We start from the raw sequence: 57,671 nt of genomic DNA, 5'->3' as shown, positions 1-57,671 counted from the left end.
ATTCCGGTGACGTCCGAAGGCCCTTTTAGGACATTAGCCATACTGATAGACAGTCGGTCGGAATAATCCGACTTGAATAGGCGTTCGGCTGTGTAGAACGAGCAAAGCAACTTCCGGTTTTCAGCTCCGGGAGCCGATGAGTATGCCCAAGTTTCTGTAGTCGCAGCCGTCCAGCTATGCGTTAATAAATTGCTTTCCGACACGTCTTCCTTCACCTTTCCGTAGTTTTTTGAAGAGTCGGCGTTATCACGCGTGCCGTTGCCCACATTTCCCATCACGAAATAGCTATCGTGGGAAAAATTATGCAAGGTGACACTGGTGCTTCCGGCAGTATATCCGGTCACTGCCCCGCCGTCTATAGCTTCGATAAAGACATCTACCCGGGCTACGGCACGTTCGATTACCATTTGCACTGTTTTGGTTTCATCGGGTGCTATGGATATATCCCGGATCACTCCTGTCATAGGCATTCCGGTCGCCGAAATAATCTGCCCGTCACTATTCAGTATGCTGGAGATGTCGTAAATCATCTCTTGCAACGTCAAAAGATTAGCTATACCGTCAAGTTGGCTTGTGAGACTCTGCGGTTCGTTGGCAATAACTACGACCAGGATATCATTGCTGGAAGTCACTTCGAGAAGTTGCGCATCTATATCAGTAGCTGTCTCCGGAGTGCTCAACAGGATGTGTTCATTCACATCCAGCCTCACGCCACCGGGCGTGCTGCCGAATACGATAAACCGCATGGAGTTTATCTTCTCCTGTTGTTCCACATCCCCATTGTTCACCAAGTCGATGCTAAGTTGCGCCCGGGTAGTATGGGCAGGCAACTCATAAGCCACATCAGCTTCTCTACTACATGAGAACAAAAGGATGGTGGATGCCAGATAAATGATATGTAATAGCTTTTTTCTCATTCTTAAACTTCCATCCCGTGGAGCCAATGAATCCAGGTCCCCACGACAATACCAATTTGAAGGAATCCTCCTCCGTTTTTTTCAACAACTGTAAATACCAGGTTCCATTCACTCTGCCTGTCAAGATACTCCTGAAAGGGAAGTTCCGTTCCGTCGTAACGGGAAACCGGCCGGGCAATGCTCAATAGTGTCATCAGATTGTAGCTCCAGACTTCGGCTTCGGTATTCGCATCCCTTATAATAAACTTATAATCCCATCCGCTCCTGTTGAGCAAACGCATCGTATTCAGGCGTGCGGACATAACCACATCGGATATTTCACCCGGACCTGTATAGTAAGGCACATAAGTAATTGGCCCTTGTCCTGTGGGTTCGTTTTCCCAAGAATAAACCGCATTTTCCGGTGCCTGAATTTCAAATGTATATTGTGTGCCATCCACTTTATTTTCCTCATATCCCATTAACGCGAGATTAAACCGATTGGTGTCACGTATCAGGTTCACCGGATAAACTTTATGGTTGGTATTGGATGGCAGGTGATCCACTTCCACAACTTCTCCGAAGTAAAGATGCTGAAATTCGAAATTAACAACATCCGTCTCCCGCTTCAGGGATACAATGACTTGTTGGAGGGTGGTTGTTCCCGGCACCAGTTTATTACCTGCATTGTCCGAAAGCCGGAATCTGTCAGACAGACTTCCGACGGTCAGTACTTTATAACTTCCGAAATCGAGCTCGTCGGTCAACGATATCCGGCTTCCACCAACCAGCGCAGCAACCTCGGCACTTTTGGTGAAAAGCAATTTATCATCGCTGTCGAACACAAGTACATCCACCGATTTAACCTGCGGATTAAATGCATCCGCATATTCCATATTGTAGTCGAATACAAATTCCAACCAAAGCTCGCACCGTGGCAGGTCTTCGCGTATACTGTCGCACGAAGCCATACATAGCATCGAAGCAACGATAAGGAACAGCGATTTAGTTTTTCCGAACATATCTTTTCTTTTAGGGGCAACCCTATCGGTTTGCCATTTTATATTGTCAGAGATCTCTATTTTGTGACCTCCGGTTATTTCCTCTTTTTGGGGCGCGCTTTGCATTTCATTGCATCTCGGATGCGCCGGTATATTTCAGTGCTGTTTTTGGGAAGCCTGTCACCGGCTTGTTTTTACTTTTTTCGGCGGTCTGTTCCGTACGGAATATCTATTTTAAAAGTACAGGGCAGGCAGTCCGCACTGCCCTGTTTTCTTTGAAAGTAAAGAATTTATTTAGATTTCGAAATTTGTAGTCCAGTATATCCACGGAGCAACTTTAATCTCAAAATGGAGATAGGCACCTTTCTTATCGATATCTTCTTCTTCATCCGGATCTTCGGGACCACCACCAGGATACCACGGTGTACCGTTACCATTCACCTTTGTCAGCGTAAGCGTATAATAGTTATTACGTACTACACCGTATTTCCCATACTCCATGTAAGAATTGGCTGCATTGTCATGACGAATCTCATAGTAGTAATAGTTGAGACTCTTTGGATACCAATAGATGCAACCTTCTTTTTTACACAGTTCACCACCATTCTGAATGTTGTTGTCGTCAAGAATAGCCTGCGTAAGGGATGCAAAATCACCCGGATCATTGGCGGTAAGTTCAGATTTTATCTGAGTATAGAACAGTTCGCATGCCGAAACTAAAAGTTTCTCCTGGGCGGTCATAGGGTCTGAGGCTGTTTCTTTAGCTTTGGCAGGCGTATAAGCAGCCAGCAAGTCGGCAAAACTCTTGAAGTTTACAGAGTTAGTTCCGTTAGGAAGACGATACCAGTCATTTCCTAAAGTAAATTCACCAGACTTCCAAGGTGCATACTGTCCCTTAAGTACCAGACGCGTAGCCGCACCGAACTTCTGATATCCTGCGGCCATCGTATTCTCGATACAGTATTTGTAATTATCACCTGCAGTCGCACTTTCAGCAACCCATTCCACCTTAGGTTCGCGAGTTGCAGCATCGAGTGTATTCTTAATAATGCCTGTAAGATATTCGGTTCCACCCGCAGTCGTAAAGTTCGGGTCGACTGTATAGAAGTTACTTTTGTAAAATCCGGTAGTATGAGACGATGCTGTGGTAGTCTTCTTTGCAAAAGGAAAGAACAGGGAGTTGTAGTAATCTATAGTCCAATTTCCAAAATCAAGCTGTCCTAGACTTGCATTTGTTCCATCTTCAAAAGGTCCAACTGCTAATGGACTGCCAATCATAACCTCCAATTTTGCAGCAAGGCGTTCTATCTCAAGGGTAGCCGGATTACTTTTCGCTGCATTCTGAGCTTGCGCTTCCGATTTATAGTCGCTGACCAAAACAATCTTATCCGATACATCAAGCAGACATTCATCCTCCCATGCATGATTGGATGGATCTGAATCGGAATCATCGTAGAATCCGACATTAATCATTGCACAACCATTGGAGTGTACAACCTCCTCTACCAGATAAGCATTGTTGGGCTTAGTATTGTTTTCAGGAACTGTAATCATTCCATTGATGGTAGCATAGGTTGCACCCGCTGAAAGATTATCCAAGCGATCCTTTAATTGGTAACCTGGATTGGCAATAACAAGCAAATACTTAGTATTCGGATCCACTTTAACCGGAGTATTCGGAGTCGTAACTCCACTATTTGTTCCGAAAGAACTTGATCCCAATACCGTGGCATACTTAGTTGCCTTTTCATCCTTAGTCACCACCTTACTCGCATTGAACGTAATCAAATAGAGCTCATTAATCGCACTTTCCTCCTCTAAAGCCGTCTGTTCACCAGAAGCACGTGAACCAGGCACTTTGGGATTAGTCAGACTAATTGATACGTAAGCTACATCATAACCTGCTCCCCCTTCAACCTCCGGATTTTCCTCCAGATTCTCATTTGAACAACTTGCCAGTGCCGCAACAACCAGCAACGAAACTAAAATTGATTTAATCTTTAGCATAATACAAAAAAATATTAGAATTAATACTTATATAATTTCCCACTTAATCAGTAAGTTCTACTTACCATTCTTTTTCATTTTAGCAGCATTAGCCTTCTTCCTGACTAATTCTTCCAGATTGCCCCTAGCTGCATCCAGACCTGACTGCTCTGCAAACTTCAAATACTTCTTCGATGATTCATAATCTCCCTTCATTAACATTAATATTCCCATAGCATTATTATATTCCGGCAAATTCTTATTCGAATTCACCATGCCCAGATAACGTTCAGCCGAAACCAATTCATTGCGTGATAAAGCGGCAGTAGCAGCATTTATATTTGCAATCTCACTCTGCGGATACATCCGGACAGCCGTTTCGAACACATCAATAAATTCTTGCGAGCCTGTCGGATAGGTATTAGCTACCAGAAACATTTCATTCAAGCTCAAATTCTGCGGACGCGTCTTGATAATCTCTTTTGCTTCCTCCACACTAAAATCCCTCACTTCGTAATTCACTTTGCAGATAGCCACACGCAAACTTGGGAAAATATACTTCAACAAGTATCGGTAAGGCGTCCCTCCGTGAAGTTGCATCAGTTTTGTTTCTCTTCCTTTTTCAATAGGTATGTTCCTGATAATATCCAGCACTTCGTCTTTATATTCCAATTCGATTGTTTCAAGCGCCTTCTCCAGTCCGTCCCAGTTTTCACCTCCAAAGACAATGTAGTATTGGTTTCTCGGAAAATCGTATCTGTATGCCAGATAATCCCGGAGCGCCATGGCACGTCCTTCAGACAGACGTTTGTTCGCTGCCAATGTTCCTTCCGGAGACGCATAACCGATAATATCCAGACGGTTCACTTTCACATTCGGATCGGACTTCAGCTCATCGATCATCTTCCGGATTTTAGCCAGCTCCTGAGGGTTATTCATGTATTCGGGACGAATATTGACTTTATTCACCTCGAAATCCAGAAAACATTCCGCTTGAACATCCCGTTGTTTGATTTCTTCCGCTTTCGGTTGCAGATAGGCAAACTGAGGAGCCACTACGTAAGGCGTCCATACACGTTCCAACGTCACTTTGCCAAATTCCTCGATGTTCATTAATGCCGTTTCACCGCAACCACATTCGTCACGCTGCACGTCCAGACGCGCATCCTTCATCCATGATTCGAACGGAACCAGATATTGATACCGAATCGTATCATTTCTTAGTTTTCCGGCTTTTTCCACTATATACGGCTTCTCGTAGCTTCTCTTCTCCTTGGCGCTCATCAACGCAAGCCCACGCTCATACGCCAAATACTCGTCACGACCTTTAATAGAAACTTTCGGAAGATTCAGAGTGCGTCCGGAAGTCACCAGCCGCGGAATTAAATCCATTCCCCGGGCAGATTTCACTTTCACATTATTCAAAACAAAATCTATATCGACATGAATAAAATCACCTTTCTGTTCCAACCGCACCGGATTCACGGTAATGCCACCTTCGTAAGAGCGGGATTGAGCCATAGCTGTGTTTATATTCAGGCTGCAAACCACCAACATACACACAAGGAAACCTATATTTCTTATTATCATACTCCTTATTATTTAATTACATAAATAAGTGACACACTTGCTTTGGTAGGTCCGAAATAATTTTTGCTGCTTTCCTTCAATCTCGTACCACAGGTAGCGCAAGGATACTTGTCATATACAATGTGCGCATATCCCACTCCGACAGACGTTTCTATACTCCAGCGTTTTTTCAGAATCCACGAATATCCTACGGAAAAGCCACCGCCATAAAGATATCCCTGATAACGCGTATGCTGCATATTGTCACTGATAAAAGACCAGTCGGGCCACCCTCCTACATTGAAATCGGCATAATGTCCGTGCATTCCGATAAACATACGGCGAAAACTCTCACAAAACCAGTAACGAACTTCGGGTTGTATCCCCCAATGACGGAGGCGTTTGCCGTCGGAAAGTTTCCACGGATTATAATTGACCGGAATGTCCAGCGTCCATTTACGCACCAGTCCGATCTCCAACCCCAAATTCATGGTAGTGGTAGCGTCATACAGCAGATTGCTTTTCAACGCAACCTTCTGGGCATAACCCTCGGAAATAGCACATCCGAGCATGAATAATATGAGTATAGCAACTTTCTTCATTTATATCACATTTACTGTTATTTATTGCCCCAATTGAGTAACATCTATTTTTATGCGTTGCACATTACTGATGCCCGTTTTAACGGAAGACGCCATTGTTGTGAGATGTACGATTCCGTTTCTGGAATCCGCCTCTATATTGGGCAATACCTTAATATATATCTTACCGTCTTCAACGATAATGCGTTCTTCTCCTGTATGTTCCTCCGGCATTACGGAAGAATACAGACGGATCCAATTTTTAGCACTTTCATCCACTTCGCCCGTAAGGCAGAAATAATTGATTTCATATACCTCCGAATTTGAATTTTCAGTAGGCATGAGCTGAAGCGTACTTCCCGCAGCAGGAACAGCTTTCCTTTGTCTAATATGAACTTCTTTTTCCAAATTTCCTGTTTTTAATGTTAGATATACATCATCCTGTCACCTGTTTCTCTTTGTCCTTCTTCATACCACATCAACCAGTCAGAGTCCCCCACTGTTACCTATGGTTACCTATGTTATCACTAGACCAACGGAAGTGACTATCGGTATCTTGTAATAAGAGTCTTGACTTTTGTAAGTCCCTTGAATGTTCAGACAGGTGTTGTTCTGAAGCCGGACTCATACATAATATAATTCATGGGAATAGTTTCTTGAATGTCACTATAAGGCAGAGAGCCAAGCAATGGATTGCTCAATGGTTTAATCAACAACCCGGCATATATATCCGCACAAGTTGTCACCTCTGGCGTTAATTGGATGAGAGTGCCGGTCACATTCAACTCCTGCACACACCCCACCACAGATAATAAAGAAATCAAATATAAAAAACAGGTTGTAAGTCTTGTTATTTCTCTCATTAATTCTCTAATGTACTTTCTTCTACTTCTCATATATCTCTCTTACTTCTCTTTTTGCTTTTCTCTCAGGACAATATTTTTTGTCCAAATCTCATATTGCAAATTTCGGAATATTAAAGGAGATACAAAATTGTATTCATTTCTGTTACAGAGAATCAACTTAGAATAAAGGGACTAATTATGTAGGTAGCGAACAACAAGGTTACGAAATTCACAACAAAAATACTCAATATCCTCATTTCTTTCGATATGCGAACATTTTAAAATTCCCAAGTTTCTTTCATAAAAACTTGGACAATAGAGGGAAGTTATAGTTTTTCGTGTCATTTAGACACAACTTAGGCACAAATTAGACAGAATAACTAGCTGTTTTATACAACAAAATAAGCTAATAACTTGTATAATTTGTGCCCAAATGACAAAATGCTCAATTTCTGTATATATATAACTATCAGATTATAAGGTTTTACGCTCAGTTTCCGTAGGTGCCACCTCATCAGGAATACTGAATTCGCGATTAGCAAACAGATCAGCAAGTCCTGAAATTTGTTTCAGGCGCAACAATTCATCACGATCCATACCAATATTTTTCATTATCCATTGATCGGACATACCTGCCTTATCAAGCTCCGCAACAATGTTGCACATCAATTCAATGTTATGCATTCCACGCGCACGGTTGTGCCGGATTGTTGAACTCATACGGTTAGACAAGTCTTTGTCTATCACCACAATCGGCAACAAACCGTTTTCACGCTTATAGATTCGTTGGGAAGTTTTCAATACCGTATAGCGATGGTAACCATCCACCAGGATATAACGGTCTTCATCTTTATTGTAGTAACATACACATGGCATCGTAAAGCCATCTTCCCAAATAGAAAGTTCCAGCAACTTCATTTCAGGCGGTGCAACGACATTCGGATTATAATCGTTCGCATATACTTTTTCTACGGGTACCGCTTTTACCTCGTAAACAGGGCTTTTATCTACACTCATGATACTATGATTCTATATTGTTCCATAATTTGACTTCTCTTACTCATCTCCTCCTTTGTAGGTGAGAATCCCATATATTTGCAGGCATGGTCATTCTTAAGAATACAAACGCACATTCGCTTATACGTGGGTATTTCTTTGAATTCCGGAATGTCAATATCATCCTGATATTCCATACGTACCGGTTTTTTCAACGTTTTGTAGTTACTGTTGTCCATAACGATAATCGGTACTTTCGCATCAATCAGCTTCTGGATGGTGGCATCACTCAGGCATCCGCCTTTTGTCTGCCAGAAATTCACGCTCACTGAAAGTTTCCGTAGATAATTCTTCCTCGCCCGCTCCGGCAGAGTAGACAACAAAAAATACATAAACTCGCGCCATGTATATCCTTCGGGAAGTTTCACCGATTGCCATCCCATTGCATGAGTACCACCATACATACCGGTAAAGTTCACACCGTTCACCCTTCCCACCATTTTACCCCAGGTATTAGGATCAAGCACCCGGTAAAGCTGCAAGCTCTCTTGTGCCTCATTAATAAAGGGACTTGCTACACGCTGACGCTCCAGATTGACTCCGGCACGATAATAAAGATCGTATAAAACATTATAATCCCACTGGAATTTTCCATTGGCAGTCCATACATCCGTTGTTTTCCAGTCATAAATAGGGTAGGCATTATAAATATCATTCCCTACTTTTGAAGTCCATTTATATTTATGATACATCTGGAATTTACGGCTCATATAGATACATCTCCACCGATTGAAACTTTCCTGTGTACGAATCCCGATCAGACAACAAGTGCGCACTGCATCTTTTTTATTATGTATCCATTGCGCAAAACGCATCTGAAATTCATAATCCCACATGGTTGTATTATAAAAAGGAAAATCTTCTTTGGTCATTGCCTTTTTCGGCATGGAACGAACCCATATATTCTTTTTGCTGTCTTCCCACGGACGCCAAAAAGATTGATACATCGAGGTGCAGGTAGCCACACGGAAAGGGATGCATACCCGGTATACATCCAAAATATCCTTATTGGCCTCCAGCATCCGGTCTACATAGTCGATGGTCATTTTATACTGGATCTCATAATCCATGTGAAAAACTCCCAAACGTACCTTCAGGTTATTCTTCCGGATATAATCGATACACATATTCAGCAGTACCCCGCTGTCTTTACCTCCGGAGAATGACACATATATATTATCAAATTCATTAAATATAACTTTCAGTCGTTCTTGTGCTAATTCATATACATTCTTTGTGCCTGCTATTTTCTTTTTCGTCATAAGTTATCTATACATTTTTACATACCGTGTCCATTTCTTGTCCATCGATACAAATTCAAACTTTTCAAATGTTCCTTTATCTTGTACCAGTGTGACCGAATTGAGCAACCAACTCTCGGGCCTAAATTCCGCAACGATAGCGGGCAACAGATGTGACAGGATTTCCTCCCGTACGGTGCCTTCTGCCTTCACATAATAATTATTGATTACAGCTTTCTTCCGGCTTTTCTGTTCCACGGGGACGAAGCCCACCACTTCTTTATCTTCAATCGCAATGAACCACACATACTCTTCGCCCGTCTTGAAAGGGTAATTATTGTTTGCGCGTATCACTTCGGGATCCATCACCATCGGCGCTAAAAGCCGATATAAGTGTTTGTCTTTTCCTTTTAATCGTATTATCTGTATCATATCATTCAAAAATGGACACACAAAAATAAGGAAAAAATATCAAATTCGTCATTTCTGTTCCTAAAACATTTGTTTTTCACACTATTATCTCTATATTTCGATATTTTTGAAATCACCCATACGCCATTCCTCTTTCACGTTTAAAGTAAGTCAGTATAGTTGCAAAGCTTAAATATTCCCGTCCAGGAGTATGCAACCGACTTTTAAACTGATAGTAGGCAAAGATGACTTCGCATGCCAATTTATATTTGAAATGCAGCTTTAAACGGTGCTGCAAAAACTCAAACACCCGGCAGAGATATGCAAACACCTCCTCCACCCTAGCATTTGGAATCACTCGTGGCGCACGATTTACATCCGCTATATGCTCCATCTCATTAAGCACATATTCCAGTTGCTCAATTTCCTCACCGGTGTTTTGCATTGTACACTTCATTTGTTCTATTTTCTCTCCCTGATGGATGTACTGTTTTCGCTTTCGTTGTAAACGATCTTTTATTATTTCTATTCCTTTCAACATTATAAAATTTAGTTATATATAAATGGTTTGATATTACTGATTATTAATCGACAAAACCGTCATATAAAATTTAATATCAAATGCAAATATAGAAAAGATTGTTTAAATAATTAGATTTTTATTTAAAAATATTCATACTTATTTTACATTTAAATTACCAGCATCAGAAAAACGTTTTTTTCATCCAATGAAACGAGTCATAATTTTGCGGCGTACTAAAATATTTTAAACAATGGATAATCAATCTTTTGACTGGCTGCTTCACGGTTGCCACGTACTATCCGAGATGGCAGTGGCTTATTTTCCCAACTATCAGGATAACTGATATAGACGATACGCTGGCAAATGCCCATACCCTCCTCGACCGATTGGAAAATGAATGTGGTACTGCCGAACATCTCCGTTCCACGTCACAACTCATAGAGGACACTATAAGTTGATAGAGGCCCGCATGGCCAGCAACAAGAACAGTGCTACAGGACTGACTACTGGATTTGCCGACCTTGACCGGGTGACATGCGGCTGGCAACCCGGTGAGGAGATCGTTATTGCTGCCCGTCCTGCGGTAGGTAAAACAGCATTTGCACTGCATCTGGCACGTACTGCAGCTTCTGCCGGTTATCATATCGCTGTGTATATTTTCACATATACAATATTTTTCTTGATGAATAACTGACTATTACCATACATTACCGATGGCAGTATGGATTTAGAAGAACACACATTTGCAAGTCATCAAGAAAATCTTGAACCTGCAAGACAAGAAAGGAAGCGAAAATATGATTTGCATAAAATTTAAATAGTCTCTAACCAATAAGTCATCTTTATACAATGACGAGTTGTTTGACAAACTTCGTAGTTAGCAATACCGGAGCAACATTCACAATTACTTATGAATCAATTATTTACAGCAACTCTTTCATTTAAACAAAAATTGCCTGCTAAAAATTTAGACAAAATTTGGTCAAATATTCCTTTTTATTAATTAAAAAGGCTACAGTTTCACAAACTACTATTGGAATTCGGTCTCTTTTCCATATATTTGCGCCCGCATTTTTGATTTTCGAATGAACCTCCTTATTCAATTTACCAAAACTAGATAAAACGAATGGAAAAAATAAACGCAGTAATTACAGGAGTCGGAGGATATGTACCCGATTACATCTTGACCAATGATGAGATTTCCAAAATGGTAGATACTACCGACGAATGGATTATGGGGCGTATTGGTATTAAGGAAAGACGTATTTTGAAAGAGGAAGGACTGGGAACTTCTTACATAGCTCGTAAAGCTGTCAAACAGTTAATAAAACGCACCCGAACAAATCCGGATGATATTGATCTGATAATTGTAGCTACAACAACCCCTGACTACCGCTTTCCTTCCACGGCTTCTATTTTATGTGAAAGACTGGGACTGAAAAGAGCTTTTGCTTTTGACATGCAAGCTGTTTGCAGCGGTTTTTTATATGCACTGGAGACTGGAGCCAATTTTATCCGTTCTGGAAATTACAAGAAAGTGGTAGTTGTAGGCGCTGAAAAGATGTCGTCAATAATAAATTATGCCGACCGGGCAACTTGTCCGATTTTCGGTGATGGCGGAGCAGCTGTCATGCTTGAACCTACTACTGAAGATTTTGGCATTATGGATGCTGTGTTAAGAACAGATGGTAAAGGATTGCCTTTTTTGCACATTAAAGCGGGTGGCTCTATATGTACTCCTTCTTATTATACATTGGATAATCAAATGCATTATATCTATCAGGAAGGACGTACTGTATTCAAATATGCAGTATCCAACATGGCTGATGCCTGTGAATCTATCATTGCAAGAAACCATCTAAGCAAAGAAAACATCGACTGGGTAATTCCTCATCAGGCTAATCAACGTATTATCACCGCCGTAACACAACGTTTGGAAGTTCCTGTCGAAAAGGTCATGGTCAACATCGAACGATACGGTAACACTAGTGCCGGCACTCTCCCACTCTGCCTCTGGGATTTTGAAGATAAATTCAAAAAAGGAGATAACCTAATTCTTACTGCATTTGGAGCAGGATTTGCATGGGGAGCCATCTATGTGAAATGGGGATATGATGGAAAAAAGAGATAGCGATTATTCGCTATCTTCAAAATAAAAAATCCTCTGATTTACTGAAAATCAGAGGATTTTTTATTTCCTAATGCGGTGCGTACGGGACTCGAACCCGTGACCCCATGCGTGACAGGCATGTATTCTAACCAACTGAACTAACGCACCAAAATATTCACTTTAGCATCTCTCTCGATTGCGGATGCAAAGGTAGATATTTTTTTGAAACCTGCAATAGCTTCAGTATCTTTTTTCTGAAAAAGTGGGTTTATTAAGAATTATCGTGTACATTTGCAGCTACTAATAAAATAGAAAATAGAATGAAAAATACACCAATTGAACGACATCTGATTGACGAAACCATCAATGAGTTTCAAATTGTCGATTTTTCCAAAGCTACCATTCGTGAAGTGAAAGCCATTGCTTCAAAAGCAGAAACAGCATCGGGAGTTGAATTTATCAAAATGGAAATGGGTGTTCCGGGACTTCCTCCTTCCGCTGTAGGCGTGAAAGCGGAAATTGAAGCATTACAAAATGGCATTGCCAGTCTATATCCCGACATCAACGGATTGCCGGAACTAAAGAAAGAGGCATCCAACTTTATCAAAGCATTCATCAACGTAGATTTAAGTCCGGAAGGTTGTGTGCCTGTCACTGGTTCCATGCAAGGTACATTCGCTTCATTTCTTACTTGCAGCCAATGTGACGAAAAGAAAGATACGATTTTGTTTATCGATCCAGGGTTTCCGGTACAGAAACAGCAGTTGGTTGTAATGGGGCAAAAGTTTGAAACATTTGATGTGTATGACTACCGCGGAGAAAAACTGAAAGAGAAACTGGAAAGCTATCTGAAAAAAGGAAATATATCAGCCATCATTTATTCAAATCCCAATAATCCCAGCTGGATTTGCCTGAAAGAAGAAGAATTGAGGATTATCGGTGAATTGGCAACACTGTATGATGTGATTGTTCTGGAGGATTTGGCTTATTTTGCCATGGACTTCCGCCAAGATTTAAGTAAACCGTATCAACCTCCTTTCCAGCCATCAGTTGCCCATTATACGGACAATTACGTATTGCTGATTTCCGGCTCAAAAGCATTCAGCTACGCCGGGCAACGTATTGGGGTAAGTTGTATCTCTGATAAACTATACCACCGAAGCTATCCGGGACTGACCAAACGATATGGTGGCGGAACTTTCGGAACGGTTTTCATTCACCGTGTGCTTTATGCGCTTTCTTCAGGAACTAGTCATTCTGCACAGTTCGCCATGGCCGCCATGCTGAAAGCTGCCAACGAAGGACAATATAATTTCCTTAACGAAGTGAAGATATACGGTGAAAGAGCACGGAAATTAAAAGAAATCTTCCTCCGTCACGGTTTTCATCTGGTATATGACAACGATCTGGGCGAGCCGATTGCAGACGGATTTTATTTCACCATCGGTTATCCGGGAATGACCAGTGGCGAACTGGCGAAAGAATTGATGTACTACGGAGTCAGCGCTATCTCATTAGTAACTACAGGAAGCCATCAGGAAGGATTGCGCGCGTGTACCTCTTTCATTAAAGACCACCAATATGCTCAACTGGATGAAAGAATGAAACTATTTGCTGAAAATCATCCGATAGCCTGATTATTTGACATAAGATATTCATAAAAGCCATTCTTAAAATGAAAAAAAACGGAAAGAACGATTGTTATTCCGTTTTTTTTCTTACTTTAGTGGCATGAATATCGACTCTGACATATTTAAGATTCAATCGAATAATGTGTTGCCATCGAGAGGAAGGATTTTAATATCAGAACCTTTTCTACGTGACGCAACGTTTGGCAGATCCGTAATTTTACTGGTCGATCATACGGATGAAGGAAGTATGGGATTGGTTATCAACAAGCAACTGCCATTGTTCCTTAACGATATCATCATGGAATTTAAATATCTGGATGAGATTCCTCTATACAAAGGTGGACCTATTGCCACTGATACCCTATTTTATCTCCACACATTATCTGATATCCCCGGATCCATTTCTATCAGTAAAGGGCTTTATCTGAATGGAGATTTTGATGAAATAAAGAAATATATATTACAAGGGAATAAAATCAGTGAATGCATTCGTTTCTTCTTGGGATATTCCGGTTGGGATAGCGAACAGTTAAATAACGAAATCAGAGAAAACACATGGTTGGTGTCTGAAGAAGAAAAATCATATCTGATGAAAAACAATATCAAAGATATGTGGCGGACTGCTTTAGAGAAGCTAGGCAGCAAGTACGAAACGTGGTCACGCTTCCCGCAAGTGCCTACTCTCAACTAATATTTTATTTCTTAGGATTCAAACATTGGAGAAGCAATGCATCTTTGTAGCAGCCCTCCACTTGCAGCCAGTTTTTCAATAATCCGCATTGAACGAAGCCACAAGACGTGAACAGCTTTACACAAACGTCATTATCTGTCGTGACATGCGCATAAAGCTGACTTAAAGACAGAAAATCAAAAGCGTATTCACAAAGTAGCTTCAGTGCGTCGGTGGCATAACCTTGTTGCCGATAATCCTTATGAACGGCAATTCCGACTTCTCCCCGCGAATGAAGGGGAACGAAATCCGTAATATCAATCGTACCAAGGATACACTGGTCGGATTTGCGTACCATCATCAGACGTAATTGCTTATCCGCAAACACATCACACTGTGAACCTTCAATATATTGGCGCAACACGTAACGGGAGTATGGAACCGTAAAGTTACTGATGTCCCACATGGAAGGGTCATTTTCCATCTCGTACATAATGTCCATATCTTCCGGTTCTACTGCACGAAGATAAATACGTTCGTTCATTAAGAAAGACTGTCTCATAACTTTTCTTCTTTTGCAATGTGAAGTTCGTTACGCAATCTCTTCTCGCTGGGCAGGCAGAAAAGTGACGCCGTGAGGCCAATCAGCATACAGAGGTTACCCGTACTGCTCAACGTCAGGTAGTAACACAAAAGGTTCACTACAATAGCTACTTCAAGCACTCCCAAGCGAACAATGTTCCATTGCACATATCGCTTCAAGGCAAGCGTGATAGTCATGTGATCTATCTTTTTCTTAAGCACCAAGCTAAATAATTTGAGAGAAAGAGGCACACATAAAGCAGTGAGCAAAATGCCGACCGTCTCAAAATAGTAGATAGCCGGTGCGTTATCTACCAAACCTCCTACGGGAAAGAGTTCAAACTCTCCTGCCCCAAGCAAAAATGCCGGGAGTACCCAAAAGAAAACATAACTGATATTCAAATTTCTGACAGCTCGTTTTATCTGTTCTTCCATGTTCGTTCTTAAATGATTAATAATGATTATACAGTTCCGGTAAAAAGCGTCCGGTTCACAATACTGCGTCCTAAAGTTACTTCATCGGCATATTCAAGTTCATCACCAACCGATATGCCACGGGCTATCACACTTAGTTTAACCCCTAGTTTATCCAGCTTGCGATAGATATAGAAGTTGGTAGTATCCCCCTCCATCGTAGTGCTCAATGCCAGAATAACTTCTTTGATTCCACCTTCAGCCACCCGCTGCACCAGGCTTTCAATTTGAAGGTCACTCGGTCCGACTCCGTCCATTGGAGAAATAACCCCACCCAAAACATGATAAAGCCCGCGATACTGCTGGGTTGCCTCCACCGCCATTACATCACGGATATTTTCCACCACACAGACAGTGGAAGCATCCCGTTGCGGATTAGCACAAATCTGGCAAGTTTCAGTATCGGATATATTATGACACACTTTGCAGTATTTCACCTCACGTTTCAACGTTATGATAGAATTTCCGAAAGCTTCCACCGTAGCCGTATCCTGACGGAGCAGATGTAGAACAAGCCTCATAGCCGTCTTACGCCCGATACCCGGAAGTTTGGAAAATTCGCCGACTGCCTTTTCAAGCAGTATAGAAGGATATTGTTGGTTCATAGATAATATTTGCTGTTCTATCGATAAAACCTTGCAAAGATACAGATTATTGTTTTTAATACCTACAAAAATTGCTACCTTTGCATCTGTTATGATGATACTAGTCACTATTCTTTGCTACTTCGCGGTATTATTACTAATAGCCCGTATCACCGGACGTAAGGGAGGATCGAATGCAGCGTTCTTCAAGGGAGAGAACCAATCACCTTGGTATATAGTCTCTTTTGGAATGATTGGCGCCTCTATCTCCGGAGTCACTTTCGTCTCTGTACCGGGAATGGTGCGCGGAATGGATATGACGTATATGCAAACGGTACTCGGATTTTTCTTCGGATACATGGTCGTAGCCCATATCTTACTTCCTTTATATTATAAGTTGAATCTGACAAGCATCTACGGATATCTCGGCACCCGCATCGGAGTGCGCGCCTATCGCACCGGTTCCTTTTTCTTTCTGCTGTCACGCATGTTGGGAACCGCAGCCAAACTTTATCTGGTATGCCTTATTCTCCATACGTATGTATTCCAAGAAATGCACGTTCCCTTTTGGCTGATTGCTGTCGGTTCGGTTGCATTGGTATGGATATATACTCATAAAAGCGGAATAAAGACCATTGTGTGGACAGATACCTTACAAACATTTTGCCTGATTGCCGCTCTGATTTTTATCATCTATTTTACGATCCAAAGATTAGACCTTAACTTCAGCGGCATTGTGCAAACAATCCAAAACAGCGAACACAGCCGTATTTTTGTATTTGACGACTGGGTATCCCGACAGAACTTCTTCAAACAGTTCTTCAGTGGTATCTTCATCGTCATCGTAATGACCGGACTGGATCAGGATATGATGCAAAAGAATCTTTCTTGCCGGAACCTCCAGGAAGCACAAAAAAACATGTACTGCTACGGTTTCTCATTCATTCCGCTAAATTTCCTTTTTCTATGCTTGGGAATTCTATTAATAGCGCTAGCGGGACAGATGCACCTCGAACTGCCAGCCATGAATGATGATATACTACCCATGTTTGCAGCCCAAGGTTATCTGGGACAATCCGTATTGGTACTTTTTACAATCGGTATTATCGCAGCAGCTTTCAGCAACTCGGATTCCGCCCTGACAGCCATGACAACCAGTGTATGCGTAGACCTGCTGAATACGGAAAAAGACACAGAAGAAACGGCACGTCGCAAAAGAAGCAAAGTGCATTTATCGTTATCAGTCTTATTGGCATTCTTCATCTGCCTGGTAGAAATACTTAATAATAAGAGCGTTATTGACGCCATATATATCATCGCCTCCTACACATACGGCCCCCTGCTTGGAATGTTTGCTTTCGGACTTTTTACACGCAGGCAAACGAACGACCGGTGGGTTCCTCTCATAGCCATCCTTTCACCACTGATCTGCTATCTTGCCGACTGGTGGATTGGAAAAGAAACCGGATATAAATTCGGTTATGAATTGCTAATGTTAAATGGAACGCTTACCTTTGCGGGGTTAATTTGTATGTCTAAAAAAGGGAAAACGCTGAAAGTACCATGAAAACAGGTACTCCGAAGTTTATAATAAATAATGGCAGAGTTTATTATAAACTGCGCAATAGTTTATTATAAACAATGAACAAGTTTATTATAAACGATTTTACAAAGAAATAAATGACAAGAAAATGGAAATAACAAGTGCTGAATTTGTGATTAGCAATACGGACGTGAAGAAATGCCCAGCCGGTATTTTCCCGGAATATGCCTTTATAGGCCGTTCGAATGTGGGTAAATCAAGTCTTATCAATATGTTGACCAGTCGTAAAGGTCTGGCCATGACCTCCTCTACTCCGGGAAAAACGATGTTAATCAACCACTTCCTTATCAATAAGAATTGGTATCTCGTCGACCTTCCGGGATATGGCTATGCCCGACGCGGACAAAAAGGGAAAGACCAGATACGCACCATAATCGAAGATTATATTTTGGAACGGGAGCAAATGACCAACCTCTTTGTCCTGATAGACAGCCGGCTGGAACCTCAAAAAATAGACCTTGAGTTTATGGAATGGCTGGGCGAGAACGGTATCCCCTTCTCTATCATCTTTACCAAAGCCGATAAACTCAAAGGTGGACGTTTAAAAATGAATATCAATGCCTATTTACGTGAGTTGAGTAAACAATGGGAAGAGCTCCCTCCTCACTTCGTATCTTCCTCGGAAGACCGCACAGGACGTATTGATATACTCAACTACATAGAAAACATAAACAAGGATCTCAATGTTAAATGAAAGAAGAATGAAAATGAAAAAGAGTTTTTTATCTATTGCCTTTATGGCAGTATTTATGCTGATGGCGACTAACAGCCAGGCGCAATCATGGTCCGACTTATTAAATAAGGACAACATTTCAAAAGTAGTGAATGCCATCACCGGAACCACCGAATCTATCGACATGACCGGAACATGGAACTACAAAGGTTCGGCCGTAGAGTTCGAATCGGATAACTTACTAATGAAAGCAGGCGGAGCTGCCGCAGCCACTATGGCTGAAAATAAGCTGAACGAACAATTAAGCAAAATAGGTATTAAAGACGGCCAAATGAGTTTCACTTTCAATGCCGACAGTACTTTCACCAGCACGGTGGGCAAGAAAACATTGAAAGGCACTTACTCCTACAATGCTTCAACCAAACAAGTTGATTTGAAGTATTTGAAACTTCTGAATCTGCACGCTAAAGTAAATTGCAGTTCCAGTTCACTGGAGTTACTGTTCAACTCGGACAAACTGTTGAAATTAATGGCTTTCATCGGCAGCAAAAGCAGCAGTACCGCACTGAAAACAGTTAGTTCACTGGCCGAAAATTACGATGGAATGATGCTCGGATTCCAACTCTCAAAATAGCAAAAGAGAATCGTTTAATACTATTTCGCACTCCATAAAGTATATTTTAGGGGAAAAGCATTATCTTTGTCGTTTGTAATCAAAAAGAGAAGGAAAAATGAAAAAGATACTTTTTTTAATGACCCTGTTAGTAATGGGCGTAAGCTTTGCATTTGCGCAAACAAATGCAGATATCAAGTTTGACAAAACAACTCACGATTTCGGTAAGTTTTCTGAAAACAGCCCGGTTGTCAGTTGCACATTTACCTTTACTAATATCGGCGATGCCCCTCTGGTGATCCATCAGGCTGTAGCCTCTTGCGGATGTACAGTACCCGAATATACAAAGGAGCCCATCATGCCGGGCAAAAAGGGAACAATCAAGGTGACTTATAACGGAACAGGCAAATATCCGGGACATTTCAAAAAATCAATCACCTTGCGTACCAACGCCAAAACAGAGATGGTAAGATTGTATATCGAGGGCGATATGACGGCAAAAGATGCAAAGTAGGAAAAAATAGACTATTACATAAAGGAGAATCTTTCGGTTCTCCTTTTTTTTTGTTTACTTTGAGGACGGAAATGTAAATTAACACATTAGCAAATTATAAAAACTATGAAACAAGAAGAAGACAAATTCACCGGGTTACCCGAGAATGCGTTCAGAGAGTTGAAACCCGGGGAAGTGTACAACCCGTTGATGGGTCCCTCTAAAAATCATCCGGAAGTTAATATCTGGTCAGTAGCATGGGGTATTGCCATGGCAATCCTTTTTTCGGCCGCCGCTGCCTATCTGGGGTTGAAGGTCGGACAGGTATTTGAAGCAGCTATTCCAATTGCGATCATTGCCGTAGGAGTTTCCGGAGCTGCCAAAAGAAAAAATGCGTTGGGCGAAAATGTGATTATCCAGTCTATCGGAGCTTGTTCCGGAGTAATCGTTGCCGGAGCAATCTTCACCCTCCCCGCTCTTTATATTCTCCAAGCTAAATATCCCGAGATGACGGTTACCTTCATGCAGGTATTCATCAGCTCTTTATTGGGTGGCGTATTGGGTATTCTATTCCTGATCCCTTTCCGTAAATACTTCGTCAGCGACATGCATGGAAAATATCCTTTCCCGGAAGCAACAGCCACTACACAGGTGTTGATCTCCGGAGAAAAAGGCGGCAGCCAGGCTAAACCGTTATTGATGGCAGGTATGATCGGCGGATTATATGACTTCATCGTAGCGACATTCGGATGGTGGAACGAGAACTTTACCACCCGTGTTTGTAGTGCCGGAGAAATGCTGGCAGAAAAGGCAAAATTGGTATTCAAGGTAAACACCGGTGCCGCCGTGCTTGGTTTGGGATATATCGTCGGACTGAAATATGCTTCCATCATTTGTGCCGGTTCATTGGCTGTGTGGTGGATTATCATTCCGGGAATGTCTGCTATCTGGGGTGACAGTGTACTGAATGCATGGAATCCGGAAATCACCTCTACCGTAGGTATAATGAGTCCGGAAGAAATATTCAAATATTATGCCAAGAGCATCGGTATCGGCGGTATCGCTATGGCGGGTGTGATCGGTATTATCCGTTCCTGGAGCATCATCAAGAGCGCTGTCGGACTGGCAGCCAAAGAGATGGGCGGTAAAGGGAATGTAGAGAAGAGCATTATCCGTACCCAACGGGATCTTTCCATGAAGATTATCGCCATCGGTTCCATCATCACACTGATCTTAATCGTATTATTCTTCTACCTTGATGTCATGCAAGGGAATCTGTTGCATACATTGGTAGCCATTGTTCTGGTTGCCGGTATCTCTTTCCTGTTCACCACAGTAGCAGCTAATGCCATTGCGATTGTTGGTACTAATCCGGTTTCGGGAATGACATTGATGACACTGATTTTGGCTTCCGTAGTGATGGTAGCTGTCGGACTGAAAGGTCCTTCGGGCATGGTTGCCGCATTGGTAATGGGTGGTGTAGTATGTACCGCACTATCGATGGCAGGAGGTTTTATCACCGACTTGAAGATTGGTTACTGGCTCGGAAGCACGCCTGCCAAACAGGAAACATGGAAGTTCTTGGGAACAATCGTATCGGCTGCAACAGTAGGCGGTGTAATGATTATCCTGAATAAGACATACGGATTTACAAGTGGCGCACTGGCTGCTCCGCAAGCAAATGCGATGGCGGCCGTTATCGAACCGCTGATGAGTGGTGTAGGTGCACCCTGGTTGTTATATGGTATTGGGGCTGTCTTAGCTATTATTCTGACTCTTTGTAAAATTCCTGCATTAGCTTTCGCATTGGGTATGTTTATTCCGTTGGAACTGAATGTGCCGTTGGTAGTGGGTGGAGCAGTGAATTGGTTTGTTACAACACGTAGCAAAGATGCATCTCTGAATACGGAAAGAGGTGAAAAAGGAACTTTACTGGCATCCGGTTTCATTGCCGGAGGTGCATTGATGGGAGTAATCAGTGCCGCGATGCGCTTTGGTGGAATCAATCTGGTTAATGAGGCATGGTTGAACAATACTTGGTCAGAAGTGTTGGCATTAGGAGCGTATGCCTTACTGATTCTTTACTTTATAAAGGCTTCAATGAAAGTTAAATAAATAATTATGAGGAGACTATTATCCATTATAGTATCACTTGTAACTGCCATATCATTTGCGCAGCAGCCCGTCGAGCTACCTTTGTGGCCCGACGGTGCTCCCAACTCCAGTGGACTAACCGGAGAAGAGCAGGAAACGCGTCCTCATTTTGTCACGAATGTCACGCATCCCACCCTGACGGTCTACCATCCGGAAAAGCCGAATGGAATGGCTATTATCATGTGTCCCGGAGGCGGTTATCGTGGACTGGGTATGGATGGAGAAGGGTATGATATGGCTCCCTGGTTCTGCGGACAAGGTATTACCTATATGGTATTAAAATACCGGATGCCGAACGGACATTGGGAAGTCCCCGTATCAGACGCCGAACAAGCCATTCGCATGGTACGCCAACATGCCAAAGAATGGAATGTCGATCCTTACAAGGTAGGATTAATGGGAGCCTCTGCGGGAGGGCATTTAACTGCTACACTCGCCACTCACTACAATTCGGAAACACGTCCGGACTTTCAGATATTACTTTATCCGGTAGTTACGATGATGCAAGTCACCCGGGGAAATACAAGAACTGCATTGCTAGGCAAAAATCCAACAATGGAACAAATACAGAAGTTTTCTGCCGAATTGCAAGTAACGCCCGATACTCCACAAGCATTTATCGCTCTTACCTCCGACGACCCTTCCGTAGCACCTTATCACGGAGTGAACTATTACCTCGCTTTACAAAAAAACAAGGTTCCGGCAACTCTCCATGTTTATCCTACCGGAGGACATGGCTGGGGATTTCAGGATCATTTTAAATATAAGCAACAATGGACACAGGAGTTGGAGAAATGGTTGCGCGACGGCGTTGTATTCCCGGAAAATCCCGAACCCATGTTACGAATCGGGAAATCTTACCTGGGAACTAAATACGTGGCTAACACATTAGATCAAGACGGAGAAGAATCATTAGTGATCCGGACCGATGCCGTAGATTGCCTCACTTTCGTAGAATACACGTTGGCACAGGCACTCGGTTCTTCCTTTGCCGACAATCTGCAAAAAATACGTTATCGGGACGGCATCATCAACGGTTATCCTTCCCGGTTGCATTATACTTCCGAATGGATAGAAAACGGAATTCGTCACGGATTCCTCACCGATATTACTGCCAAAAACAGTGCGCATACCCAGAAAATCTCTCTTTCGTATATGTCTACCCATCCCAGGCAATATAAAAAATTGGCTGATTCGCCGGAAAATGTACGACAAATGGCCGAATATGAAAAAGCAATCTCCGGAAAAGTCGTACATTGGTTGCCGAAAAGCGAACTGCCGGAAGCCGGATTGCCCTGGATCATGAATGGAGACATTATTGCTATTACAACGAAGATGCCCGGACTGGACATTGCTCATGTGGGAATAGCAGAATATAAAGAGGGAAAACTGCACCTGCTGCACGCTTCTTCTACATTGGGAAAAGTAGTTGTCAGCGATGAACCTCTCAATCACATGCTAAACAACAATAAATCGTGGACAGGCATACGTGTTGTCCGGATGTCTCACTCTAAAAATAACTGATTATGAAACGAGTAAAACATTTCCTTCTCGCCTCGTGCTTATTCCCCACTTTGCTGGGAGCACAAGAAATGGCAAGCGCCTATTTTCTGGAACTTACTCCAGACGCCCAATCGGCAGGTATGGCAGGTACAGGATTAGCTACCACCGATAACGGTAGTACAGCTATTTTTCATAATGCTTCTACCATCGCTTTCTCACAAGAAGTGATGGGTGCGAGTTATTCATACGCTAAGATCAACCAAGATTATGCGCTACATAGCGCCTCTCTTTTCTACCGGATCGGAAGGGAAGGCATACATGGATTTGCTGTAGGTTTCCGGCATTTCAAAGATCCCAAGGTGCTCGATTACCGCCCTCACGCATGGGACTTAGAAGCTGCTTATTTCAGAAATGTAGCCAAAAATCTGTCTCTTTCATTAACGTTCAGATACCTGCAAGCCAAAGCCGCGGAAAGCGCAGACAGCAAGAATAGCGTTTGTCTGGACTTCGGCGCGACCTACTATCGCAATATGGCTCTATTGGACGAAATGGCTTCCTGGAGCATTGGTTTCCAAGCTGCCAACATAGGCAAAAAGCTGGACGGACAAAAGTTACCCGCCAGATTAGGATTGGGAGGTACAATCGACCTGCCATTCAGCATAGAAAACCGTTTGCAGGTGGCTCTCGACTTCAACTATCTGCTCCCCTCTGAAATCCGTCATCTCCAGGCTGGCATAGGAGCCGAATATAATTTCCTGAAATATGGTGTTGTCCGTGCGGGATATCATTTCGGAGACAAAGATAAAGGAGTGGGCAACTACGGCACTCTAGGCTGCGGAATAAACTTCTGGCCGATACGTGCAGACTTCTCTTATGCCTTGGCTGATAAAGATTGCTTTATGCGCCGCACTTGGCAACTGGGAGTTGGAATAGTTTTCTAAGCTCCTCTTCGAGGCGTTGCTTCACTTCGTCCATCGGCACATCGTGCTTTAATTCCTGACGAAGAGAAGTGACGCCTTTATCTATAAATCCGCAAGGGTGGATATAACTGAAATAACGTAAATCGGTATTTACATTCAGAGCTAGTCCATGCATCGTGACATAATGACTGCTCCTCACTCCGATAGCACAAATCTTACGTGCACGAGGCGTATCACCTTCCAACCAGACTCCTGTCGCTTTCTCCAAACGTCCGGCTTCAATGCCATAAGAAGCACATACCCGAATCACCGCTTCTTCCAGCAAATGAACGTACTCTTTCAATCCTAACTGAAATTCTTCCAGGTTTAATATCGGATAGCACACCAGTTGTCCCGGACCATGATAAGTAATGTCCCCTCCCCGATCAATATGATAAAGGGTGGCATCAATTGCTTTCAATTGTTCATCACTCAACAACATATTATTTTCTTTCCCGCTACGTCCTAATGTATAAACATGAGGATGTTCGCACATCACAATACGGTTTTCATAACTCTCGCCCTGAACTTTTGCCCGGACAATGTTATCAAACCATTCTGTTTGCCGTTGCCATGCTTCGGCGTATGGTATCAAATTCCAATCAATAAAAACTGTTTTCATAAAAACAAAGGTAAGAAATAAAAAGAAAATGCGTACATTTGTTGGCCCAATATAACACACACAACTATGAAAATGGACTTTCCACAGGTAGACTTGCCTACCGAAGTATTAGCATGGACGAATGTAACAGAAGACATTCTCAATATTTACAAGCAATCTTGTCGGTTGCAAGCATGTATTGTTGCCATCTGTACCGAAGGTTCGATGAAAGCCTCCATCAATCTGCTTGATTACGAAATTCACCCCAATGACTTAATAACATTATTACCGGGAACAATCATTCAGTTTCGGGAGAGAACAGAAAAAGTATGCCTTTGCTTTGCCGGCTTCTCTGCTCATTGTGCCGGACGGATCAATCTCATGAAGAATATTGGTAACGCATATCCCAAACTGATAGAACAGCCGGTAGTTCCTCTTAATGAAGAAGTAGCCAGTTATCTGAAAGACTATTTTGCTCTATTATCACGGGCCAGTTGCAATGAGAACTTCGAAATGGATTCTGAATTGGTCGAATTGTCTCTTCAGACTATCCTGACAAGCATACGACTGATATATCATAAATTTCCGGGCGAAAATAGCAGTTCGAACCGCAAAAAGGAAATCTGCCGGGAACTGATTCAAGCCATCACCGAGAATTATAAAAATGAACGTCGTGCACAGTTCTACGCAGATAAATTAGGTATATCTCTTCAACATCTAAGCACGACTGTGAGACAAGTGACAGGTAAAAGTGTTTTAGATACCATTGCTTATATCGTTATCATGGATGCTAAAGCCAAACTGAAAGGTACCAATATGACTATCCAAGAGATAGCATATTCTCTAAACTTCCCCAGCGCCTCTTTCTTTGGCAAGTATTTCAGACGATATGTAGGAATGACACCATTGGACTTTAGAAACAGATAATTTTCACGAAGAACGATAGAAAATATAAATGGTGAGTTGCAAAACAATGAACGGTGAATAAATTGCGCATTATCCGCAAAGTATTCACCGTCTATTATTTACAGTTCGCTGTTCATAAATGACAGCTAGCCATTCATCGTTTACAGCTTACAGGTTCCTGTCTTTTTATAGTTCATTTCTCATTTTCTTCCCAAGCTCAACGAATTGAGCACTACGCTCACACTGGAGAACGCCATTGCGGCACTTGCCAGCATCGGATTCAATAACAAACCATTCAGAGGGAACAAGATACCGGCAGCAATAGGAATACCGATCAGGTTGTAAATAAACGCCCAGAAAAGATTCTGATGAATCAGTTTGACCGTCTGCTTTGACAACTGGAAGGCTTTAGGAAGCAGCAACAAATCCGATGTCATCAAAGTCACCATAGCCACGTCCATAGCAATATCAGTTCCTTTTCCCATGGCAATGCTGACGTCAGCCAATGCCAGTGCCTGCGAATCATTGATACCATCGCCCACCATCGCAACCTTCTTTCCCTGCATTTGAAGCTCACGTACAAATTCGGCCTTATCGTCTGGTAGAGCGTCGGCAACAAAACGTTCGATTCCTAAACGGGAAGAAACGGCTAATGCAGTCCGTTGCCCGTCACCCGTCAGCATACAGATGTCAATCCCTTGGCGTTTCAGTTCCTTCACCGCTTCGGCAGAAGTAGCCTTTATCGGGTCGGAAACAGCAATGATAGCCAACAACTCGTTTTCACGTCCAAAGTAAATGATGCCGTTACCGTCCGATTCATAGTGAACCAGCATTTCAGCCATCACATCGCTTACTGTCGCACTGAAATCTTTCAGGAGTTTATGACTGCCTACCCAATAAGTATGTCCCTCATACGAGGCTTTAATTCCTTTTCCCGTAATGCTTTCAAAGCTATCCAACGCGGCAGGTTTTATTTTTTCTTCGTCCTGAAGCGCAGAGACAATAGCGCCGGCAAGCGGATGCTCCGATTTCATTTCCGCAGCTAAAAGCACATCTTTGAAATGTGGTTCCTGCGACTGCGCCCATAACCATCCGGTAGCTGTAGGATGTCCTTCAGTCAGTGTTCCCGTTTTATCCAGAACAACGACATCTACTTTGCGCATTTGTTCCAAAGCCACTGCATCTTTAATCAGGATATGCTGGCTGGCAGCTTTACCTATACCCACCATCAACGCAGTAGGTGTAGCAAGCCCCAAAGCACATGGACAAGCAATGACAAGAACGGAAACAGCCGACAAAATACCATAAGAGATATATTCACTACCACCAATGGTAACCCATAATACAAATGTCAGAATGGCAATGCCCAATACGACAGGTACAAAAATCCCCGTAATACGATCGACAATGCGTTGCACGGGAGCTTTGCTGCCCTGTGCTTCCTGCACCATAGCGATAATACGGGCAAGCACGGTTTCGCTGCCTACCTGTGCGGCACGAATGATAAATGAGCCACGCTGGTTAATCGTTCCTGCCAATACTTTATCACCTTTCTTCTTTTCTACCGGAACCGGTTCACCGCTAATCATACTCTCATCGACATACGAGTCGCCTTCGGAAAGCTGACCGTCCACAGGTATTTGCTCTCCCGGACGTACAACCACCAAATCACCTACCTGGAGTTTTTCAATCAAGATCTCCTCCTCCACTCCATTGCGCAGAACACGAGCCGCTTTAGGCTGCATTCCCATCAACTTACGAATGGCTGTTGAGGTATTTCCTTTGGCACGTTCCTCCATCAACTTTCCGGTAAGAACGAAAGCGATAATCACCGCAGAAGCCTCATAATAGACATGCGGTTCCAATCCGCGGTCATACCAAAATTCGGGGAAGAAAGTGTTGAACAGACTGAACAGAAAAGCAATGGAAGTACTAAGCGCAACCAAAGTATCCATATTACTCCGTCCTAATTTAGCCTGTTTCCAGGCTCCGGTGAAGAAACCACCTCCGAAAAAGACCATAACAGGGATAGCAAGTACCATTTGAATCTCATTAGAGTATGGCACATGCATCAGTATCATGGAATATACCAACAATGGTACTACCAAAATCCACGCTCCAATTACCTTCCATTTCAAACGAGTGTAACGCTTATGCTGTTCCTCTTCCCGGCGTTCTTCTTTGTGGGCTTCTTCCACAATCAGATCATAACCTGCCGCAAGCACAGCCGCACGAATCTCTCCGGGAGTCAGCTGCTCTTTCTCATAAGAAACGGTCAATGTATTGGTAGCAAAATTAACGGAAGCCTCAATGACTCCCGGCAATTTTTTTACTGTTTTTTCTACATTATTGGCACATCCTGCACAATGCATATTAAGCACAGGAAATGCCTTTTTTGTTGTGTTACCCATATAATTATTGTTTACGGCCTTCCCCTCCTCTCGAAAAGAAGTTGGGGAAGAACCCTTGTTTGTTTATAGAAACAAGCTAATACAGGTATTTGTTCAATTACTTCTTATCAGCCTTCTGACCGTCTTTCTTTGTTTCTTTTACAAATTCGGCTTCATAACTGAACTTATTAAACCCTGCCTGCAACTTCTTTACATTCGTTTTTTCAGCGTCATACGTAATGGTTACCATTTTCGTTTTTACTTCGGTCGAAATATCCTTCAGCCCTTTCTCAAAACGCATATTGTCCTTTACTTTCTTTTCGCATTTCTCACAGTGCATCTGCGACACTTTAAATACAACAACACGAATATCTTTTGCCAATACAGCTGTTACACTCAAAAGAGCCACCACGCAAGTGGCCATCCATCTTTTTGTTCTCATTTTTCTTATCAGTTTAAAATTAATATTCTTTATTATGCAATCGTTTCTTTCATTCGCTATTTCCTGCTTTTACTCACTATTTCTAGCTAAGTTAAAACGTATTCCGATATATCCTTTTGCTCCGTGCACCGGTCCCCAAATCATGGTAGAATCAAAGTTGTTCCCCCAGGGATTTGCCGCATCGATAATCGGATTCTTTTGTTTGAAATTTGTCAGGTTCTCGCCTCCTAGGTAGATAGACCAACGACGGAAGTAACGGGTCACCTGTAAACTCAACTGTTCAAAACTGCCATAACGACGTTCCCAAGACAACTGTCCGCCTCCCAACTCATAAGGAGTAGGCATCCTGCCACCGCCATTCAGTTGCAGTGTAGCGTCAAACTGCCATATTCCCAGCGGAGTTTGGTAAGAAGCCGTAAGTAGTCCTTTATATTTGCTGGTCAGCGGTTTCTCCATTCGTTCACCTTTGTAGGTCGTTTTTGCATCCGTGAGCCGGTAAGCACCTGTCAGGGTGAATCCTTTGAAGAAAGGATAACTTGCTTCCACCTGGAACACATGCGAATAAGAGCGTCCATCCAAATTATAGAAAGCTACTTCATGGGGGGTGCTATCCATATCCACTATCACTTGTTTCAGGAAATCCGTATAATAGTATTCTGCATTCACATTCAGCGTTTTGCCGAATATAGGGATATAAGTAGAGACGCTGGCACCGTAGTTCCATGCTTCTTCCATATCCAGGTTCTTTGCTATTTCCACCTTACGACTGCTGGAAAGCAGGTAGTTGTTTTCCGCCAACACATGATTGGTACGGTACCCTTTTCCGGCAGAAAGACGGAAATTCACATAATCATTCGGATTGTACTTAAGATGCGCACGCGGAGTCACGAAGAAACCATGTTCGTTACTGTAATCACCACGCAGACCGGCCATTACCATCCATTTATCATTCAGATTCAACGTATATTGCACGTAAGCACCGGGAACAGCTTCCTTTTCAAAGGCTTTGAGAGGATTGTCCGTTGTATTTTCCAAACGGTAATGTTGGTCATAAGCGTCATAATTGAAGCTCAACCCTGCGGAGAAACTATTTTGCGGATTAAATTCCGTTTCAAACATCAGCGAAGCATAGACGTTGGTTTGATCCACATTATACAGTTTGCGTCCATACGTAGCATCCTGATTGTGTAAAGTGGTGGAAAGAATCAAAGCCAGGTTCGTATTCTTCTCCTTATTAAAGATATAGGCATTCTTGGTGAAGAATTCATAGCGCTCCGTATCGATCCCTACTTTATACAGGTCACCGGAGTGCATTGTCCCTCCGTGATTGGCCTGTCCGCTGGTACGTGTTTCAGAAAGGGCTTTGATACCTGCCTGGAAAACATAATGGTCGCCCATGTATGCCCACCGGTTCCACACATTATACTGTTCTACCTGCGGAATATCCACAAATCCGTCATCGTTGCCATCATGCGCCTTGGTCTCATTTTCGTAATGCGCCAGCAGAGAAGTGCTCCATCGTTTGGAAAGTTTCAATGTAGCGTCCGCATTGGCTTCATATCGGTTGGTAGTGCTTGCAAAAAGATTGGCAGACACCCAATCAGCTTCCGGCAACTGCGGTTTCTTAAATTCTACGTTTATCTGTCCTGTGATGGCTTCATAACCATTCTTCACCGAAGATGTTCCTTTGGAAACCTGTATACTCTGCATCCACGGACCGGGGACATATCCCAATCCATAAGGAGCGGCGGCTCCCCGATAATTCGGGATGTTTTCCGTCAACATCTGCACATAAGTGCCAGACAGCCCCAACAATTTAATTTGTTTGGCTCCTGTTGCCGCATCGGAATAACTCACATCTACTGAAGGGTTCGTCACAAAACTTTCACCCAGGTTACAACAAGCGGCTCTACTCAATTCGGCACTGCTTATCATGTCTTCGTTCATTACGCTACTGCGCAATTTCATCGTTCCCAGTTTACGAGTGACAATATTCACTTCATTCAGTTCCACTCCATCACGAAGCACAATATCCAGTTGTTGATTTTTACTGCTCACATGAATCGTGTCGTTCTGAAAACCGATAAAGCTGACAATCAGCATGTGGCTTTTGGAAGGTTTAGTGATAGAAAAACTACCATCCTCTTTGGTTGTCACTCCTTGTCCTGTATTCATCCAGAACACATTGGCACCCGGAATAGCCTCCCCGGTACTATCTTTCACTGTTCCCCGTACTTGCGCATATATATTGCCGGCAAATAACAGGAACAGTCCTATTATCATATATTTCATTCTTTCTAAAGTTACTTTCGAGATACAAAATTAATTCATTTCTCATGCAACTTAGTTGCATTCAGTGCTGCTTTACTTTCATGTTCTATTGAAAGCAAAGGATTAAATAAGAAAGAAATAGTGGCTAAATAATATAAGTGGAATATAGCGCCAGCTTCTGCCTCGAACAGAGAGGTGGCGGAGAGGTCAGACTATCATATTCTACCGATTTATCCGCATAGGTCGGAGTCAACAGATAGCAAAAATGCTCACACAAAAGATCGACTACTAAAGCTGATGTTGTCAGTTCAGTAGTATGTTTCATCAAATCGAGCTTATAGATAATAGCTGTACAACCCTTATCTTTACAACCTTTTTTTGAATCACAAGTATGAGTCTTTTTACACTTCGGACAGCCTGTATCACAACAGCTCTGCACCGTTTCACAACGGACACAGCAATAATGCACAATAGAGACTCCACCTCCTGAATAGATAATCAGGAGAGAAAGGATAAGTGCTGTTACGTAGGCTAGTTTTTTCATTTCAGAGGACAAAGATAAGAATAAAAACAGATTTTCCTATAATTTTTCGTAATTAAGATTCAATCAATCCGATACAGACACATTCTCTTTCCTTTATTTGGCTATTTTAGAGTCATATCAGCACTATTAACTCTTTTTACTCAACAATAAAACCTATCTTTGCCCCAATAAATTCTCTGATTTTTAAGTAAACGCTATGCTTACATATTTACTCATCATTATCACTCTTTATCTGGCAGGTAATGCCTACATATTTATCAGAGCAAAGCAAGCTCTGAAAGTTAAATCTCTCGGAGTAAAAATATTCCTGACCGTTTTATTCTGGATATGTGCTTTATCCTTTTTCGGCACGATGCTAACTCGTAACCTTGAGATGCCTGTCTTTATCTCCCATTCAATGTACACCATTGGAACAAGTTGGTTGATATTTACTCTATACATGGCATTATTCTTGCTTTTGTTTGATATCTTGAAATTATTCAAAGTTGTCTACAAATATAGGTTCTATCTGTCTTTAGTGTTCACGTTGGGATTGCTGGGATGTGGGGTATATAACTATCATCACCCGGAAACCAATGTAGTCAGCATTTTAACCAATAAACGATATGAAGATACTCCCCAAGCAATTAAAATCGTCGCAATCAGCGATGTTCACTTGGGAAATGGTACAGGGAAAGCCGCATTAAAAAAATATGTGGAAATGATAAATGCGCAGCATCCCAACCTGATACTGATTAGTGGTGACTTGATTGATAATAGCGTCGTACCTCTTTATACAGAGAATATGGCGGAAGAATTAGCTAACTTGAAAGCTCCTATGGGTATCTATATGGTTCTCGGCAATCACGAATACATTAGCGGTATCGATGAAAGTATCCGATATATTAAAAGCACTCAAATACAATTATTGCGCGATTCAGTAGTTACACTTCCCAACGGCATACAACTGATAGGACGTGATGACCGTCATAACCGCAAGCGTCATTCCCTGCAAGAGTTAATGGTGAATATCGATAAAAGCAAACCTATCATTTTATTGGATCATCAACCTTTTGATTTGGAAAAAACGGAAGCTGCCGGCATCGACCTGCAATTCAGTGGGCATACACACCACGGACAAATATGGCCTATTAATTGGGTGACCGATTATATCTTCGAGCAAAGCCACGGTTATCGCCAATGGGGAAACAGTCACGTGTATGTATCTTCCGGATTGTCTCTTTGGGGACCACCCTTCAGAATAGGAACGCATAGTGAAATGGTTATTTTCAATTTTCAATGAATATTATGCAGTTTTGTCACATATGTTACAGTTTCCAAGCAATCTCTGCCCTATCTTTGCAGAAAAAAGATTATGGAACAATTACATGCTCATGAAGTCCTCCACATGATGGAAGGAAATAGCTACTCGGAATCATCATTGCGGGAAGCAATCATTAAGAAGTTTGGCTCACAGCAACGTTTTTATGCTTGCTCGGCAGAAAACATGGATGTAGATACCCTTATCGAATTTCTGAAAATGAAAGGGAAATTTATGCCTGCTGAAGATGGATTCACAGTAGATATCACTAAAGTTTGCAAGCATTGATTGGCGGATAATATCCGCCAATCCCATTTTTGGGGATAAATAGCTGCATTTTTTTCTGTTTTTATTAGCCCGATTCACGAATTTCATCTATATTTGTCAATAGTGAATGATAAAACAAATGTTGAATTTACAGAAAAAATGGGTATGAAAAAACAATATGTCAGTCTGCTTGCAATTATACTTTCGGTAAGCGGCTTTTTGTTTTCTTGTCATGACAAGATGAACAAAAACACAGGTGCGTTACAGTTTGATAGCATTCAAGTGAATAAGACAGCTCACCTCTTCAATGATACAGCCAAACCGGCCTGCAATATTATTATTAATTTTGCTTATCCGATAAAATCATCGGATGATATGCTGAAAGACAGTCTGAATACTTATTTCATTTCGGCCTGTTTCGGAGATAAATACATCGGCGAAAAACCGGAAGAAGTTGTAAAGCAATATACCGAGAATTATATCAGCGAATACCGTCGCGATCTCGAGCCTATGTATACCGAAGATGAGAAAGACAAGGAAGACGAATCTTCCATCGGTGCCTGGTATTCTTATTATAAAGGTATAGAAAGCCATGTGCAACTGTATGATAAAGATCTACTTGTATATCGCATCGACTATAACGAATATACCGGAGGTGCACATGGAATTTACATGGCAACTTATTTAAATATGGACCTCACCCTGATGCGTCCGCTCCGCCTCGATGATATTTTTGTCGGAGACTACAAAGACGCATTGACCGACCTGATCTGGAATCAGCTCATGGCAGATAACAAAGTGACCACTCACGAAGCATTGGAAGATATGGGATATGCTTCCACCGGGGACATCGCTCCGACAGAAAATTTCTATCTAAGCAAAGAAGGAATCACCTTCTATTATAATGTATACGATATCACTCCTTATTCTATGGGACCTGTAAAGGTAACAATCCCATTTGCTATGATGGAACATCTATTAGGCAGTAACCCGATTCTGGGAGAGCTAAAAAATTAAAAATCATAAAAAGCTGAACACCAATGAATATCCTGTTGTTATCACTTCCATGTGACAGAATAGGATATTCATCCACATCTATCATTCAAAACTTATAATTCAAAATTCAAACAGTGGAAATCATACTGAAATATTTTCCTGATCTGACGGAAGAGCAGCGCAAACAATTCGCAGCTCTATACGACCTCTACACTGACTGGAATTCAAAAATCAACGTTATCTCCCGCAAGGACATTGAGAATTTATATGAGCATCACGTGCTCCATTCATTAGGCATTGCCAAAATCATCCAATTCCGCCCCGGAACCAGCATCATGGACTTGGGTACAGGAGGAGGTTTTCCTGGCATTCCTTTAGCAATCCTGTTTCCCGAGGTAAAATTCCACCTCGTAGACAGTATCGGCAAAAAAGTACGTGTAGCAACCGAAGTGGCAAATGCCATCGGACTGAAAAATGTGACTTTCCGCCATGCCCGTGCAGAAGAGGAGAAACGAACGTTCGACTTTGTTGTCAGCCGTGCCGTAATGCCTTTGGCGGATTTGATTAAGATTATTAAAAAGAATATCTCTTCGAAACAACAGAATGCATTGCCCAACGGACTTATCTGTCTCAAAGGCGGTGAACTGGAGCATGAAACAATGCCGTTCAAACATAAAACGGTCATTCATAGCTTGAGCGACAACTTCGAGGAAGAGTTCTTTAAAACAAAAAAAGTGGTATATGTTCCGATTTAAACAAGACTATATGTTCTGATAGATGATAAATCATAGAGAAACCATGAAAATAAAAAGATTTGAATTTAATATGTTTCCCGTAAATTGCTACGTATTATGGGATGACACTAAAGAAGCAGTCGTAATTGATCCGGGCTGTTTCTATGAAGAAGAAAAGCAGGCACTGAAAAAGTTCATTCTTACCAATGAACTGAATGTAAAGCATCTGCTGAATACTCATTTACACCTGGATCATATCTTCGGAAATCCGTTCATGCTGAAAGAATTCGGGTTATCGGCAGAAGCAAACAAAGCAGACGAGTACTGGATTGACGAAGCACCGAAACAAAGCAGAATGTTTGGTTTTCAGTTGCAGGAAGAACCTGTACCACTGGGCAAATACCTGCATGACGGAGATATCATCACTTTCGGACATACCAAACTGGAAGCAATACACGTGCCCGGACATTCACCCGGCAGCTTGGTGTACTATTGCAAAGAAGACAACTGCATGTTCTCCGGTGACGTCCTGTTCCAAGGCAGCATCGGCCGTGCTGATCTCACAGGAGGCAACTTCGATGAACTGATAGAACATATTTGCAGCCGTTTATTTGTTCTTCCCAACGAAACAGTCGTTTATCCGGGACACGGCGCTCCCACGACTATCGGAATGGAAAAAGCTGAAAACCCATTTTTTAGATAATAAAAAAGAAGTATTAAGTATCAGGTATTAGGTATTAACAAGGCTAATCGCCCATTAACCGCAGTAATACTTAATACTTGATACTTAATACTTAATTTAATACTTGATTATTATGAAAACCGATTTGTTAGCTAGCCGTCACATCGGCATCAATGAACAAGATACAGCCATAATGCTCCGCAAAATTGGCGTGAACTCACTGGACGAACTGATTAATCAGACAATTCCCGCCAATATACGGCTGAAAGAGCCGCTTGCATTGACTAGTCCACTGACGGAATACGAATTTGGAAAACACATCGCTGAACTGGCAGCTAAAAACAAACTATATACCACATATATCGGTTTGGGATGGTACAACACGATCACTCCGGCCGTTATCCAGCGGAATGTATTCGAAAACCCAGTATGGTATACTTCTTACACTCCGTACCAGACAGAGGTATCGCAAGGACGTCTGGAAGCATTGATGAATTTCCAGACAGCCGTATGTGATCTTACTGCCATGCCACTCGCCAACTGCTCACTTCTGGACGAAGCAACTGCCGCCGCCGAAGCCGTAAGCATGATGTATGCCTTACGCTCCCGCGCGCAACAGAAAGCCAATGCGAACGTAGTCTTCGTAGACGAGAATATTTTTCCGCAGACATTAGCTGTCATGACTACACGTGCCGTACCTCAAGGCATCGAACTACGTGTAGGTAAATATAAAGATTTTGAACCTTCACCGGAAGTGTTTGCCTGTATTCTGCAATATCCGAACTCACATGGAAACGTAGAGGACTATTCTGAATTTACCGAAAAAGCACATGCCGCAGACTGCAAAGTAGCTGTTGCCGCTGATATTTTAAGTCTCGCCCTGCTAACTCCTCCGGGAGAATGGGGAGCAGATATTGTATTCGGAACCACACAACGCTTGGGTACCCCAATGTTCTATGGCGGTCCATCGGCTGCTTTCTTTGCTACCAAAGACGAATACAAACGGAATATGCCGGGACGAATCATCGGATGGTCTAAAGACAAATATGGCAAACTCTGCTACCGAATGGCTTTACAGACACGTGAACAACATATCAAACGGGAAAAAGCAACTTCAAATATCTGTACCGCACAAGCATTATTAGCTACTATGGCAGGCTTTTACGCCGTTTATCACGGTCAGGAGGGTATCACTACAATTGCATCACGTATACACAGCATTACTGTATTTCTTGAAAAGCAATTAAAGAAATGCGGATATACACAAGTCAACGCTCAATACTTTGACACCTTACGTTTCGAATTGCCCGAACACGTTTCGGCACAGCAAATCCGCACGATAGCACTTACCAAAGAAGTTAATCTGCGCTATTATGAAAATGGCAATGTTGGTTTCAGCATTGACGAAACAACAGATGTGGCAGCTGCCAATGTGTTGCTCTCGATTTTTGCCATTGCCGCCGGAAAAGATTACCAGAAAGTAGACGACATTCCGGAAAGAAGCAACATCGACAAGGATTTAAAACGTACAACTCCTTTCCTGACACATGAAGTATTCAGCAAGTATCACACGGAAACAGAGATGATGCGTTACATCAAACGTCTGGACCGCAAAGATATTTCTCTTGCACAATCCATGATTTCCCTCGGTTCATGTACAATGAAGCTGAATGCAGCCGCAGAAATGTTGCCTTTAAGCCGTCCCGAGTTTATGGGTATGCACCCGCTGGTTCCGGAAGACCAAGCAGAAGGTTATCGTGAATTAATCAAGAACCTAAGTGAAGATTTGAAAGTTATCACCGGGTTTGCAGGGGTTAGCCTACAACCCAATTCGGGTGCTGCAGGAGAATATGCAGGCCTTCGTGTGATTCGCGCCTATCTCGAAAGTATCGGTCAGGGACACCGTAACAAAGTCTTGATTCCAGCTTCGGCTCACGGAACAAATCCTGCGTCTGCTATACAGGCAGGCTTCGTAACTGTTACCTGTGCATGCGACGAGCAGGGGAATGTAGAAATGGCTGACCTACGTGTAAAAGCTGAAGAAAATAAAGATGAATTGGCTGCACTGATGATTACTTATCCTTCTACACATGGTATCTTCGAGACCGAGATAAAAGAGATTTGCGACATCATTCACGCCTGTGGTGCACAAGTATATATGGACGGAGCCAACATGAATGCACAGGTAGGATTAACCAATCCGGGATTCATCGGTGCAGATGTCTGTCACTTGAATCTTCATAAAACATTCGCTTCCCCTCATGGTGGCGGAGGTCCGGGAGTCGGTCCTATCTGCGTAGCCGAACATTTGGTTCCTTTCCTTCCCGGACACGGAATCTTCGGCAATTCACAAAATCAAGTATCGGCAGCTCCATTCGGCAGTGCAGGTATTCTGCCTATCACATACGGATATATCCGCATGATGGGTGCAGAAGGACTGACACAGGCAACTAAAATTGCGATCCTGAACGCTAATTATCTGGCTACTTGTCTGAAAGATACGTATGGAGTTGTTTATCGGGGAGCCAACGGTTTCGTAGGGCACGAAATGATTCTGGAATGCCGGAAAGTACATGAAGAAGCAGGAATCTCGGAGAATGATATTGCCAAACGCCTGATGGATTACGGTTATCATGCTCCTACCCTCTCCTTCCCCGTCCACGGTACGTTGATGATTGAACCAACAGAAAGTGAAAGTCTGGCAGAACTAGACAATTTCGTAGATGTCATGCTGAATATCTGGAAAGAAATTCAAGAAGTGAAGAATGGCGAAGCGGATAAAGATGATAATGTATTGATTAATGCTCCTCATCCAGAATATGAAATTGTAAGTGATCGTTGGGAGCACTCATATACACGCGAGAAAGCAGCTTATCCTATAGAAAGTGTACGTGATAATAAATTCTGGATAAATGTAGCTCGCGTAGATAACACCTTGGGAGACCGTAAGCTACTACCCACTCGCTATGGTACTTTCGAGTAAAAAGAGGTCTATCCAAAGAGATTTCTAGAGCACTGTCTCTTAAAAAATCACCTCACAAAATAATTCCGGGACTCACATACGTTAAGTCCCGGAATTATTTTTATCAGACAAGAGGCTGTATTCTATCTAACGATAGTTATTGTATTAACCTTTACCTTTTTCTCTTTCATTGGAATCTTCGAATCAGGATAACCCAAAGCTACACAACCGTAGACTTTATGATTGGCAGGAACACCTAAAGCAGTAATAAATTCACGAACCTCCGGATCATCACATGTTGTCCCCAACTGATTGATCCAACAAGAGCCGATACCTAAAGACTGGGCAGCTAGGAACATATTTTCTATGGCACAAGCACAATCCATACCAGCCCACCATTGAGTAGGCTCATTAGATACAATCACTAAAGTCGGAGCATGATAATAGCAACAATAAGTCTTACTATGTCCACGTTCCTGCAAACGAGAATCGTCGCTTTTTGCAAAAGCCCCTTTAATCCGTTCATTCAGTTCTGTCAACTTATCCATATTTTGAATAGCCGTAAAATGCCATGTTTCCAGATGCATTCCACTCGGTGCATAAGTTGCAGCTTCCAAAATAGCCTGCAAATCCTCTTCTAAAACTTGCTGGCCAGTATAAGCCCGTACGCTACGGCGTGCTTTAATGTTCTCTAAAACTTCATTTGTTTTCATGGATAACAAGTATTTTATATAAGTATGCCATCATTATTAGTTTAACTGCATCAATACATTATACTTTTCTACCGTTTGACCAGCCCAATCTTTGCATTCAGTTTGAAATAATAGACTCCATTCTCTCTCTCCAGGAACCCGTATTTGTCTTTCTCTAAAGATCCTTTTTCTAAACGGGTATTTAAAAACAAAAAATCCTCCATTATTTGCTTTTCCGATTTATGATAACAGAGCACTTCTCCATTTCCATCCACCAATAGAATACCTTCCACTGCCGAATCCAATCCATTGTAAATCTTTGCAGGACGCATTCCCAATACTAATGCCATCAAGAACTGCTTCATCTTGAATTCATAGAACTTATGCTTATTGATTAGTTCATCTTTAATCTTCAACGGATTCATTTGTTTAATAACTTCCGTCAACTCACTAATACGGGAGATACCATCCAAATGCATGATACGAACCATTTCTGTCAGTACACGTGGAAAATGCAGATCAATCATCAAAAGATTACTGCGGAATACGCGGTCGGCTACATCAGCGTATTTAAGTACGCCCCCCAAACGTTCGATCATCATCATCCGTTCGGCAACTTCATTCGGAGATTCAGGCAAAGCATTGATTTTATTCACTGTTGGAGTGGCAAATTTGACTCCACTCTGTTCCAGTTTAAGATTCGCTGCACGTCCTCCGTCCAACAACGGATTCATTACGCCCAACCGTGAACGGACATTGAAACCTCTTAACGGAGCTTTCGGATGCCAAAATGTAATGGAAAAATCTGTGCGATCTTCTGTTTTTGCTTCCAAATCGAAAATGGCAGCTTCGTCTAAAAACTCTTCTACTCCTTCTGGAGAAGCAACATCATTTTCCGGCGAAGATTTCACAGCCTGTAATATCAGATCAGCTACAATACCAAAATCTTCACGAGGCATGGACTTACTCCCATTCTCTCCTTCTATACGAATCGTATCTTCTTCAATATAATATTGACGTGTTCCATCATGTTCTTCCCGTTGAATCATTGCAACAGGCCAAAATGTATCTCCCGCCTTTGCTTCTGCTGTGCCTAACACTACTTTTCCATCTGCTAAGAGACGAAAGAAAGAATAGAGTTCGCACCATTCTTTTTTGGTTGCTTCAAATGCCATATATTTTTGTTCTTCTTTATTTTACTACAAATGTTCTATCTTAATTCTACTACTGAATTTTCCTAACTATGAGTTGCTTCTACTGATTGATAACCTGCGGTAAGGTTACAGACGACACAACCGGAGGAACTATATGAGTCACCTCCTCCAATGGAGGGAGCTTGCCTACCTGTGCAAACAGGGAGTTTCGTATCCATTCTCTGGGAGTGACTATGATAAATCGTCCCGTCCAACAACCATCAAAATAGGAAGGGTTACCCGGCTGTTTCTTAATGGGATAACAGATGTTTTCTCCTTTAGTCCGCATCTCCGGCGAACGTCCGGGATCATTCACCCACACATGTTTATCATCAATGCCACGAAGCACCATCCAGTGCCCTCTCGGACCAGGACGCAAACCACGAACTGCACCTGTATATCTCACATTTACAAGCACAGGAATGCCACGATCAATATAATCTTTCAATATCCGATAATCTTTCTGCTGGAAATGTTCGGCACTTATCATGTTTTCATAATAACGTGTCAACGAATCAATCTCAAAAGAATAATATCCTCCCTGCCCTATTGAAGTACGGCGACGGAAAGGAGCACGTTTTTTCAGAAAGTAGTTCCGCTGATATTCAATCAGTTTCTTTTCTGCATCCTGGGCTGTACGTTGTGTATCAGCCGTCATTCCCTTAAAATAATCAAAGACCATTAACGAAGAAGCCAGAGAGCAATGCGAGTAAGGGCATCCCGCGATTTTCTGCGAATACCACGGAACAGGAATATTATTAGGAGCCAGTTTTTGAGTTTCCTGTATTTGTGCTTGCGCCTGAACGCTCATCCATACAAAGGAACTTAAAAACAGACTAAAAATTATGTGACATTTATTTATCATGCAATCCACTCTCTATCTCTATTACTACTTCTAATACTTTACCTACAAAATATTCTCATCATCAAGAATCCGCGCTGTCTCCACCTTCTCCAAACGTGCACGCAACTTAGGCATCATCGAACGACGAATCCGCAATGTCATGCTACAATCCATGTCATACGACTGATTAAGAATCTCCGGTTCCTCTTCTTTCACAATGCGCATGACATCATTCATAAAAGGATATTCAAACATTACCGTCACATCCTCATCTACCGTCTTTTCTATAATAGTAGCGGCAGCAATCGCTTCGGCAGCAGCGGCCTTGTAAGCAACAATCAATCCACTTGTCCCCAACTTGATTCCTCCAAAATAACGAACTACTATAATCAGTATATCCGTCAGTTCATTCGAGTTTATCTGTCCGAGAATAGGTTTACCCGCTGTTCCGGAAGGTTCTCCGTTGTCATTGGCACGGAAATCCTTTCGCGCAGCTCCCAACATATAAGCATAGCATACATGCCGTGCATCATAATACTTTTTCTGATACGTTTCAAGATGCATCTTTATCTCATCGAGAGTACGCACAGGAAGGGCTATAGCAATGAACTTGCTTCGTTTTTCCGTATAAATACCTTCGGAAGGCTCAATGATGGTTTTATAAGTATCTTCAGCAGTCATGTTGCAAAGATACGGCTTTAATGAGAAAAGTCAATCTATCATTTGGAAATATTAATGTTCCACTTATCGATGATAGGCAGTTGGGGGAATTAAAAATAGTGACGCTATCCAATAAAAATAGTGACGGTATACCACAACGATACCGTCACTATCCCGGGCATATCCCGTCACTATTTTTTCTACATCAATCAAGCGTCACATCTACTGATATAGTCCCTATCAACAATGATTTTCGCATCATCTTACAGATATTTTTTAATCTAACTTATGAATCACCAGTCCCGAACGAAGTTTCGGTTCAAACCAAGTAGTCTTCGGCGGCATAATATTGCCTGTATCTGCAATATCCATCAACTGTTTCATAGATACGGGATAGAGAGCCAAAGCCACTTTCATTTCACCGCTATCCACACGCTTCTTGAGCTCTCCCAATCCACGGATACCACCGACAAAATCAATACGTTTATCAGAACGCAGATCCTTTATACCTAAAACTTCATCCAAAATCAAGTTGGAAGAGATTGTAACATCAAGCACACCAATAGGGTCGTTATCATTATACGTACCGGCCTTAGCAGTCAAGCTGTACCATTTACCACCCAAATAGAGTGAAAAATTATGTAAGCCGGATGGTTTATAGATATCCGCACCCTTCTCTTCTACTATAAAGTTTTTATCAAGTGCAGCCAGGAATTGCTCGGGAGTCAAACCATTGAGATCTTTCACTACACGATTATAATCGATGATGGTTAGCTGGTTTGCAGGGAAGCAAACAGCCATGAAGTAATTATATTCTTCATCACCACGATGATTCGGATTTTGCTTTGCTTTCTCTGCTCCCACCAATGCAGCAGCGGCAGAACGGTGATGCCCGTCAGCAATATAAAGAGCAGGCATTTTAGCAAATTCGGCAGTAATGGTAGCAATATCTGCATCCTGGTCGACAATCCAGAAAGTATGTCCAAAGCCATCACCCGGAGCGATAAAGTCATAAACCGGCTTGTTTGCTGTATATTTCTTTATAATAACATCCAGCTTCTCATTATCAGGATAAGCAAAGAAAACAGGCTCAATGTTTGCGTTGTTCACACGTACATGTTTCATACGATCCTCTTCCTTGTCACGACGGGTAAGCTCATGCTTTTTGATAATACCATTCATATAATCGGGAACATAAGCACCGACCACCAATCCGTATTGCGTTTTCCCGTTCATCGTCTGGGCATAGATATAATAGTTTTCCTTATTATCCTGCACCAACCAGCCTTTGTCCTGAAACAGTTGGAAATTCTCGGCAGCTTTAGCATACACCCGTTCGTCGTGTTCATCCATACCAACAGGGAAATCTATTTCCGGTTTAATAATATGATAAAGAGACTTTTCGTTACCTTCCGCTTCTGCGCGGGCTTCTTCAGAGTTCAGTACATCATAAGGACGTGAAGCGACCTGTTCTACGAGGTTTTGCGGAGGACGAATGCCCTTGAAAGGTTTGATTATTGCCATGATATTAGTATTTTATATGTAAAAAATTAAAGCCACAGACTTCTTGAAAATCTGTGGCTCAAATATACTACTTATTTCTAAAAAAGACATTCTGCAACGGATTGTTTTTATTCAGATACTACCATAGTTATCCTGAAAAATCCGGCAGACTTATTCAGAATCTTACTTGTTTACTCTAAATTTCTCGCAACCATCTTTCAAGAAGCCCACAATTTGTTGAGCAGCAGCAATACCGGCATTGATATTTGCTTCGGCAGTTTGAGCACCCATCTTCTTAGGAGTTGAGAAATAACGTCCGGCAAACTTTTCTGCAAACTCTGCGTTAGCAGCAGGCATAATATCTGTGATATATTTGAAGTCTGCACGCTCTTCCATCAGTTTGATTAGTTCTGCTTCGTTAATCACTTCCTTACGGGCAGTGTTTACCAACATAGCACCTTTCGGCATATCTTTCAACAGAGCATAATTGATAGAGTTCTTTGTTTCGGCAGTTGCCGGAATATGAAGAGATACCACCTGGCAAGTCTTGTACAATTCTTCTGCAGAATCAAGTGCTTTCACACCATCTTTTTCGATTACTTCTTTCGGGCAGAATGCATCATAAGCATACACTTCCATTCCGAAACCTTTGGCAACACGAGCTACATTGCGGCCTACGTTTCCATAAGCATGAATACCCAATTTCTTGCCCATCAATTCTGTACCGGAAGTTCCGTTATAGAAATTACGGACAGCATATACCATCATACCCAAAGCAAGTTCGGCAACAGCATTAGAATTCTGTCCCGGAGTGTTCATCACGCATACATTGTGAGCTGTGGCAGCAGCCAGGTCCACATTATCGTATCCTGCACCGGCGCGAACTACGATTTTCAATTCTTTAGCAGCATCAAGCACCTCTGCATCAACAATATCACTACGGATAATGATGGCATTAGCATCTTTCACTGCATCCAGTAACTGGGCTTTTTCTGTATATTTCTCAAGTAAAGCAAACTCGTATCCGGCTGCTTCTATTTCTTTACGGATACCGTCTACTGCAACTTTAGCAAACGGTTTATCAGTAGCTACAAGTATTTTCATAATCTAATTCTGTTTATAAAGACTCACCACAGATTACCCAGATTCTCACAGAATAAAAAAAATCTGCGTCCGTCTGTATAATCTGTGGTGAAAATATTATTAATGAAGTTTTTCAAATTCCTGCATACAATCAATCAAAGCTTGTACGCTTTCTTTCGGCAGAGCATTGTAGCAAGATGCACGGAAACCACCTACAGAACGGTGTCCCTTGATACCTACCATACCTCTTTCAGTAGCAAACTTCAAGAAGTCAGCTTCGAAGTCTTTGTATTCGGGAGCCATCACGAAACAGATGTTCATACGTGAACGGTCTTCTTTGGCAGCAGTACCCACGAACATTTTGTTACGGTCGATTTCAGCATACAACATATCCGCTTTTTCAATGGCACGACGTTCCATTTCTTTCACACCACCCTGTGCTTTGATCCAGCGAAGCGTCTGCAATGCTGCATAAATAGGTACAACAGGAGGAGTGTTAAACATAGAGCCACTGTCAACATGAGTCTGATAATTCAACATCGTTGGAATGTAACGGGAAACCTTACCCAATGCGTCATTCTTAACGATAACGAATGTAACACCAGCAGGAGCCAGATTCTTTTGTGCACCACCATAAATACAGATATATTTAGAAACGTCGATCGGACGTGAGAAAATATCAGAAGACATATCGGCAACCATCGGAACTGGAGAATCGAGATCTTTCTTCAATTCTGTACCGTAAATTGTGTTGTTAGTCGTAATGTGGAAATAATCTGCGTCTGTCGGGATTGTATAATCTTTTGGGATATAAGTATATGTAGCTTCAGCAGAGGAAGCAACTTCTACAACTTCGCCAAACCCTTTAGCTTCTTTCATTGCTTTCTTAGCCCATACACCAGTGTTCAGGTAAGCAGCTTTTTTTTCCAGGAAGTTATAAGGAACCATGCAGAACTCCATACTAGCACCTCCACCCAGGAACAGTACCGAATAGCCTTCGGGGATATTGAGTAATTCCTTGAATAATGCCTCTGCTTCGTCAACCACAGGTTGGAAGTCTTTGGCGCGGTGGCTGATTTCCATCAAAGAGAGACCAGAGCCGTTGAAATCTAAAATAGCCTTCGCTGTATCCTCTATCACCTCACGCGGAAGAATGGAAGGTCCTGCATTGAAATTATGCTTTTTCATTTGAAGTTTGTTTTTGGTTTAACAATTTCGTTACTTTTGTCTTTTGACCTTGCGAATTTACGAATTTATTTCCGCCGTACAAATCTTTCCTTATAAAAATACTGTTTTAAAGCAGATTTTCCTTTCTTTTTATTGGTTTATACAGGATATATACACCATTTTGTTATCCATAGATGTCAAGTAAGGTATCTTACAGAAAAGATCTTTACTTCGCTTCTTCTATAATAGTCTTCATTCCTTTGATTTTCTCCCCCTGAATCAGATTCAGGAGTTGCTTCACCTTAGCCCGGCGAATAGCTACGAAAGCATAATGCTCTTTGACATCAATCGCTCCGACATCTTCACGAGTCAGATTTCCTTTTTTATATAAGAATCCGGCAATATCGATCCGACTAAGTTTCTCCTTCTTTCCTTTACCTATATATATAGTAGCCCAGACCGATTTCGGAGGCCGGGGAGGGTTTTCAGGCAACACTACTATCTCCATTTCTTCCGGAATATAAGAAGGAAGTTTCTCTTCGGCATGAAGAATCAGATAAGACGTTCCGGTCGCATCCCAACGTGCTGTTCGTCCGTTGCGGTGCGTAAAGGCTTCTTCATTGACCGGCAAATGATAATGGATGATATGTCCGACTTCTGGAATATCCAGTCCACGGGCTGCCAGATCGGTAGAAATCAAGACATGACAACTGCCATTACGGAACTTGTAAAGCGCACGTTCACGGTCCGGCTGTTCCATACCACCATGAAAACGTTCTGCGAGTAGTTTTTTATCTGCCAATAACTGATGTACACGGTCCACCGCATCCCGATGATTACAAAACACGATGCTCGAACTGCTTCCCAATGTACAAAGCAGATTATATAAAGTATCAATCTTATCTTTGGAAGGTGAAAGCACCTTCATTAATTTCAAGCGCGACTCTTGTTCTTCAGAATCGTCCGAAAGGAAGTCCAACTTAACTGTGCGGTTCAATCCTGTAAATTCGGGAATCTCTGCCGCATCAGTAGCTGAAAGTAACATACGTTTTTTTAATCCCGGAAGCTGGGTGATAATCTCTGCCATTTCATCGTGGAAACCAAACTCCAACGATTTGTCGAACTCGTCAATAATTAAAGTTTCAATGGTTTCAGGGTTGAAATTGCCTTTCGACAAATGGTCGGTGATACGTCCCGGAGTACCGATGATGATAGCAGGATGATTGCTCAATATACTTTTCTTTTCTTCGGCGATAGGATGTCCACCGTAACAACAGCAGGTTTTCCAGGAAGTCCCCATTGCTTTGAATACAGAATCTATCTGTAAGGCCAGCTCACGCGAAGGAACGAGAATCAAAACCTGCACGCTGTCGTCGTTCGGTTTTAGAGTAAGGAGTAAAGGTAACAGATAAGCCAATGTCTTGCCCGATCCTGTCGGTGACAACAGTATAACGTCTTTTCTTCCGGTAGCTTGTTCAAGTGATGCTTCCTGCATCGGATTCAGCTCCTCAATCTTCAAATTGCGGAGAGCCGACTGTATAATTTCATTTTTCTCTAACATGGGGGCAAAGATACAAAAAGGAAAGAGTACGGAGATAAAAATACAATCAAACTTTAGCCATGCCGGTCAATATATAATAACCTTTCAGATTATTCTCTTTCATGTAAATGGTTACTTCTGCCCTACAAGCTGTCACCAAGGCATATCCCGTTAAACTTGAACTCATAGCTTTGATAAATGAATACTCTGTATCATTGTGAATAAAAGATATACGATGATATTCCATAACCTATTGTACTTTAATAATTCTATTGTGTAGCCAAATATACGAATATAATAGATAAGTACGGATAAAAAAGGAGAACTATCTTTAAAACAGACATAAAATAGATACAAACCATAACGGAAAGACATTATGAGATAATACCAAAAAGAAGCGGGAAATCGAAGAAGCATTACTGCTTTTCAGATTTCCCGCTCTGTGTTTATGTAACCTTTCCGGTCATTGTTCCGACCGGTTTGTTCTCTTCTGCGAATTATCCTCCGAAGTTGTCGAACATCAGGTTCTGTGCCGGAACGCCAAGATCGTCGAGCATCTTCTCTACAGCTTTCGACATCGGACCAGGACCACACATATAGTATTCAATATCTTCAGGAGCTTCGTGATTCTTCAGGTAAGTTTCGTAAATTACGTTGTGAACGAATCCCGGAGTGTACTTCACGCCTGCAGCATCAGCAGCAGGGTCCGGACGGTCGAGAGCCAAATGGAAAGTGAAATTCGGGAAGTCCTTTTCGATTTGCAGGAAATCTTCCAGATAGAACACTTCGTTCAGCGCACGGGCACCGTAGAAGTAAGACATCTTACGGTCAGTAGTATGCAATGTCTTGGTCAAGTGCATGATTTGCGCACGCAACGGAGCCATACCGGCACCACCACCAATCCACATCATTTCCTTCTTAGAATCGAAGATTGGGTGGAAGTCTCCGTAAGGACCACTCATTATTACCTTGTCACCCGGTTTCAGGGTAAAGATATAAGAAGAAGCGATACCCGGCATTACATCCATAAATCCAGGACCTTGTTCTTTCGGTTTGAACGGCGGAGTAGCGATACGTACTGTCAACATGATACGGTCACCTTCGGCAGGATAGTTGGCCATAGAGTAAGCACGGATTGTTTCCTCGTCGTTCTTACACTTCAGACCCAGCAAACCGAATTTCTCCCATGCAGGAAGATATTCATCACCAATCAAGCTCTTATCGATGTCCTTGTCATAGTCCATTGAGAATTTAGGAATCTTAATCTGCGCATAAGAACCCGGGATAAAGTCCATGTGTTCGCCTTTAGGCAGAGCAACGATGAACTCTTTGATAAATGTAGCCACGTTCTTGTTGGAGATTACTTCGCACTCCCACTCTTTCACACCGAGTACAGATTCATCAATTTTGATAGCCATATCCCCCTTCACTTTTACCTGACAACCCAGACGCCAGTGGTCTTGCTGCTGTTTACGGCTGAAGTGAGGAACTTCAGAAGGCAGAATTTCACCACCACCTTCAAGCACCTGGCATTTACATTGCCCGCAAGATCCCTTACCACCACATGCGGATGACAGGAATATTCCGTTTACAGACAGAGTATTAAGCAAAGTAGAACCGGAAGCAACTTCCAATTCCTTTTCGCCATTGATTGTCAGTTTCACGTTTCCTGATGGCACCAGGAAATTTTTGGCAACCAGCAAGATAACAACAAGCAACAGAATAACCACAAGGAATACCCCAATGCTCGCTAATATTAAATTCATATCCATTGTCTTATTCCTTTCTTTTTAGATGTTCAAACCAGAGAAACACATAAATGCGATTGCCATCAGACCTACTGTGATAAATGTGATACCCAAGCCCTTCAACGGAGCAGGCACGTCAGAGTAAGCCATTTTCTCGCGGATAGCAGCCAGACCTACGATAGCGAGCAACCAACCGATACCGGAACCTAATGCATAAGAAAGAGCATCCCATACATCACCGATATATTTCGGGTCGCTCGGACCAAGGTTGATACGTTGTTGCATGAACAGAGAGGCACCCATGATGGCACAGTTAACAGCAATCAACGGCAGGAAGATACCCAGCGAAGCGTACAGCGAGGGGCTGAAACGTTCTACCACCATCTCCACCAGTTGCACAATACCGGCAATAACGGCAATGAAAAGAATAAAACTCAAGAAGCTAAGATCAACACCTTCAACAATAGCATTGGCAGCTAGCACCTTGGTTTGCAACAGATAGTTGACCGGAAGTGTCACCAGTAACACAAAAGTTACCGCAATACCCAGCCCTACGGCAGTCTTCACATTCTTCGAAACAGCCAAGTATGAACACATACCCAGGAAGAATGCGAATATCATGTTGTCCACAAAGATAGAGCGGACGAATAAACTTAATAAATGTTCCATAATTCTTTTTGATTTATGATTTATGATTTATAATTTATGATTCAGCAGACTTATCATGCGACTATGATTATAAGGCTAAACATAAATCATAATTCAGAAATCAGAAATAATTAATTACTTTCTTCTTGCAGTTCTTTGTGACGTGCACGTTGATACCATATAATGCAAGCTACGATAATCAATGCCATCGGTGGCATCAACATCAAACCGTTATTTACGTATCCGATATTCTGGATAGGTTCGTAGTTCAGGATATTGAAACCGAGCAATGTTCCCGATCCAAGCAGTTCGCGGAAGAAAGCAACGATAATCAAAATCTTGGCATATCCCAAACCGTTGCCCAGACCATCAAGGAAGGACTCCCAAGGACCATTCTGCATGGCAAATGCTTCCAGACGTCCCATCAGGATACAGTTGGTGATAATCAAACCTACATATACAGAAAGCTGAACACTTACATCATAAGCATACGCTTTCAAAATTTCACTTACAATAGTTACCAGAGCGGCTACCACTACCAACTGAACGATGATACGGATACGGTTAGGAATGGTTTTGCGCAACAATGAAATAACGACGTTAGCAAATGCAGTAATCACTGTTACCGAAAGTCCCATTACAATAGCAGGCTCCAGTTTTGCAGTAACAGCAAGTGCAGAACAGATACCGAGCACCTGTACGGTTACCGGGTTATCAATTCCCAACGGAGCAGAGAATACTTCTTTATTTCTCTTTGAAAACAGTTGTCCCATATTCTATCTTTCTCCTCCTTATTATTTAGTTAAAAAACTCAAGTAACTATTCAGGCAAGTCTTCAGCATGGCATCTACACCTACAGAAGTGATTGTACCACCAGAGATACCATCCACTTGATAATCAGCTTTCTCCACTTTACCGTGTTTTACAACACCCAAAGCAACAGAGCCATTCTCCAAAGTCTTCTTGCCTACAAATTCCTGTTGGAACATTTCGGTTGCAATTTCAGCACCCAAACCCGGAGTTTCACTAGCGTGTGAGAAGTAAGTACCGTAAACGGTATCTTTATCCTCGTTCAGTGCAACATATCCCCAGATAGCACCCCAAAGGCCTGCACCATAAACAGGAACCACATATTTAGTCTGACCGTCCACTTCGCATACAAACACGTGCAGACGTTGTTGTTCTTTCGCTTCTTTCTCGTAGTTGGTAGCAAATTCACCTGTATTTTCAGTCAGCGTACCGTCTACGTTCATCAGCATATCCCCTTTCACATATTTCTGATATTCAGCATCCGCATCTTCCACATTCTTAATGTTCAATGCAGCGAGGATTTGTTTCTTAGTGTCCAACTGCACATTCTTGTCTTGTGTAGATTTCAGTGAAGAACTAACGAATGCCAGCAGGAATGCTACGATAATAACCATTACCGAAGCATAAATGATAGTATAACTATTACTATTCGTATTCATTTTCTTTCGGTATTTATTGGTTAGACTTGATAGTGCGTTTCTCGCGACGGCTGATATTGCTTTGTACTACACAGTAGTCAATCAGCGGAGCGAAGATGTTCATCAGCAGGATGGCAAGCATCATACCTTCCGGATAACCCGGATTCAGTACGCGGATAACGATAGCCATCACACCGATCAGGAATCCGAAGATATATTTACCTCTTTCTGTACGTGCGGAAGTCACAGGGTCAGTAGCCATAAATACGGCACCGAAGCAGAAACCACCAAGAACGAGGTGTTCGTACCAAGGCATTTGAGCCATTGTGTTGTTTTCCATGCCGATTGAGTTGAATACCCATGCCATGAATGCGCCACCTACGAATACGGAAATCATTGTCTTCCAGCTTGCAACACCTGTCCAAAGCAGGATAACGGCACCAATCAGGATGGCGATTACGCTGGTTTCACCGATAGAACCCGGAATCAGACCTGTAATCATATCCATGTTGAATGCAGGCACACTGCCTGATGTAGCAGCTTGTCCCAGCGGAGTGGCAACGGTGAGTCCGTCTACGCTTTGTCCTAAACCGAAGATACTGTCGCCTGACACCCAAACGGCATCACCGGACATCTTGGTCGGGTATGCGAAGAACAGGAATGCACGAGTAATCAACGCAACGTTGAATACGTTCATACCTGTACCACCGAATACTTCTTTTGCGAAGATAACAGAGAATGCAGTAGCTACGGCAAGAATCCACAACGGACAGTCTACCGGAACGATCATCGGGATCAAGATACCGGAAACAAGGAATCCTTCCTGGATTTCTTCTTTCTTCCATTGAGCTACGACGAACTCAATGCCAAGACCTACTACGTATGATACGATTATTTTAGGCAGTACTGCCAGGAATCCGTAGATAAACATTTCGATGAAGCTGCCAGTAGCACCTGTGTGAGTGAAATGCTGGTAACCTACGTTGTACATACCGAACAGCAAAGCCGGTATTAACGAAATAACCACAATCGACATGATGCGCTTGCTATCGATTGCGTCATGTATGTGCGTTCCCGTTTTCGCAGTCTTGCTGGGCACGAACAGGAATGTTTCGAAGCCGTCAAACACCGACTGGAATGCGTGGAATTTGCCGCCCTCCTCAAAGTTCGGCTTTATCTTATCGAGATAATTTCTTAACGCTTTCATTTATTTAATTGAAAATTGAAAGTTGAGAGTTGAAAATTGGCTGTGCTGGGTTTATGCTGTATCCACAGAGAGCCGTTTCGCAAGATTTCAACTATCGCTTATTTTAATTTTTATTATTTAATCTCTTATTCGATTACGCCATTTCTGAACGGAGCATATCGAGTCCGGCACGAACGATGCGTTGCAGTTCCATCTTTGAAGAGCAGACGAACTCGCAAAGGGCGAAGTCTTCGGGAGCCACTTCGTAGATGCCGAGTGCTTCCATACGGTCGATGTCACCGGCGATAATTGCTTTAATCAGATATTCGGGCAGAATGTCCATCGGGAATACCTTATCGTATTCACCCGACATAATCATGTGACGTTCGCCACCTTTGATACGGGCATCCAACGTATATTCCTTCTTACCCATCAACCAGCTGAAATAAGAACGATTGGCACTGAACTGGTTGAAGCGTGGCATGATCCATCCAAGCATTTCGTGAATGTCGTCACCTTCGGGGATAACAGTCAGTTGGCTATGGAATGCGCCCAAGAATCCGTTCGGGGATACTTGCTTTCCTGTCAGCACGTTACCGCTGATGTAGCGTAAATCTTTGTCTTTTGTTACATTGCCGGCAAACACGTTGGTGAGCAATGCGCCTACCTGTAGTTTGCAGTATGCAGGTTTCAACACTTCGGAACCTGTCACAGCTACTGTACGGGTGAAATCTACATGGCCTGTATTGAAGAGGCGACCGATGAAGATTACGGCTTGCGGATCAATAGTCCATACCGTTTCGCCCTTGGATACGGGGTCGAGGTGGTTGATCTGAACGCCTACATTACCTGCAGGGTTCGGTCCGTCGAATGCGGTGATTGTAACGTTCTTAGCCTGTGTCAGTGCGGCAGCGTTCTGTTTCACACTGATGTTCAGGTAGGTTTTTGCCAGTTTGGCAAGAGCATCAAGCCCTGTCTGGAAGTTTGCTTCTTCGCCTTTGAGGGCGAACTCGAAATCCGGAGCCAATGGATTGGTATCGAATGCGGAGATGAAGATTCCTTTCGGGGTTACCGTCGGATCTGCAATGATGTCATAAGGACGCTGTTTGATAAACGCGAAAAGTCCAGCTTCCAACAGAGCGGATTTCACAGCTTCAGCATCCATCGAAGCAACATTCTTTTTCCCAAAATCTTCATAGTCCTGCTCTGCAGCAGCTTCTACTACGATGTTCAATACCTTACGACGAGCACCACGTTCTACACTCGTCACCACGCCGCTCACCGGCGAAACAAATTTCACTTCAGGATGATACTTGTCGATAAACAAGGGTCCACCAGCCATTACATATTCCTGCTCTTTCACAACTACCTTAGGCGTCACTCCAGGAAAGTCATCGGGTACAAGTGCGTAGAATCCCGGTTCTTTTACTGTTGCGTACGTTTCAGCAGCTTTTCCTTTCAGGTTTATGTCAAGGCCTTTACGTAACTTTATTACATTTGCCATGCTATATAAAATAATGGTTTCATAAATTTGCCGCAAAAGTAATAAATAAGATTGGGATTCGGGAGGAAAAAAGAAAGGAATTACGGAAAAATATCCGTAATTCCTTTCGTGTTCGTGCACGTAATCTTTTATCTTTTGTTCCGGAACAAAAGACAGAAGCAAAGAAAAAGAACTATTCAGCAAACATAGGATCCCAAGCAGGAAGTCGGATAGGCTTCTGTTTCAACACCTCGAGAGCTTTTTTCGATGCATATTTCGTTTCTACTACTAGGCGGAACATATATTCGTTAAACCAATCATCTGTCATAATGAGATAACCCTGATAACCGGCGGCGGGTCCCCAACTATTTTCAACCATCCATTTCGTCGGTTTTCCATTTTTGTCAAGATCGACGGCCATAAGAGTCATGGCGTGACTGGAGCCACTGGCAAAACTTTGGATACGTTGCTTCTTGTTCATGCCAAAAGAAGTACCCATAAGAGATTCGTAGTCGTAGTTTTTGACATCCAGCAGACCACGGTCAGAGTTTAGGAACTTACCTACATCGCAAGAGAAATACATCATCGTGCTATCCTTGAGAGAAGAAATAGCCATTTCTTTGATATCCTCGATGGGAAGATTGACATACGTCCAGTTTTTGCCGTCGTAACGGTGGCGGTCGTAGTCTATCTCATAACACTTATAATATTCACGGCTCGGATCGTTCATTAACATGACATAATTATCAATCAGTTTTTCGTCACCATACTTTTTCAGGAAAGAAAGCGGAGTGTAAGTTTCGGTAGACACAGGCTCACCCTTAGCGTTATATTCAGTCCAGGTAAATTCAGTAGGAGGAACACCGAGATTCAACACTAACATGCGGTAGATGGTGCTCAACATCTCTGTTTTTGTTTTCTCAAGGGCAGCAGGCTTGGCACCTTGCGCAGCGAGATCACGGAGTTGAAGCCCCTGTTCACGAAGTTTCAGGGCGATCAGACCTGCCATACGGGAGGTATTTTCACTACTGTTGGTTTCCGGCATCACATCTTTGGGAACAAGCCCGTATTTACTGACAATATCGGCTACACCGGTAAATGTTCCACCGTCACTCAAAGGATTGCGGAAGAGCCATTCCACCATTTTATCATCCATCGGCTTACTGCTGGTGTCGATAATACCTTGCAGAAAGAGATTAGCTTTCTCCAGCTGATCGAAGAAGAAAGGATAAGTTTGCGAAAATTCGAAAGAACCGAGGTTATGCTTGGCGATCGCTTTGGCACGCATCACATTCAAACCTGTGAAAAGCCAGCAACGGCCGGAAGATTTCTGATCGGTGATACCTTTGGAAGGCACTTTGATGGAGAAATGTGTGTCCATCCCTTTCAGGTTATCCTGATTGAGAGCCAGTTTACGAATGTCGTTGCTACCGATAGCGTTGCGGATAGCCTTGTCAGTAGGAGTGTTTGCGTAACTCTGCTTGATTTGTTGCATCATGGAGTCGCTGATGCCTCCTTTCACTTCTTGCGCTTGTGTAGAATAAGAAAAAGCACATAAAACAAAAATTGATAAAATCTGTTTATTCATTGATTTGATATTAAAATGTTGTCATATTTCACCTTCTTATAATAGATAAAACATATTACTCTTTTGCAAAGGTTGTTGAATTCTTAGATATATGCAAACAAACTCCTAAAAAACGAATAATATTTTTTAGCAAACAATAATAACTTATTGTAGAAAAACCTGCAGATAGAATAAATAATCGTATATTTGCACACAAAATTAAAACACAACAAAATGACAAGCGCAAAATCAGTACGATATAATTGGATTGACTGGAGTAAGTCAATAGCTATATTTCTAGTTATTTGGGGACATGTACCAATGCAATCAGAGACGCACACGATCATCTATTCCTTTCACATGCCACTTTTCTTTCTTATATCCGGTTACTTATACAACCCTAAAGGAACAATAAAAGAAGAATTATATAAGGATCTCAAGACTTTGCTGCTCCCCTATCTCATCTATCAATTCATATTTTACCCGTATTGGTTTGTTAGAGAACTTATAGTACCTCATCAAGTCATCAATATACACAATAGTATCATACAACCCCTCATTCAATCACTGTCGTCAGACCCCATTAACGGCCCCACATGGTTTATATATTGCCTGTTTATGATAAAAATATATTCCTACACTATACAAAAAAAACAATCAATATACTGGTTGACGGCAGGTATCAGCAGCCTAGTCTCCATACTCATTTGTTATTGGCTCAACCAACACTCCATCTATGGTACCTATGCTACACATAGTTTTTTTGCATTGCAAATATTCTTTTTTACCGGACAAGCATTGAAACGGACAAAGATAAAAAACATCGCAAATTCCTTGCATCAAAGTATCATCTGGCTGATTTTATCCATTGTTTCATTTGCCACATTTTTTTCGATGGGATACACCAGTAACTATACAACACTGCCCGAAATAGTAAATTTCCACCTCCTGGGATTCACCGGAAGCTGTATGATTCTTGGAATCGGATTTATACTCAACCAAATTACATCCACCATAAATTATAATGTATCAATAGGCACAATGGTTATTTTAGGTATACATTGGATGTTCATAGGTGTATTCAATTTTGCTATAGAAAAATACCTGCATATCGATAATATTACCTACTCTACATTCATAGCCTTTATTATAAGTCTACTTATTACAGCAATCAATTATCCACTCATTATATTCTGCAAGAAGCATATCCCTCTACTGTTAGGAAAAATCCGCATACCAAAATAGCCTTTATTTGCCCTTAGAATGACTTTTTTAGATTTATTATCTAAGAACTTCAAAACTAATCAAAATAAAAGAGTTTTCTTTGCAGTCGAATTCCTCACAGAGAAATTATGAAGAAATATATAATAGGAATATTGATGATGCTTCCATCCATCAATATGATGTCAGCCGCGGCTGATAGTACGGCAGTAAAGAGCGATGAACTGCAAAGGTCTACAACTTCTATCAGTGATACTACTCCTACAGATATTGAAGACATCCCGTCAGATACCATTCCTGTCCTTTCAAAGCGCGAGCTGCGTCGCCAGCGCGTGGCAAACCGGAATTTACACTATAACATATTGGGTGGTCCCAGTTATACGCCGGATTTTGGTTTACTGGTGGGCGGTAGCGCACTGATGACATTCCGGATGAATCCGAGTGATACCACCCAACGACGTTCGGTAGTGCCGATGGCCATTGCCTTGATGTTCAAAGGCGGCTTGAACCTGATGACAAAACCACAGCTCTTTTTTAAAGGCGACCGCTTCCGTATCTTCGGAACTTTCTCATATAAAAATACAATCGAAAATTTTTATGGCATCGGATATTCCACCAATAAAGATTATGAACGTGGAGAAGACACCAGCGAGTACCGTTATAGCGGCATCCAAGTAAACCCCTGGTTCCTGTTCCGTCTGGGAGAAAGCAATATTTTTGCAGGTCCTCAAGTCGATTTGAACTATGATAAAATTACCAAACCGGCTGCCGGAATGGTTAATGAGCCCTCATATATAGCGGCAGGAGGAACAGAACACGGATACAAAAATTTCAGTTCCGGACTTGGTTTCCTGCTGACGTATGACACACGTGATATTCCTGCAAATGCATATAGCGGAACTTACCTCGACTTTCGGGGAATGATGTATAACAAGGTATTCGGCAGCGATAATAACTTTTACCGTTTGGAAATCGACTACCGCCAATACAAAACAGTAGGACGCCGCAAAGTGATAGCCTGGACAGTGCAAAGCAAAAACGCATTCGGAGATGTACCCTTAACAAAATATGTACTTAGCGGAACCCCCTTCGATCTTCGCGGTTACTACATGGGGCAGTTTCGCGACAAGTCCTCGCATGTCATGATGGCCGAATACCGCCAGATGATAAATACGGACAAAAGCACTTGGGTAAAAAAGATGTTAAGTCATATAGGATATGTAGCCTGGGGAGGATGCGGATTCATGGGACCCACTCCGGGCAAGATAGAAGGTGTGCTTCCCAACCTCGGATTAGGGTTACGCGTTGAAGTTCAACCCCGTATGAATGTACGCCTTGACTTCGGCAGAGACATGGTGAACAAGCAGAATTTGTTCTACTTCAACATGACAGAAGCCTTTTGACGCCATTTACGCGACAAATTGTGCACAAATTA

At 42.3% G+C, this 57,671-nt stretch carries 55 protein-coding genes and 1 tRNA gene (1 of these 56 only partly in view); 20 read left to right on the top strand and 36 right to left on the bottom strand.

Annotated elements, in window-relative coordinates; genetic code table 11:
- From KSX81_RS22820 to KSX81_RS22770, 11 genes are all read right to left on the bottom strand, one after another.
- A protein-coding gene (locus KSX81_RS22820) for a fimbrial protein (protein ID WP_004300443.1) crosses the window boundary here: on the bottom strand, positions 1-917 show its 5' portion. 196 nt of this gene lie to the left of the window's left edge; the window shows 917 of its 1,113 coding nt (coding positions 1-917); its start codon is at positions 915-917; its stop codon lies beyond the left edge, outside the window.
- Between the two features lie 2 nt (positions 918-919).
- The gene (locus KSX81_RS22815) at positions 920-1,918 is read right to left on the bottom strand and encodes a FimB/Mfa2 family fimbrial subunit (RefSeq protein WP_217725676.1); all 999 of its coding nucleotides are present in this window, start codon (positions 1,916-1,918) and stop codon (positions 920-922) included.
- 273 nt (positions 1,919-2,191) lie between these two features.
- Entirely contained in the window at positions 2,192-3,904 is a 1,713-nt protein-coding gene (locus KSX81_RS22810; protein WP_115484153.1) for an Mfa1 family fimbria major subunit, read from the bottom strand.
- A gap of 57 nt (positions 3,905-3,961) precedes the next feature.
- A complete protein-coding gene (locus tag KSX81_RS22805) occupies positions 3,962-5,473 on the bottom strand; it encodes a DUF3868 domain-containing protein (protein ID WP_004300439.1) in 1,512 nt (503 codons plus the stop codon).
- Positions 5,474-5,481: 8 nt separating this feature from the next.
- Positions 5,482-6,054: a DUF3575 domain-containing protein gene (locus tag KSX81_RS22800; protein ID WP_004300438.1), complete on the bottom strand. Its 573-nt coding sequence runs from the start codon at positions 6,052-6,054 to the stop codon at positions 5,482-5,484.
- Between the two features lie 21 nt (positions 6,055-6,075).
- Positions 6,076-6,441 (bottom strand): hypothetical protein, encoded by a 366-nt coding sequence (locus tag KSX81_RS22795; RefSeq protein ID WP_004300437.1) that lies wholly within the window; start codon positions 6,439-6,441, stop codon positions 6,076-6,078.
- A gap of 188 nt (positions 6,442-6,629) precedes the next feature.
- Complete coding sequence (locus tag KSX81_RS22790) at positions 6,630-6,929, bottom strand: hypothetical protein (protein ID WP_004318544.1); 300 nt, start codon at positions 6,927-6,929, stop codon at positions 6,630-6,632.
- A 423-nt stretch (positions 6,930-7,352) separates the two neighbouring features.
- The gene (locus KSX81_RS22785; protein ID WP_004300435.1) at positions 7,353-7,895 is read right to left on the bottom strand and encodes an IbrB-like domain-containing protein; all 543 of its coding nucleotides are present in this window, start codon (positions 7,893-7,895) and stop codon (positions 7,353-7,355) included.
- Positions 7,892-9,196, bottom strand: coding sequence for a DUF3440 domain-containing protein (locus KSX81_RS22780; RefSeq protein ID WP_217725677.1), 1,305 nt, complete (start codon positions 9,194-9,196; stop codon positions 7,892-7,894). The genes KSX81_RS22785 and KSX81_RS22780 overlap by 4 nt, the downstream gene beginning before the upstream one ends.
- Before the next feature lie 3 nt (positions 9,197-9,199).
- Complete coding sequence (locus tag KSX81_RS22775; RefSeq protein ID WP_004300433.1) at positions 9,200-9,607, bottom strand: hypothetical protein; 408 nt, start codon at positions 9,605-9,607, stop codon at positions 9,200-9,202.
- Positions 9,608-9,719: 112 nt separating this feature from the next.
- Positions 9,720-10,127, bottom strand: a complete 408-nt coding sequence (locus KSX81_RS22770) for a hypothetical protein (RefSeq protein WP_004300432.1) — start codon at positions 10,125-10,127, stop codon at positions 9,720-9,722.
- Between the two features lie 451 nt (positions 10,128-10,578).
- Between KSX81_RS22770 and KSX81_RS22765 the strand changes: the two genes are divergently transcribed.
- The gene (locus KSX81_RS22765) at positions 10,579-10,803 is read left to right on the top strand and encodes a DnaB-like helicase C-terminal domain-containing protein (protein WP_004300430.1); all 225 of its coding nucleotides are present in this window, start codon (positions 10,579-10,581) and stop codon (positions 10,801-10,803) included.
- Positions 10,804-11,235: 432 nt separating this feature from the next.
- Positions 11,236-12,240: a beta-ketoacyl-ACP synthase III gene (locus KSX81_RS22760; RefSeq protein ID WP_004300429.1), complete on the top strand. Its 1,005-nt coding sequence runs from the start codon at positions 11,236-11,238 to the stop codon at positions 12,238-12,240.
- A 73-nt stretch (positions 12,241-12,313) separates the two neighbouring features.
- On the opposite strand, the gene KSX81_RS22755 is transcribed toward KSX81_RS22760, so the two are convergent.
- Positions 12,314-12,387, bottom strand: a tRNA-Asp gene (locus KSX81_RS22755).
- A gap of 152 nt (positions 12,388-12,539) precedes the next feature.
- On the opposite strand from KSX81_RS22755, the gene KSX81_RS22750 reads away from it, so the two are divergent.
- Both KSX81_RS22750 and KSX81_RS22745 read left to right on the top strand, forming a co-directional pair.
- Positions 12,540-13,856, top strand: coding sequence for an aminotransferase class I/II-fold pyridoxal phosphate-dependent enzyme (locus KSX81_RS22750; RefSeq protein ID WP_004300428.1), 1,317 nt, complete (start codon positions 12,540-12,542; stop codon positions 13,854-13,856).
- A gap of 94 nt (positions 13,857-13,950) precedes the next feature.
- A complete protein-coding gene (locus tag KSX81_RS22745; RefSeq protein WP_004300427.1) occupies positions 13,951-14,541 on the top strand; it encodes a YqgE/AlgH family protein in 591 nt (196 codons plus the stop codon).
- 4 nt (positions 14,542-14,545) lie between these two features.
- Here the strand turns inward: KSX81_RS22745 and KSX81_RS22740 are convergent, their stop codons facing one another.
- From KSX81_RS22740 to recR, 3 genes are read right to left on the bottom strand one after another with little or no spacing between them, the layout of a single operon-like run.
- Positions 14,546-15,082 carry a GNAT family N-acetyltransferase gene (locus KSX81_RS22740; RefSeq protein WP_004326972.1) on the bottom strand — a complete coding sequence of 179 codons (537 nt, stop codon included), beginning with the start codon at positions 15,080-15,082 and terminating at the stop codon, positions 14,546-14,548.
- Positions 15,079-15,537, bottom strand: a complete 459-nt coding sequence (locus tag KSX81_RS22735) for a hypothetical protein (protein WP_004306271.1) — start codon at positions 15,535-15,537, stop codon at positions 15,079-15,081. Before KSX81_RS22735 ends, KSX81_RS22740 begins: the two co-directional genes overlap by 4 nt.
- A 26-nt stretch (positions 15,538-15,563) precedes the next feature.
- Positions 15,564-16,181: a recombination mediator RecR gene (gene recR, locus KSX81_RS22730; RefSeq protein ID WP_004306273.1), complete on the bottom strand. Its 618-nt coding sequence runs from the start codon at positions 16,179-16,181 to the stop codon at positions 15,564-15,566.
- 91 nt (positions 16,182-16,272) lie between these two features.
- Between recR and KSX81_RS22725 the strand changes: the two genes are divergently transcribed.
- From KSX81_RS22725 to KSX81_RS22695, 7 genes are all read left to right on the top strand, one after another.
- A complete protein-coding gene (locus tag KSX81_RS22725; protein WP_004326971.1) occupies positions 16,273-17,727 on the top strand; it encodes a sodium:solute symporter in 1,455 nt (484 codons plus the stop codon).
- A 124-nt stretch (positions 17,728-17,851) separates the two neighbouring features.
- Entirely contained in the window at positions 17,852-18,457 is a 606-nt protein-coding gene (gene yihA, locus KSX81_RS22720) for a ribosome biogenesis GTP-binding protein YihA/YsxC (RefSeq protein ID WP_004311636.1), read from the top strand.
- Positions 18,447-19,070, top strand: a complete 624-nt coding sequence (locus KSX81_RS22715; protein WP_004306277.1) for a DUF4923 family protein — start codon at positions 18,447-18,449, stop codon at positions 19,068-19,070. The genes yihA and KSX81_RS22715 overlap by 11 nt, the downstream gene beginning before the upstream one ends.
- A 97-nt stretch (positions 19,071-19,167) precedes the next feature.
- A complete protein-coding gene (locus tag KSX81_RS22710) occupies positions 19,168-19,563 on the top strand; it encodes a DUF1573 domain-containing protein (RefSeq protein ID WP_004300420.1) in 396 nt (131 codons plus the stop codon).
- A gap of 105 nt (positions 19,564-19,668) precedes the next feature.
- Entirely contained in the window at positions 19,669-21,657 is a 1,989-nt protein-coding gene (locus KSX81_RS22705; RefSeq protein ID WP_004326970.1) for an OPT family oligopeptide transporter, read from the top strand.
- Between the two features lie 6 nt (positions 21,658-21,663).
- On the top strand, positions 21,664-23,220 hold the full coding sequence (locus KSX81_RS22700) for an N-acetylmuramoyl-L-alanine amidase-like domain-containing protein (RefSeq protein ID WP_004326969.1): 1,557 nt from the start codon (positions 21,664-21,666) through the stop codon (positions 23,218-23,220).
- A gap of 2 nt (positions 23,221-23,222) precedes the next feature.
- Positions 23,223-24,140, top strand: a complete 918-nt coding sequence (locus KSX81_RS22695) for a PorV/PorQ family protein (protein WP_008647303.1) — start codon at positions 23,223-23,225, stop codon at positions 24,138-24,140.
- Here KSX81_RS22695 and lipB read toward each other — a convergent pair.
- The gene (lipB, locus tag KSX81_RS22690) at positions 24,097-24,780 is read right to left on the bottom strand and encodes a lipoyl(octanoyl) transferase LipB (protein ID WP_004306283.1); all 684 of its coding nucleotides are present in this window, start codon (positions 24,778-24,780) and stop codon (positions 24,097-24,099) included. The two genes, KSX81_RS22695 and lipB, sit on opposite strands and share 44 nt — an antisense overlap.
- A gap of 66 nt (positions 24,781-24,846) precedes the next feature.
- Here lipB and KSX81_RS22685 point away from each other — a divergent pair, with 66 nt between their 5' ends.
- Positions 24,847-25,686, top strand: a complete 840-nt coding sequence (locus KSX81_RS22685; protein WP_004300415.1) for a helix-turn-helix domain-containing protein — start codon at positions 24,847-24,849, stop codon at positions 25,684-25,686.
- A gap of 179 nt (positions 25,687-25,865) precedes the next feature.
- Here the strand turns inward: KSX81_RS22685 and KSX81_RS22680 are convergent, their stop codons facing one another.
- From KSX81_RS22680 to KSX81_RS22665, 4 genes are all read right to left on the bottom strand, one after another.
- Entirely contained in the window at positions 25,866-28,076 is a 2,211-nt protein-coding gene (locus KSX81_RS22680) for a heavy metal translocating P-type ATPase (protein ID WP_004300414.1), read from the bottom strand.
- 97 nt (positions 28,077-28,173) lie between these two features.
- On the bottom strand, positions 28,174-28,497 hold the full coding sequence (locus tag KSX81_RS22675) for a heavy-metal-associated domain-containing protein (RefSeq protein ID WP_004326967.1): 324 nt from the start codon (positions 28,495-28,497) through the stop codon (positions 28,174-28,176).
- Positions 28,498-28,566: 69 nt separating this feature from the next.
- Positions 28,567-30,789, bottom strand: a complete 2,223-nt coding sequence (locus KSX81_RS22670) for a TonB-dependent receptor (protein ID WP_004326966.1) — start codon at positions 30,787-30,789, stop codon at positions 28,567-28,569.
- A gap of 124 nt (positions 30,790-30,913) precedes the next feature.
- A complete protein-coding gene (locus KSX81_RS22665) occupies positions 30,914-31,312 on the bottom strand; it encodes a hypothetical protein (RefSeq protein ID WP_217725678.1) in 399 nt (132 codons plus the stop codon).
- A 196-nt stretch (positions 31,313-31,508) separates the two neighbouring features.
- Here KSX81_RS22665 and KSX81_RS22660 point away from each other — a divergent pair, with 196 nt between their 5' ends.
- The 6 genes from KSX81_RS22660 to gcvP all read left to right on the top strand — a co-directional run bounded on the left by KSX81_RS22660 (position 31,509) and on the right by gcvP (position 38,274).
- Entirely contained in the window at positions 31,509-32,594 is a 1,086-nt protein-coding gene (locus KSX81_RS22660; RefSeq protein WP_004326965.1) for a metallophosphoesterase, read from the top strand.
- A 72-nt stretch (positions 32,595-32,666) separates the two neighbouring features.
- Positions 32,667-32,900, top strand: coding sequence for a YecH family metal-binding protein (locus KSX81_RS22655; RefSeq protein ID WP_004306297.1), 234 nt, complete (start codon positions 32,667-32,669; stop codon positions 32,898-32,900).
- 144 nt (positions 32,901-33,044) lie between these two features.
- Positions 33,045-33,896: an RsiV family protein gene (locus KSX81_RS22650; protein WP_004326964.1), complete on the top strand. Its 852-nt coding sequence runs from the start codon at positions 33,045-33,047 to the stop codon at positions 33,894-33,896.
- A 113-nt stretch (positions 33,897-34,009) separates the two neighbouring features.
- Complete coding sequence (rsmG, locus tag KSX81_RS22645) at positions 34,010-34,630, top strand: 16S rRNA (guanine(527)-N(7))-methyltransferase RsmG (protein WP_004326963.1); 621 nt, start codon at positions 34,010-34,012, stop codon at positions 34,628-34,630.
- Positions 34,631-34,673: 43 nt separating this feature from the next.
- Complete coding sequence (locus KSX81_RS22640) at positions 34,674-35,312, top strand: MBL fold metallo-hydrolase (RefSeq protein ID WP_004311627.1); 639 nt, start codon at positions 34,674-34,676, stop codon at positions 35,310-35,312.
- Positions 35,313-35,424: 112 nt separating this feature from the next.
- On the top strand, positions 35,425-38,274 hold the full coding sequence (gene gcvP / locus KSX81_RS22635; RefSeq protein WP_004311626.1) for an aminomethyl-transferring glycine dehydrogenase: 2,850 nt from the start codon (positions 35,425-35,427) through the stop codon (positions 38,272-38,274).
- A gap of 122 nt (positions 38,275-38,396) precedes the next feature.
- Here gcvP and KSX81_RS22630 read toward each other — a convergent pair whose 3' ends face one another.
- From KSX81_RS22630 to KSX81_RS22555, 16 genes are all read right to left on the bottom strand, one after another.
- Positions 38,397-38,966 carry a nitroreductase family protein gene (locus KSX81_RS22630; RefSeq protein ID WP_004326962.1) on the bottom strand — a complete coding sequence of 190 codons (570 nt, stop codon included), beginning with the start codon at positions 38,964-38,966 and terminating at the stop codon, positions 38,397-38,399.
- 68 nt (positions 38,967-39,034) lie between these two features.
- Complete coding sequence (locus KSX81_RS22625; RefSeq protein ID WP_004311625.1) at positions 39,035-40,120, bottom strand: HpaII family restriction endonuclease; 1,086 nt, start codon at positions 40,118-40,120, stop codon at positions 39,035-39,037.
- A 79-nt stretch (positions 40,121-40,199) separates the two neighbouring features.
- The gene (locus KSX81_RS22620) at positions 40,200-40,949 is read right to left on the bottom strand and encodes a C39 family peptidase (RefSeq protein ID WP_004300401.1); all 750 of its coding nucleotides are present in this window, start codon (positions 40,947-40,949) and stop codon (positions 40,200-40,202) included.
- 96 nt (positions 40,950-41,045) lie between these two features.
- Complete coding sequence (locus KSX81_RS22615; RefSeq protein ID WP_004300400.1) at positions 41,046-41,663, bottom strand: IMPACT family protein; 618 nt, start codon at positions 41,661-41,663, stop codon at positions 41,046-41,048.
- A gap of 255 nt (positions 41,664-41,918) precedes the next feature.
- Complete coding sequence (locus tag KSX81_RS22610) at positions 41,919-43,166, bottom strand: DUF1015 domain-containing protein (RefSeq protein ID WP_004311623.1); 1,248 nt, start codon at positions 43,164-43,166, stop codon at positions 41,919-41,921.
- Between the two features lie 162 nt (positions 43,167-43,328).
- Positions 43,329-44,249, bottom strand: coding sequence for an NAD(P)-dependent oxidoreductase (locus tag KSX81_RS22605; RefSeq protein ID WP_004300396.1), 921 nt, complete (start codon positions 44,247-44,249; stop codon positions 43,329-43,331).
- A gap of 99 nt (positions 44,250-44,348) precedes the next feature.
- Positions 44,349-45,416, bottom strand: coding sequence for a 3-phosphoserine/phosphohydroxythreonine transaminase (gene serC, locus KSX81_RS22600; RefSeq protein ID WP_004300395.1), 1,068 nt, complete (start codon positions 45,414-45,416; stop codon positions 44,349-44,351).
- A gap of 205 nt (positions 45,417-45,621) precedes the next feature.
- Positions 45,622-46,956 carry a DEAD/DEAH box helicase gene (locus tag KSX81_RS22595; protein ID WP_004300394.1) on the bottom strand — a complete coding sequence of 445 codons (1,335 nt, stop codon included), beginning with the start codon at positions 46,954-46,956 and terminating at the stop codon, positions 45,622-45,624.
- 46 nt (positions 46,957-47,002) lie between these two features.
- Positions 47,003-47,182: a hypothetical protein gene (locus KSX81_RS22590; protein ID WP_004300393.1), complete on the bottom strand. Its 180-nt coding sequence runs from the start codon at positions 47,180-47,182 to the stop codon at positions 47,003-47,005.
- Positions 47,183-47,432: 250 nt separating this feature from the next.
- Positions 47,433-48,707 carry an NADH:ubiquinone reductase (Na(+)-transporting) subunit F gene (gene nqrF / locus KSX81_RS22585; protein ID WP_004300391.1) on the bottom strand — a complete coding sequence of 425 codons (1,275 nt, stop codon included), beginning with the start codon at positions 48,705-48,707 and terminating at the stop codon, positions 47,433-47,435.
- An 18-nt stretch (positions 48,708-48,725) separates the two neighbouring features.
- Positions 48,726-49,352: an NADH:ubiquinone reductase (Na(+)-transporting) subunit E gene (gene nqrE, locus KSX81_RS22580; protein ID WP_004300390.1), complete on the bottom strand. Its 627-nt coding sequence runs from the start codon at positions 49,350-49,352 to the stop codon at positions 48,726-48,728.
- Between the two features lie 110 nt (positions 49,353-49,462).
- Positions 49,463-50,104: an NADH:ubiquinone reductase (Na(+)-transporting) subunit D gene (locus tag KSX81_RS22575; protein ID WP_004326960.1), complete on the bottom strand. Its 642-nt coding sequence runs from the start codon at positions 50,102-50,104 to the stop codon at positions 49,463-49,465.
- 21 nt (positions 50,105-50,125) lie between these two features.
- The gene (locus KSX81_RS22570; RefSeq protein ID WP_004326959.1) at positions 50,126-50,800 is read right to left on the bottom strand and encodes a Na(+)-translocating NADH-quinone reductase subunit C; all 675 of its coding nucleotides are present in this window, start codon (positions 50,798-50,800) and stop codon (positions 50,126-50,128) included.
- Between the two features lie 13 nt (positions 50,801-50,813).
- Complete coding sequence (locus KSX81_RS22565; RefSeq protein WP_004300387.1) at positions 50,814-51,986, bottom strand: NADH:ubiquinone reductase (Na(+)-transporting) subunit B; 1,173 nt, start codon at positions 51,984-51,986, stop codon at positions 50,814-50,816.
- Positions 51,987-52,119: 133 nt separating this feature from the next.
- Positions 52,120-53,469 carry a Na(+)-translocating NADH-quinone reductase subunit A gene (locus tag KSX81_RS22560; RefSeq protein WP_008775870.1) on the bottom strand — a complete coding sequence of 450 codons (1,350 nt, stop codon included), beginning with the start codon at positions 53,467-53,469 and terminating at the stop codon, positions 52,120-52,122.
- Between the two features lie 172 nt (positions 53,470-53,641).
- A complete protein-coding gene (locus KSX81_RS22555) occupies positions 53,642-55,036 on the bottom strand; it encodes a C1 family peptidase (protein ID WP_004326957.1) in 1,395 nt (464 codons plus the stop codon).
- Positions 55,037-55,249: 213 nt separating this feature from the next.
- On the opposite strand from KSX81_RS22555, the gene KSX81_RS22550 reads away from it, so the two are divergent.
- Both KSX81_RS22550 and KSX81_RS22545 read left to right on the top strand, forming a co-directional pair.
- Positions 55,250-56,260, top strand: coding sequence for an acyltransferase family protein (locus KSX81_RS22550; RefSeq protein ID WP_004326956.1), 1,011 nt, complete (start codon positions 55,250-55,252; stop codon positions 56,258-56,260).
- 107 nt (positions 56,261-56,367) lie between these two features.
- Positions 56,368-57,639, top strand: coding sequence for a BamA/TamA family outer membrane protein (locus tag KSX81_RS22545; protein WP_004300383.1), 1,272 nt, complete (start codon positions 56,368-56,370; stop codon positions 57,637-57,639).
- Positions 57,640-57,671: the final 32 nt, after the last annotated feature.

The organism is Bacteroides sp. MSK.18.37, from assembly GCF_019129155.2.
Classification (GTDB): Bacteria; Bacteroidota; Bacteroidia; order Bacteroidales; family Bacteroidaceae; genus Bacteroides; species Bacteroides ovatus.
This window is presented reverse-complemented; position numbering and strand designations above follow the sequence as displayed.

Excerpts from the sequence above, each read along its gene's own strand:
- KSX81_RS22815 (WP_217725676.1), bottom strand. The coding sequence starts at position 1,918 with ATGTTCGGAAAAACTAAATCGCTGTTCCTTATCGTTGCTTCGATGCTA.
- KSX81_RS22810 (WP_115484153.1), bottom strand. The coding sequence starts at position 3,904 with ATGCTAAAGATTAAATCAATTTTAGTTTCGTTGCTGGTTGTTGCGGCA.
- KSX81_RS22805 (WP_004300439.1), bottom strand. The coding sequence starts at position 5,473 with ATGATAATAAGAAATATAGGTTTCCTTGTGTGTATGTTGGTGGTTTGC.
- KSX81_RS22800 (WP_004300438.1), bottom strand. The coding sequence starts at position 6,054 with ATGAAGAAAGTTGCTATACTCATATTATTCATGCTCGGATGTGCTATT.
- KSX81_RS22790 (WP_004318544.1), bottom strand. The coding sequence starts at position 6,929 with ATGAGAAGTAGAAGAAAGTACATTAGAGAATTAATGAGAGAAATAACA.
- KSX81_RS22785 (WP_004300435.1), bottom strand. The coding sequence starts at position 7,895 with ATGAGTGTAGATAAAAGCCCTGTTTACGAGGTAAAAGCGGTACCCGTA.
- KSX81_RS22780 (WP_217725677.1), bottom strand. The coding sequence starts at position 9,196 with ATGACGAAAAAGAAAATAGCAGGCACAAAGAATGTATATGAATTAGCA.
- KSX81_RS22775 (WP_004300433.1), bottom strand. The coding sequence starts at position 9,607 with ATGATACAGATAATACGATTAAAAGGAAAAGACAAACACTTATATCGG.
- KSX81_RS22770 (WP_004300432.1), bottom strand. The coding sequence starts at position 10,127 with ATGTTGAAAGGAATAGAAATAATAAAAGATCGTTTACAACGAAAGCGA.
- KSX81_RS22765 (WP_004300430.1), top strand. The coding sequence starts at position 10,579 with ATGGCCAGCAACAAGAACAGTGCTACAGGACTGACTACTGGATTTGCC.
- KSX81_RS22760 (WP_004300429.1), top strand. The coding sequence starts at position 11,236 with ATGGAAAAAATAAACGCAGTAATTACAGGAGTCGGAGGATATGTACCC.
- KSX81_RS22750 (WP_004300428.1), top strand. The coding sequence starts at position 12,540 with ATGAAAAATACACCAATTGAACGACATCTGATTGACGAAACCATCAAT.
- KSX81_RS22745 (WP_004300427.1), top strand. The coding sequence starts at position 13,951 with ATGAATATCGACTCTGACATATTTAAGATTCAATCGAATAATGTGTTG.
- KSX81_RS22740 (WP_004326972.1), bottom strand. The coding sequence starts at position 15,082 with ATGAGACAGTCTTTCTTAATGAACGAACGTATTTATCTTCGTGCAGTA.
- KSX81_RS22735 (WP_004306271.1), bottom strand. The coding sequence starts at position 15,537 with ATGGAAGAACAGATAAAACGAGCTGTCAGAAATTTGAATATCAGTTAT.
- recR (WP_004306273.1), bottom strand. The coding sequence starts at position 16,181 with ATGAACCAACAATATCCTTCTATACTGCTTGAAAAGGCAGTCGGCGAA.
- KSX81_RS22725 (WP_004326971.1), top strand. The coding sequence starts at position 16,273 with ATGATGATACTAGTCACTATTCTTTGCTACTTCGCGGTATTATTACTA.
- yihA (WP_004311636.1), top strand. The coding sequence starts at position 17,852 with ATGGAAATAACAAGTGCTGAATTTGTGATTAGCAATACGGACGTGAAG.
- KSX81_RS22715 (WP_004306277.1), top strand. The coding sequence starts at position 18,447 with ATGTTAAATGAAAGAAGAATGAAAATGAAAAAGAGTTTTTTATCTATT.
- KSX81_RS22710 (WP_004300420.1), top strand. The coding sequence starts at position 19,168 with ATGAAAAAGATACTTTTTTTAATGACCCTGTTAGTAATGGGCGTAAGC.
- KSX81_RS22705 (WP_004326970.1), top strand. The coding sequence starts at position 19,669 with ATGAAACAAGAAGAAGACAAATTCACCGGGTTACCCGAGAATGCGTTC.
- KSX81_RS22700 (WP_004326969.1), top strand. The coding sequence starts at position 21,664 with ATGAGGAGACTATTATCCATTATAGTATCACTTGTAACTGCCATATCA.
- KSX81_RS22695 (WP_008647303.1), top strand. The coding sequence starts at position 23,223 with ATGAAACGAGTAAAACATTTCCTTCTCGCCTCGTGCTTATTCCCCACT.
- lipB (WP_004306283.1), bottom strand. The coding sequence starts at position 24,780 with ATGAAAACAGTTTTTATTGATTGGAATTTGATACCATACGCCGAAGCA.
- KSX81_RS22685 (WP_004300415.1), top strand. The coding sequence starts at position 24,847 with ATGAAAATGGACTTTCCACAGGTAGACTTGCCTACCGAAGTATTAGCA.
- KSX81_RS22680 (WP_004300414.1), bottom strand. The coding sequence starts at position 28,076 with ATGGGTAACACAACAAAAAAGGCATTTCCTGTGCTTAATATGCATTGT.
- KSX81_RS22675 (WP_004326967.1), bottom strand. The coding sequence starts at position 28,497 with ATGAGAACAAAAAGATGGATGGCCACTTGCGTGGTGGCTCTTTTGAGT.
- KSX81_RS22670 (WP_004326966.1), bottom strand. The coding sequence starts at position 30,789 with ATGAAATATATGATAATAGGACTGTTCCTGTTATTTGCCGGCAATATA.
- KSX81_RS22665 (WP_217725678.1), bottom strand. The coding sequence starts at position 31,312 with ATGAAAAAACTAGCCTACGTAACAGCACTTATCCTTTCTCTCCTGATT.
- KSX81_RS22660 (WP_004326965.1), top strand. The coding sequence starts at position 31,509 with ATGCTTACATATTTACTCATCATTATCACTCTTTATCTGGCAGGTAAT.
- KSX81_RS22655 (WP_004306297.1), top strand. The coding sequence starts at position 32,667 with ATGGAACAATTACATGCTCATGAAGTCCTCCACATGATGGAAGGAAAT.
- KSX81_RS22650 (WP_004326964.1), top strand. The coding sequence starts at position 33,045 with ATGAAAAAACAATATGTCAGTCTGCTTGCAATTATACTTTCGGTAAGC.
- KSX81_RS22640 (WP_004311627.1), top strand. The coding sequence starts at position 34,674 with ATGAAAATAAAAAGATTTGAATTTAATATGTTTCCCGTAAATTGCTAC.
- gcvP (WP_004311626.1), top strand. The coding sequence starts at position 35,425 with ATGAAAACCGATTTGTTAGCTAGCCGTCACATCGGCATCAATGAACAA.
- KSX81_RS22630 (WP_004326962.1), bottom strand. The coding sequence starts at position 38,966 with ATGAAAACAAATGAAGTTTTAGAGAACATTAAAGCACGCCGTAGCGTA.
- KSX81_RS22625 (WP_004311625.1), bottom strand. The coding sequence starts at position 40,120 with ATGGCATTTGAAGCAACCAAAAAAGAATGGTGCGAACTCTATTCTTTC.
- KSX81_RS22620 (WP_004300401.1), bottom strand. The coding sequence starts at position 40,949 with ATGAGCGTTCAGGCGCAAGCACAAATACAGGAAACTCAAAAACTGGCT.
- KSX81_RS22615 (WP_004300400.1), bottom strand. The coding sequence starts at position 41,663 with ATGACTGCTGAAGATACTTATAAAACCATCATTGAGCCTTCCGAAGGT.
- KSX81_RS22610 (WP_004311623.1), bottom strand. The coding sequence starts at position 43,166 with ATGGCAATAATCAAACCTTTCAAGGGCATTCGTCCTCCGCAAAACCTC.
- KSX81_RS22605 (WP_004300396.1), bottom strand. The coding sequence starts at position 44,249 with ATGAAAATACTTGTAGCTACTGATAAACCGTTTGCTAAAGTTGCAGTA.
- serC (WP_004300395.1), bottom strand. The coding sequence starts at position 45,416 with ATGAAAAAGCATAATTTCAATGCAGGACCTTCCATTCTTCCGCGTGAG.
- KSX81_RS22595 (WP_004300394.1), bottom strand. The coding sequence starts at position 46,956 with ATGTTAGAGAAAAATGAAATTATACAGTCGGCTCTCCGCAATTTGAAG.
- KSX81_RS22590 (WP_004300393.1), bottom strand. The coding sequence starts at position 47,182 with ATGGAATATCATCGTATATCTTTTATTCACAATGATACAGAGTATTCA.
- nqrF (WP_004300391.1), bottom strand. The coding sequence starts at position 48,707 with ATGGATATGAATTTAATATTAGCGAGCATTGGGGTATTCCTTGTGGTT.
- nqrE (WP_004300390.1), bottom strand. The coding sequence starts at position 49,352 with ATGGAACATTTATTAAGTTTATTCGTCCGCTCTATCTTTGTGGACAAC.
- KSX81_RS22575 (WP_004326960.1), bottom strand. The coding sequence starts at position 50,104 with ATGGGACAACTGTTTTCAAAGAGAAATAAAGAAGTATTCTCTGCTCCG.
- KSX81_RS22570 (WP_004326959.1), bottom strand. The coding sequence starts at position 50,800 with ATGAATACGAATAGTAATAGTTATACTATCATTTATGCTTCGGTAATG.
- KSX81_RS22565 (WP_004300387.1), bottom strand. The coding sequence starts at position 51,986 with ATGAAAGCGTTAAGAAATTATCTCGATAAGATAAAGCCGAACTTTGAG.
- KSX81_RS22560 (WP_008775870.1), bottom strand. The coding sequence starts at position 53,469 with ATGGCAAATGTAATAAAGTTACGTAAAGGCCTTGACATAAACCTGAAA.
- KSX81_RS22555 (WP_004326957.1), bottom strand. The coding sequence starts at position 55,036 with ATGAATAAACAGATTTTATCAATTTTTGTTTTATGTGCTTTTTCTTAT.
- KSX81_RS22550 (WP_004326956.1), top strand. The coding sequence starts at position 55,250 with ATGACAAGCGCAAAATCAGTACGATATAATTGGATTGACTGGAGTAAG.
- KSX81_RS22545 (WP_004300383.1), top strand. The coding sequence starts at position 56,368 with ATGAAGAAATATATAATAGGAATATTGATGATGCTTCCATCCATCAAT.